Here is a 57,671-nt window from a genome sequence, read left to right as displayed (position 1 = left end):
CCGATTCTTCTAAAGCGATAACACCATGTACAGCATCACTTGGGATGTATAAAGTTTCCCCTTCGGAGATGACCGTTTCCTCACCATCGATCGTGAAGGCTATCTTACCCTTTAAACAGTAGCTCATCTGTTCGTGAACATGCTGGTGCTTATAACCTTGGGCCCCTTTTTCAAAATGAACTTCCATCATCATTAAGCCTTTATTTGCATTAAGGATCTTACGCTTCACCCCAGGTTCTGCATTTTCCCATTGACCGATACGGCCCATATGATCTCCTCCTAACATATTTGAATACACTGTCATGTATTTTATGATTATCTCCTAAGTAAAGCGTCCTTCACAACGTTCTGTGCCAAGGGAAACGACAATGTTACGAGATCCATGACAGCGAGTCTTGCCATTTCTTTTGCGCCATGTTCAGAAAAATGCGTGTTATCTTGAACCCCTTCTGTATAGTGGGGATGGACCCCCGGCTCGAGCCATAGAAAGATGTCCTTTGTTCCATCCGGTCCAAGGGATTCAAATAAAGCTTGACTACTCGCAGCCATATCAATGAGTGGGACTTGGCATTGGCTAGCCAGTTCTCTCATAGCGATAAGGTAATGACCATGGGTATCTACAATCTTGCCTTCTGAATCAAATTTTCTGCGATGGATGGAGGTCAAAAGAACGGGATAAGCACCCTTGTCCCTCGCCAAATCTATATACTGCTTGAGGTATGACTGATAAGAACCATAAGGCTCTGTATGCCTTTCATCATCTTTTTGGTCATTGTGTCCGAATTGGATAAACAAGTAATCTTCACTTCGTATACGCTTGGCTATCCGTTCTAATCTACCCTCATGTATAAAACTCTTAGAGCTTCTACCTGATGCTGCTTCATTGACCACGTCGACTTCATCTGACAGGAATGCGTGTAACATTTGCCCCCACCCGGCTCTAGGTGCTACAGATTGGTCGTAATGTGACATCGTTGAATCACCAGCCAAAAACACCCTCATCTGAGACATTCAATCCCTCCTTTCATCAACGACTTGATCCAACTATTTTAATGACCCTTTCCCTACAGTAAATGATAAATAGCTTATCACATAACATCTATAATCCTTATGTGAGTAATGCGATTAGGTGCTCTAATATTATCTTCAATTACGATAGAGATAAGTGTTTGAATATGCATGTGATAGAAAGATAAGATGGACTAGTTTTGAATATTCTGTTAAATTTATGTTTAAGACAAGTAGAACATCATCTGACAATTTTCCCTGTAGCGTTGTGACATTTCTGGACATGTGAGGAGAAGGGTATGATAAAAAAATTTAATCATTACTACACTAAGATTATCACTTTTGCGATTATATTAGGCACGGTCCCCGTTATTATTGTCGGTTTATTCTCTTATATGAAGTCAGCTGAGGTCATCCAGTTCAATGTTGCTAAAGAAAAAGAACAGAGCGTTTACCAGATTCAAACGAATGTGGAGCAATTACTGAAAACAGTCAACCATTCTTTTAATTACTTTGTGACTTCTTCATTCTTAACAGAAACGTTACACCAACCGTTAACACTTTATCAGTTTCAACAGTACAATCAGATTAAAAAAGAACTCAACCATCTCCAAACTTTCGATACGGGCATCACCGATATTTTACTGGTGAGTTTAGAGAGCGGTTGGCTTATTAATAATAATGGGCTGACACGATTAACTGACGACCAATACGACACGATCACCTCCAATTATTTGTCTTTACCCACAAGATCGGCATGGGTGCTGGAAGAAAAAGATAACGTTTTGTTCAATCCCTACGTCACAGACGCTTGCGCCTACTATATTAATCTGGTGAAACAATTACCCTTACGAAGTACCACAAAAACGGGTGTTATTGTGGCTAAAATCCCTGTTTGCAAACTTACGAGTCTTATGTCCCATCCCTTAGATTCAGAAAAAATCATGATACTAGATGAGACATTTCAAGTGATTGCGCACAGTGACCCTGAATTTATTGGCCGCGATATGTCCAATCACGAATTGACGAGATTAAAAGAGAGCGGTTTAAGTGAAGGACAATTTAATATCACATTAAATGAAACCGATTACAAAGTCACTTTTCGGCAATCTGATTTCAATCAATGGACATACCTTTCGGTGATTAAGATTAGTGACCTTAATAAAGAATCGAGTTCAATCGGTTGGTTCACCTTTTTGATCTGTGTCCTCCTGCTCACACTCTCTCTGACGATCTCCCTTGTGGGGTCACGTCGGATATACAAGCCCGTTCGTCAACTACAAAACATGATCACTCAAACATTTAATCAAAGGACGGATTTTAAACAGCATGCTAACCACAAGCATCATAATGAGTTCGAATTGATAGAAAGTCAAATCCAACACATGTTAGACCGTCACGATAAATTAGAAGAAAGCCTAAAAGGACAAGTGACGCAGTTAAAGCAGTTTTTTATGGTGAAACTATTACACGGCCATGTGAGTCCAGATGAAATTGAGTCTAAACTGAATTCTTTTCGTTTTCAAAAGGAATGGAAAAGACTATGTGTTTTCACCCTCCAAATAGACACCCTAGATCATACGGCATACGAGGACAAGGATCGTGACCTGTTACTGTTTGCCGTCAATACCATGGTCGAAGACCTTATCCCACGTGAGCAGAGAATGACACCCATTGTCATGAACCATACACAAGTAACGGTCATCCAAAGTCAACATGAGACAGAAGAGTTGTATACACGTTTTATTAACGGTTTAGCACAAGATATTCAAAAGAAAGTTAAACAATCTCTTGATATTCCCGTAAGTGTGGGAATTAGCTTACCTTATGAACAATTGCATGCAACGAAGCACGCCTATAAGGAAGGGTTGGAGGCATTAAAGTATAGACTTAAATCTGGCACGGAATCTATTATTTTCTTTGAAAATCTAGACCGAGGGACTACGTTCCATACTTTCTTTCCCAAACACATAGAGAACGATATTTTTGATGCGATAAAGGTTGGGGATAAACCCAAGGTGGATGAGTCACTCCATCATCTATTAAATACCATCTTTGCCAAAGACGGAAACCATACGTATTATCTCATCTCTATCTTTAGGTTTCTGACTGATCTCATTGAGCTTATGCAAACCTTAGGTGTCGATTTCCTAGAAGTTGATTATAAGAAATCAATGTTTGATCAACTTTACGAATTAAAAACACAAGCGGACATCGAGAGGTGGTTCAAACATGTGATTATCTACCCCCTCATTCAAAAGATCGAAGAGCGTACAGCGTCTCAATACAAAAACTTATCCGATAATATCATTCACATTGTACAGCAAGAGTTTGATACGGATATCACTCTAGAATCTATCGCAACGAGACTACATTATAATCCTAACTATCTAAGCAGTATTTTTCGTAAAGAAACGAACCTATCATTTAGTGAATATCTCAGCCTATATCGTATCAATATGGCGAAAAAATGGTTACTAGAAACGACTATGTCCGTTAAAGAGATTTCGGAAAAATTAAGGTATAACAACTCTCAAAACTTTATTCGTTCTTTCCGTAAACACGAGGGCACCACGCCGGGTAAATACCGTTCATTTAAAAAGGCAGAGTAGATGTAGTAAAGCCTACAGTAGGAAAGCCCACAGTTTTGATCACTGTGGGCTTTTGGATTATTGTTTAGGCTGCCAGCCGTCGAGTACAGTCTCAACGGTTAATGCTGCCGCTTCTTCATCTGACAATTGTGCTCTTGAATCGTTTAAAACTGCCCCGGGCCCCTCGTTTTGATATTCATAAAATCTGGCATCCTCCCATGAGAAACCAGACATATCGGTCCATGGCACTTCTTTGATGTGCTCCCCGAGATAACTGTTCATGATAACCACACTACCAATAGCATCAGGGTTACCACTCGGGTGCCACGGTCTTCCTAGGTAAACGGTCCCAGCAGGCGCATCACTTTCAAAACGGCTGTTCAAAAATAATAATCCATAAGGTTGTGTGATTAAGGTACTTGCGGCCGTGACATAACCGTTATTTGAGTCTGATCCGCGATCTAGAGAGAAGATCGTACACTCTTCAAAGACCGCTCTCGCACCACCAAAGATGAAGTCAACGTCCCCTTCAATATAGCTTTGATAAAAATACTGACTCCCACTGTGCACGAACAGCGTATCTTGATGGCCAAGGAATCTCGTGTTATAAAATGCCATTCTTTCTCCACTAGCATACACAGCGACGGCTTGTTTACCGGAGACATCGAGCGTGCGATCAAAAGCATTCTCAAAGGTGATATCCTTAGCAGTAAAATCACTCGCTCTTAAAAACACACTGGCACTACCACTCGTCCCATACGTCCCACCGTTAGGTCTTTCTTTGCCTGCGTAATTATCATAAGTGATGACTGTGTCTTCGGCACTTTCCCCGATAATTGATATATAGGGTTTGTCCGCAGGCACCGTGACCACTTCTTCATATATACCGTTACTGATGTGAATCTCAACGGGTTGGGTGTTATTGGATGGCACTGCATCAATAGCCTCTTGTACCGTTGTATAATCACCTGTCCCGTCTTTGCTCACCGTTAAAGTATTTGGTAACGCTTCCATTTTTGGCCTCTGCTCCTTTACCTGTTGTCGATCGCCCACAACTAATGCTTGCCCTTCAGTATTCGTTGAGGCGTTATGAACAACGGAGGCGTATACTTTGTTTTCAAAGTACCCTGTTGTTTGAGCCACTTCTAATAACTGCTCAGCATAATTCCCGCCCCACGAATACCCATCTCTGCGTTCCTGCTCAATTTCTCTGATGTCTCGCTTAATCACACCATCACGACCTGAGAAGATGGGCAGGTTGGTCCCAATGTCGTAAAATCTGTACCAAGTAACAGCATTGGGGTCCTCGACAAAATATTCTCCGTTAGGATCTGCACTCACATAGCGGATACCTTCTAATTTGACTTCATCAAACCAAGTTAAGGCTCCTTGTATGGCTTCTGTGATTTCTTCAGTTTGGTTCGGTCTAGACATAAGATAGCTGACTATCCCCACGGATTCAGAACCTGAAATAGACGGATGCTCATAGGAACGAGCGCCTTGGGGTTCATATGTGTCAGGGTCATGCTGCGCACACCACGCTGTTAAGACCCCATCCACTTCAATTTGCGAATTGAGAATATAGTCAATCCCCTTTTCCTCAGCAGCCTGTAGTCTGTCATAGTACTGTGGATCGATAATATCTTCATCAAACGGATAGCGTTTTTGTAAGATATCGTCAATCAGGTTCAACACATTGATCATAGCATCGTCATTAAATGTGACGTAGTTAGAGTAATACACCGAGCTTCCTTCTTCTCCTCGTTGCGGATAAACTTGAGGCCATCCCCCTGTTGGATACTGCATGGTCAGTAAGAAGTCTAAGCCCTTTTGTACACTTTCTTTGAACACTTCATCTCCCGTTTCACGATAAACCTCAGCAATCAATCTCATTTCCCTTATTGTGGCATCGTTATCAATGGTGCCTAGTTCGGTTTCACCATCAGGTCCGAGTTGATTAGATTTTCTCTCCGATCCATCCCACATACGACTATAATCCATTCCCTTCGTCCAGCCGCCATGATCCATCTGCCATGACACATATCTCTCTGCTCGACGAATGGCATCCTCTAGATCGCCTGTAAATGTGGTATCATCCGATTCCGAATAAGTGGCGTTCTCTCCTAAAGGGTGCACCGTTTCATAGACTAACACTGTATGGCCAAACATGTTCTGGGCTTGCGCTACCTTACTTGCAGCAAATGTCTTCAGTGTTGGTGTTAATGTGTCCCAGCTTCCGGCCGGAATCTGTAGTGCAACATCATTAAAATCAACGTCTTCAAATGTCGTATTGAGCGTCACGAGCACGATATTGTCCGCGACAACATCGGCACTGACCACACGCGCTTCTTGTGTCTCTGTCGGTGAGATTCGCTCGATTAACGCTTCTGCTTCTGTGTACGTCAGAGGCTCACTTACGCCAAACTTACCACTAGCAAGTGCTCTCATATACCCTTTAGAGGCAGCGGCCCCTATCGCCCCTTTACTCTTATCGGGCATGTCATCCACATCTTGGAATCTCTTAGCCGCGTTTGGGTTTGGTTCTAAATCTAGTAGATAAGATATGGCTATAGCCGTATCGAGCCTGCTCATATGGTCAAACGGCTGGATTTGACCGTCGTCACTCCGCATATATCCTGCTTCCTGGGCCGCTTTTAGAACATAGGCATACCACTCCTGTTCGGCCACTTCCCAAATGCTGTCTTGTGTTTCAATCCCGACAAAGGTCTCATTATCAACATAACCGAACGCTTCATTGACCATGGCCATGAACGCTAAGCGGGTCAGTGGACGGTTCTCATCTCGTACTTCTGGTGCAATCAAACCTAGAGACTCTAGCTTCTTTAGCTCTAGACCACTGACAATCTCGGATAACTCGACCATTTCCATCTGCACGGGTTCTTCGTTTTCATCCAATAAATTGTGTATCCTAAGGTGATCAATATTGGCACCACCATTACTCTCAACACCCGTGGCTCTAATCAGCACTTCTCCTGCGGGTAAAGCCACCTGTGTTGCAGATGTGTGCCACTGTGTCCAGTCACCGGTAGGGGTAAAATCAAGGTCATTGATCACCATTTCATCATTCACCCTAATGTCTTTCTTCCTATTATCTGTCCCTCCATGCGCATAGCGGAATTCAAGTGTATATTCACCTTCTGATGGGATATCCACCGTCCACTCGATGTATCCCCCCGGTGCATTAGGCACATAATCAACAAAACCTGTTCCTGTATAACCAGGGTGCTTATTATCTACTATGATGCCCTCCCCGGTGGCCTCTTCCGCTTCATAGGTTTCATCAAACGGTTGATAGACGTACAGGTGGTCGAGGTTTGCGCCACCTTCTGGGGCCAGTGCTGTCAAACGGACAGTGTTATCCCCTGCTTGTAATTGCGCCGTGGTGTGTACATATTCATAATTAATAAAATCACCTGTAGAATGAAAATCGAGTTCAGGCGTGACCACTTCGCCGTTAACACTTACTTCAGCGTAGCGGTTATCCGGTTTACCGTGGGCGTAGCGAAACGCTAGAGTAAACGCTCCGTCCTCAGGGACTTCAACCTGCCATTCGATATATCCACCAGGTGCGTTGGGAACAAAATCGATGAAGCCGGTCCCCGTATATCCAGGGTGCTTATCATCGACTATGATGCCCTCCCCCGTTGCGTCCTCTGCCTCATATACATTGGTTTGATCAGCAACGCTTTTAATGAAAGTACTTGGATCTTTGGCCTGCATATTAGACGGTTGGACAGTGGTCAAAAACAGGATCAAGACTAATAAAAAGGGATAAAATGTTAATCTCAACCTCAAATCGATCACCTCTCTCAATATATTATTCTGCCAATCTATGAAGTCATCTCACTACCCCGTTTCATCCCCCCTTTGTAAAGTAATAAAAGAATTTAAACTGTTTGGTTAGGCGGTGCCTCTACATAACAACGTTGTTAAAAATGGTTTTAATTTTCATATATTTATTGTTGAGGCACCCCTATATATTCAAACCAGTCGAAATCAGCGACATTCAAACTGTCGTGACCCTGGCTACTGGCAAACAACCCGATATAAGCCCCAACAAAACCGCCAGCGACATCAGTGCTCAACAGTCTTCCATCCATATACTCAGCTAATACTTGCCACTCTTCAGCATGTCGTGCATAGTAAAAATGATAATCTTGTCCGGCGGCCTCTACTTTCAAATACAACCGTTGACCTGCTATCTCTTGGGTTGCAATGACTTCTTCCTCTCCATGCTCTCTTTTAATCAGACGGATGATATTCTTTGACTCGTGTAAGGCGCTCTCCATACGGTATTGAAAATCATGGTCTTGTAATAGAACGAGCCCTGCTGTCTCCCATTCATTCTGGGGGTCAAACACCATCATTGTTCTAGCAGCAAATGTCATATGCTGTTGACGGCGTCCAACAAAGCTAGGGTTACAGATTTCTGTCATGCGCTCGGGCTTCAGACGTAAACGTAAGTGTCCTGGACGTTCAGTTAAGGACCAAAAATGATCTCTTGGCGTACGGATAAAATTCCATGCCATATCCAATTGGGGGGTGTCAAAATGATCACAAGCTGGACGTGTCGGCCACGGGAATGACTTTAAATGAGGACGCTTTGTCGTCATTTCCACGATTCCTTTCCCAGGATTCACGACGGGCCAACCGTTTTCCCATCTAAAAGGCACTAGAAAACTCTCTCTGCCTAAATTTCTATACTCCCCTCCGTACGGACGTGTCGCTAGACAAACTATCCACCATTCTCCATTTTGCGTTTGGACAATATCAGCATGACCGACAGAGGTAATAGGATAGTCTCTCCCCAAATGTCGGTGAGTCAGAATAGGGTTCATTTTACAATTTTCATAAGGACCCGTTATGGATTCACTACGGGCGATCGTAACAGAATGCGTAAAGCCGGTCCCACCTTCGGCAATCATAAGATAATACTGACCCTCGATTTTATACAGGTGTGGGGCTTCTTGGGCGTGAATTTGCTTTAACGCGCCATCCCACAAGCTATACTTTGGTCCTATTAACTGTTTCTTCTCGATATCTAGTTCCTGTAGCCATATTTCCATATGCTTTGGGTATTCTCGCCCTGATGGTGGCACGCGGTTGGCTGTCATATATACGCGGCCATCATCATCGAAGAAGAGAGAAGGATCTATACCCGGCGCATCTTCTAGCCAATTTGGGTCGGACCACGGACCAGCAGGATTTTCAGCCGTGACATAAAAATTGCGGCGAGCCCCTTTCTTACTCTCAACAAAAGTGGTGATCATATAGAAAACGCCTTGATGATACCGAATCGTGGGCGCATATATCCCTCTTGAACTAGGGGTTCCATCAAGATTAAGTTGTGACGGGCGATCTAGGACATGTCCTATTTGGCGCCAGTTTACTAAATCTTTGCTGTGAAAGATGGGCACACCGGGAAAATAGTGGAATGTAGATGTTACTAAGTAATAGTCTTCTCCCACTCGACATATTGAGGGATCAGGATAAAAGCCTGGTATAATGGGATTTTCGAATGTCTCCTCGTGATTCATTGATTGTGTCATCACTCTACTGCACCTCTTCTCATTGACTATCAATTTTTCTTAGCCATACTGACTGTCTATGTCATACACACATCGAATTTCGAATTAAGATTTGCTCACTTTAAACCAATGGACATCAGCATATCCAGAACGGGGAACGTTCAATTTGCTCAAAGCAAACATCCCCAGTTGCGCACCGACCCATTTTCCGGGCGTTGCCCTAAAAGGTTGATCGACAAGCTTGTATGCTTGATCGTCTAAACTATAACTAAAATGACATCGAGCCTGATCATCGACCTTTACACGTAAGTAAAACGTGAATGAGTTGACATGGGCGATGACTCGTTGTGATTCAACTACTTTTTCACCGGGGTGTCCCCCAGCGCCTTCACATATGAGCAATTGCACCCCGTTACCGAGCTGACGTACCATGATACTGGCGTAGGATTGACCACAGATCATCAACCCAGCATAATCTTGATCATCCTGAGGATAAAATGAGATTGAAGCTGTTGCTGTAAACGCAGGGGCTGGAAACTTCTGAGTTAGGATCTGAGGCGTATCATAGAGTGTACTGATCCCTTGCGGTTGTGGGTAGGCATATAAGCGTAGACGTTGCTCTGTTAGTGTGTACCACTCCTTTTTGACATTGGCTCGCCATTGCCATTGTCGTCCTAGCGTGGTTGCCTTAAAATCATCACTCGTGTCAATAGACATAAATGAAGGATTGTCGATGGCTTCTTCTCCTACACTCGGCTTTTTCCAACGTTCAACGGGTTCTCCTATCTCTTGCTTATTCGTGCGTTGCCCTATGACTGGCCAATCGTTCTCCCATCGCATCGGTTGGAGGTGTGTAATACGCCCATAGGCCCCTTTATCCTGAAAATGGACAAACCAAGATTCTCCTGACTCAAGCATGACCCATGCCCCTTGGTGCGGACCATTCGTGTTGGAATGGCCCTGGTGTAGCACAACCCCGTCCTCGTACGGTCCATCAATGCTTTTCGACCTCAGCACCGTTTGCCAGCCTGTTGTGACGCCTCCGGCAGGTGCAAAAATGTAATAGAGCCCGTTATGTTTGTATAGCTTGGGTCCCTCAATGGTAGGGTGGTGATCATGCCCATCAAAGACATATATCCCTTCGTCAAGTAATGCGGTTCCATCCGGTTTCATGCTGCAGATTTGTAGCTTGCTTTTAATTCCTGCGCGACTTTTGGCAAAAGCGTGGACAAGGTAAGCCTGCCCATCATCATCCCAAAAAGGACAGGGATCGATCCAACCTTTACATGCTTTGACGAGTTGTAAAGGGGACCACAAGCCAAACGGATCATCTGTGGTACTCATGAAGACACCTTCATCTGGCGTGGCAAAAAACACCCAGAATAACCCCTCATGAAAGCGAATGCTTGGAGCCCACACCCCTTCTCCATGGCGCGGTAAATCATACTTAGCAAAGGGCATCGTTTCAGACACGTTATTAATCAAACGCCAGTTCACCAAATCTTTTGAGTGAAGAACGGGCAAACATGGCGACATATTAAAGCTAGAAGCCACCATATAAAAGTCTTCCCCGACTCTAATCACATCAGGGTCTGAGTAATCAGCGTGTATAATGGGGTTGCGATAATGACCATCCCCTAGATCGGCCTGCCACACTGACGCGTTAGATCGAGGTTTAGATCGATGTCTTTGTTGATTTAATCTGGTATTCATCTTCACCCTCCTCACTAGCATTTTTCACTAAAATAGGAATGATCATCTGTAGCCCCATAACGGCCACGATCACCACTGGCAACATAGTGGTTGAGTCCCTGACGATAAACATAAAGAGTACAATCCCCATCGCCCTTCCTAAGTTGATAATCGATTCTCTCAGTACGACCGATTCGACCTTGAAATGTTGTCTAAGGGGAAGCCATTCAATCCATTTAAAATAATAGGCCGCATACGTATTTGCTTGAAGCGGTTTAAAGAGGGCATGGGTAGCCATAAACAGCACAACCGTCCACAACGCTATATCCCACAGTAGCCATAACGATGAGGATATAAAACCAAAAGTTGATAGACATAAATAAAACAGCGTTGACTCCAAATTGGCTATGCGTGAAATGAGATAACTGGAGACGATCGATAAGCTTAAAAAGCACACATTGAGATAGCCAACGATATGCTCCTGTTGGACAATGTTAAAGAGCAAGATGGGCGGAATAAACATTAAAATGCCTTGTGGGAACCCTACGATCAGCCAGCCGAGCAATGTTTTAGAGAATTGGGGCTTTCTATGAAGCATCTGCGGCAAATAAGACATATAGTATGTCTTGTGATGGGTACGTATCTGCTTCATTCTTAAGCTGCCTAGTGTGGCAAGTAGAAACATGAAAAATGCGATTGTAAAGACCAAGATGTACCCACTTAATCCTTGATAAGTACTGATCACGATCCCCGCTAACGCAGGTGCGATTAAGTTCGCTGTCCCCATGATGATCTGATTCCAACCTAAGTAACGATGCCGGTTACGATTCGTTGAAAAATCGTACACTAAGGTAAAATACCCCAACCAGTAGCAGGCCTGTGCTACTCCCTTCAACAAGGCAAAGAAAGCATAATAAGACACGATATTTTCCTGCGCCATAACTATACAAAGGTAAAAGACAGCCGTTAAACAAATGCCGTAGCGGTATACAATAAGTCGATCCTTTTGCTTCGCCATTTTACCCATACAGATTGTGGCCACGGCTTGAGTTAACAGTGCAATTAAGTTATATAATGCATTAATGTACACATCGTTAGTGAGTCGCCACAAGTACAAATTAATAAAGATGAGTGACAATGCATGACCAAACTGATACATCGCATGATTAGCTAATGTCACCCATGCTTGTTCCGATAAGCTTTTATCCTTGGTCAGTCGTAGACATTTCAAGACTCACACTTCTCTCATGATAGATATTTAAAGAAATTGTCCGCACCTATTAAAGGGGTTACGGGCAAACCAGATAAGCGATAACACTGTTGTCGGATTAGAGTGGCTTGTGTACTGGCATTCATATCACCCTCATATACACCCAGACTGAGATGAACGGGTTCAGGCATGTCAGGATAGCGCTCCCCTTCTTTGACTTGAGCGACATTAGGCGCGGAGGGTGAATTTTTTATTTCCCTGGAAAAGCCACCGTCTTGTCGCTTTAGTTTCTGCATATTTTGATAAGTTCTCTCTAATATCTCCAGCCATTCATCAGGCGGTATGTCTACCTGTAAATAGGCAAGCAAATCAATCGGATTACGTACATAGCACATGTCCTTCGCTTCTTCCGTTCTCAAACAATGTAAGATACTTTGATAGATGCGATCTTTGTTCGGCATCGGAATTTGAAAACGGTGATAGAAGGTATGGAGCTTAAACGTCCCAGAGATCCGAACGTATAACTCACCTTCCCCCCACAATCCTGTTTCAGGGTCCTGAATGCTTTCTAGAAAGCGGATCGCTTCGGCCAGAAATGGGGCACGCTCTGTCTCGCTCATTTGGCTCATATAGGTACAAGATGTGGCTAGTAAATCACACCCTCTCCAACTGTTGCTCATGTCTATACTTTGCCACTTCTGCACATAAGAGGCAGGGGAACGAACGTAATCTGGTGCTGCATTTGCTTGCATCGGCAAGGGAAACAAAGGTTTACTCTTCAACTTTCGTAATGCCCCCAGTGCATAATTTAGGGCGCGATGTACCATCACTTCGTCTTTTTTCATGTTTGGATTCTCGTCAAAAAAATAGCCCGTTTGAGGGTCTTGCTTCTGTTGAAAGAAGTGCATCATTTTAAGACGTATATGTTCAGGCAACATTTGGTGAAGATTATTACGAACGAGTATATTAAGCGCTTGAGCGGTGGATTCAATATCGGGGGTAAACCGAGCATCATGAATCGCACTGCTAGCGTAATAAAAACCTCCCGTGGTGGCATCATACTGACCCGCAAGCCACGGTATAAAACCATCAAACACCTCATCCATTTGTCTTAATACTTGACACTGGTCTCTCGTAAATGCCTCCATGCGCTTCCCTCCATTGCTCCTTGGCCCTTTTTTAATTTCGTCACTGATCTACTCTATCAATCTATTACTCTTTCACAGATCCTAATAAAGCACCCTTGGCAAAATATTTTTGTAAGAATGGATAGACGAGTAGTACTGGTAAAGTGGCGACGACGATAACGGCCATTTTGACCGTAATCTCTGGAGGAGGCACATCTGTGAACTCATTTCCGTCATAATTCAAGCCACTCGCTAAGACGACGATCTGCCGCAGCAGTACCTGTACTGGCCACTTTGCAGGATCATTAATATAGAGTATGGCGTGCATGTACGTGTTCCAATAGGTCACAGCATAAAACAAGGATATGGTCGCTATAGCCGGTAAGGAACAGGGGATGACCACTCGAAATAAAATACCAAAGTCATTACACCCATCAATCTTAGCCGCATCTTCTAGACTATCGGGGAGGTTCTGGAAGAAGCTTTTTAAGATGATCATGTTAAAAGCATTAATTGAGACTGGAATAATCAAGGATAGTAGCGAGTCAAGGAGCCCCGTATACTTCACGACCAAGAAGGTCGGTATCATCCCACCATTAAATAACAGCGTAAACACCACGAAGAACATGAAAAATCTTCGACCGACTAAATCTTTACGAGACAAACCATAAGCGGTTAACGTTGATAAAAACATACTCCACAAGGTGCCCCCTAGGGTCACGACCACCGACACCATCAATGCCCGAAAAATGGTATCCGTAGAAAAAATATAGCGATAAGCGTCTAGACTCCATTCAGTAGGAATGAGAACGAACTTTTTATCAGCCAGTTCCGCACTTGTTGTAAATGAACTGGCAATCACGTGAATAAACGGAATGATCGTCACCAGCGCAATGAGCGTAAGCAAAAACAGGTTCGTGAAGTTAAAGATCTTACTGCCTATAGATTTATCTTCTACCATGTGATCCCTCCTCAAGGTGTAGCTTAATAGATGCCTTCTTCTCCGTTCTTTTTGGCCAGCCAATTGGCAAACATGATGAGGATTAATCCGACGATGCCTTTAAAGAAGCCCACTGCTGTACTATAGCTGAACTGTCCCTGTTTTAAGCCGGCTGTATACACATAGGTGTCAAATATTTCTGCTACTTCACGGTTAGCAGAGTTTAAGAGAAGGAAAACATGCTCAAAACCGAGTTCTAAAACATCCCCAATTTTCAAAATTAATAGAATAATAATAACGGACTTAATGGCCGGTAATGTGATATGCCATATCTGTTGAAGACGGTTAGCCCCATCAATTCTCGCCGCTTCATATAACTGTGGATTGATGGCAGCTATGGCAGCGAGATAAATAATTGTTCCCCAGCCTGCCTCACGCCATATCACTTGAGCAATGTACATTGGACGGAACCAGTCAGGATTGAGTAAAAAATTAATCTTTTCAAAGCCCAGACTCACCAGTATCTCGTTGATAATCCCCCCGTCTAGTGTGAGTATCACATAACTGATCGACACGATGATAACCCAAGACATAAAATGCGGAATGTAAATAAAAGTTTGTATCGTTCGTTTATACAATTGGTGTCTAACCTCATTAAGCATGAGGGCGATTATGATCGGGACAGGAAAGAAAAAAATCAGATTTAAAGCGAATAACATAAGCGTATTTTTAAAAATGAGCCAAAAATCATGCTCAGTAAACAAGCGCCGAAAATGTTCGAGACCGACCCATTCACTCCCCATAATCCCTGCATATGGTTTATAATCTTGGAAAGCGATAATCAGCCCATACATGGGTATATATTTGTAAATGAAAAAGTAGAGTAAGCCGGGTAAGATCATGAGGTAAATCCACTTATTTTTCTTAATTTGTCTCATTAATTCTTGACGTCTTTGGGTTTTGAAAGTCGTCTGTTTCTCAATGACTACATCATTTCTCATATCCGTCTTCCTTTCCGGGACGAAGTTGAATAGGGGGTGAAAAGACTTTTTCTGCATAAATTGTCTTTTCACCACCGGTTAGCTCGTATGTGAAGGCGGTTATAGCTCAAGTCAGATGTTTAGGAAGCTTTTGGCATTGATGTCCTTTTTGTTTGTTGTATCATTTTTGTTATTCATCTCGTTGCCTTGATTAGTGCTTTATCAGGACTATGATCTGATCTGAGCCAAACTTAATTCATCTCATTATAGGAAGCATTAAACTCTTCGATGATCTGATCGCCACCTTGTTGTCTCCAGTTTTCCACGGCTTTTTCAAAGCCTTCTTTATCAATCTGGCCGATGATAAAATTGTAAGTGGCATCACTTATGATTTGCTTCAATCTTTCTCCTCGTTCAACTAATGTTGGAGAGTCTAACGTCAACGTTGGATTATGAATTAAATAATTTTCATTGTCTTTAACCAATTCCTCAGACTTTGCCTTTGCTGAATAAGTGTGTAATCCTTCGTATCTCCCATTGGTTTCCGGCTCCCCAATTTCTAATGCTTGGAAAGGCTTAACCTCACGATCATTTTTATCTTGATCTTGTGTTGGGACCGCACCACCTTCTTGTACTTCGTAATGCTCACCTTCAATCCCCCAGTAAATAAGATTAGATACCTGCGGGTCCATGAGATGATTATAGAACGCAAGGATGTTTCTCAACTCTTCTTCTGTTTGCACAGACGATTTAGGAAATAAGACAACCGTTCCATACCCCGGAATAGCCCAAATGCCATATTCACCATGGGGGCCTTCTACGTAATTGTGCACATCATATTCAACGTCCGGATTCAGCTTGGCCGCATCGTTATACAAGCTGCCAACATCACCCATGGAACCGACGTAAACGCCTGCTGTCCCATTTTTGATCATGGCTTGTTGATCCGGTTTACTGGTGACAGGGAAATCACTATTAATGTACCCCTTCTCGTGTAAGTCTCTAAAGAATGCCAAGGTATCCATGTATTCTGAAAACATAAATTCAGGGCGTAACTCTCCGTCTTGGAATCCCCATTCATTGGGCGTCCCAAACCAGGAAGCGACTGTTTTAAAGGCCCCATAGACTAAGTCACTACGGTCCGTCAGTCCTATTGTATCGTCCCGACCATTGCCGTCAGGATCATCTTCCGTAAAGGCCTTGAGCATGTTATAGAATTCATCTATATTCGTTGGTGCAGAGAGCCCAAGATTATCCGCCCAGTCCTTACGATATATGATCCCTTGCCGTGATAATGGCCTTCCTTGATAAAGGGCATATATTTTACCATCCACAGCCGTATTTTCTAATACTTGAGGTTTTAATTTTTTCAGATTGTCATAATCATCGAGATAAGGACCTAATTCCCAAAACTGATCGTCACGGATCGCTTCTTTGAACTGTAGGAAAGTAGTGATATTTTTCATATAAACGGCTTGTGGGAATGTTCCCGTCGCAAACGCTGAATTCAACCTCTCAGCATAAGTACTGTCAGGTACCCACTGTATGTCTAGGTTTGTGTTTGTTTCTTCTTCTAATAGATTTAAGATTTTGTCCGTCGGCACTTCAGGTGTGTGCAGGTTAGCCATGATAGACAGTTCAAATGTACCCTCATTATCCCCTTCATTTTCCGCTTGATTTGAAGCGCTTTCATTTGTGCACGCAATTAAAACGAGACACAACATGGTTATGGTAACGAAAGGGAGTAACCTTGACTTTAACATTGCATCATCTCCTTTATTCATTAAAAGTTATATTTAATAGTAAGGTCATCCCTCTTATTTGTACATAATCAGTTTCTCACAATAACCCCTTCTCTCTATTGGACAAGATCGCTACAGCCACGTAATCGGCTGATAATCTAATATAATGATTATTTGTTATTTTCAGATTATTATAATTAAAATAACAACGTTTTCAACGTTGCTTTGAAAGCTTAAATGTTTCATATGAACGCTTAAGGTTGATGTTTGAGTTTGTGTTGTGCATTGGATTGAGACACATAACCTAGTGCTTCAGTCGTCTCCTTTATAGACCATGGTTTACCAGCGTTATCAGATACACCGTAATACGTACCATATGTTCTCTGAGACCTGATAGCCAGATTAAATAATTGTACCGTATCTTCCCTCGTCAGTAGCGTTCGATGTAACCTCTCATCTTGTTGGAGGGCCTTCTGTTCATCAGGAGGCACGCTTCCAATTCTGATATTGATGACAGACAAATTCTTCTGATGAGCAAAAATGTATCCAAGATTTTCTGAAGCTAATTTCAGCACACCATATAATCCTTTTGAGTAGGGATAGTCAGACACGGTAATTTCTCTATCGAGCAGAGAATGCCCCTTTTCTTCATAAACGTCAGTGACATGATTACTACTAGCAAAAATCACTTTAGGAATGTGTTTTTGTGTCGCTGCAAGCAGGATGTTATAGGAAGCTTTAAAAAAGATATCTGTCATCTGGTGAAACTTATCTTGATCTTGTATATCTGAGCTTGTCTTAATCGCTAGTAAATTAACCAACACACTCGCATCGTCCGGTATTTTCGTTATAAGGTCCGAGGGATTCATTGCGTCTACCATCACAGCATCCCCAGAAATACCCTTGATATTTTTATCCATAGTGATCATGTGAAACTGATCTTGCAATCCCTCTCTTAAAACTTGTCCCACAGTGCCAGAACCGCCTATCAGTACAACCTTTTGTTTCATTTTGCCTCGCCTCCATTTAAAAAAACCTGTTACTTTACATTGATTATTATTTAATGTGAGGCATTTAAGGGCATATCATACCCTTTCATTGACATAATTTTTATTCACACTGACAAACTGGCATTATCATAAAAAACCCCTGCAAAAACACAAGTGCAGGGGGAGACGACCTTATCTCGACCTTCTTCTTCTACTTCTAATGATCATCATAGATCTATGAATTTTCCCATATAGTGTCTGGTCAGGATGATACTTAAAAAGTTTATACCTTGGCACCGTATTGACCTCTAAAATCCAAATCTTACCTTGACGGTCAATGCCGACATCTAATCCTAACTTTCGAAAGGCTGGTGAAGCTTCGGAGAACCTTTGAGCCACTTGCAGCCCTAGTGTCTCAAGTCTTTCACTCACATCAGCCACTTCAGCTTTCGTTCTTCCATTTCTAAGTAGCGCTTGACTAAGAGTGATAGGCGAGCCCCCTTGACACTTGTTTGTTACGAACTTGTTCTTGGATGCCACCTTACCTATCACACCCATGTACTTCCATTCTTCATCTGGCCTGACCAGTATGATTCTGAAGTCTACCGGTCGATTCATCACCTTTAACAAACCGATCCCCTGCTGCACAAGATAAGTTCGTTTTTTCGCTTCTCTTTGTACAACCCGCAAAACATCTTCCTTGTTGTTATAAACCTTTTTACTCCGATTACAGTAGACACAAACGTTACCGTCCCTATGGATCAGTTTATAGATACCTCTACCACCTGTTCCCCTCTCGGGTTTCAAAAAAACAGTAGAATAATCACGTAAATAGTGTTGTAACGATGCTTTACTCAAACGATTTGTAGAAGGTAAATGTGATTTGGTCTCCATATGTGTAGAGAGGATAAGATGCTTCTTCCATTTACTTGCTAGATCTCCTCTCAGCCTTCTAACCATATATTTCTCCCCTGTCAAAACGAAATGACATTCCCTGATTTACTTTATGACTCATAACTGTTATACGGAACAAAGGAACATCAAATCGGGCGAATGTTCTAGGTCGCCCTCCCTTTTGCTAGGGGAAGTTGGTCCATGTACCCGAATTTTATGAGTAGGTTTAAACTATCTTCTTCATATTGTAACGATTCTCCCATTAAGCGCATAAAATGTACGCCTAAATTCTTCCTCTGGACAAAGGATAACGCCATGCCATAACGTCCGGAAGCGGCAGACGCGAGTAAAGACATCTTATACAACATGACGCGCTCCGAAAACGGGGAGGTCTTCAGGTCTGTGACTTCACTCTCCCATGTTGGCAATTTTGGTAGGTCGTTCTCGTCTAATAATTTTTGAAATACGTCTAAATGCTTATAATATAGATCATAGCCGCGTTGGTAATGCTTTTTAAGTTCGTTAGACTTGGTGACTTGGGCGAAGCTCATGGTCGTTGTCTTGAGCACTTCTGTCGCTCTGAAATTGTACGTGAGTTGACTCACCTCCTGTGAATTTAGAGGACGTCGATCACGCCACAGCGTACCTAAATAGCTTTGATGATGCACCTTTTCTATATGTGTAGGTATGGGAATATGCATTTCAGGATGATGGATTCCCATCTCAATCATGACTTCGGTTAATTTATCATACAGGGTGGCCGAATTCTCTACGCATCGCTTATAAAATTGACGGATATCTTGTCGAGTGGAAGTACTAAATGACAATGTGTAAACAATCTGGGCCGCCTGAGACAAGGAATGCTTCAGTAGCAATGTAAATTTATCCGTGTATATGGCAGGTGCATCAAGTTGTACGTCACCTTCATCGAACGGCTCGGGGAGAGGATGATTGACTTCTTCTAAAAATGCCTTAGACTTATGTACTTCAGAGTAGGCAATCTCTTCTGCATATTCAAGAATGGCGTGTAATTTCTCATTCTGTGCCCGTTTAGAGAGATAGCGGGTAACCCATACAGCCATGGTATTGGTCAAATAGGAGTTCCATAAATTCGACACCTCCGCTGGTGTGAGTTTTCGGATTTCCACTCTTAATTCCTCCATCCATTCATTTATCTTGTCCCTATTCTTTACTAAGGCTGCTAATAATATGCTAAACAGATTGGGTTGATAGGTTATGTTCAGGAGAGATTAGCATTTTAATTAATTATTGTATACTTAATCTTATAAAGGGGTGTGAGCTATGAGTAAACAGGATAGGAAAACCAACGTGCAGTCTCAATTCGGTCAAAGCGCAGAGCGTTATGTGATAAGCACCATACACGCTAAAGGGAAAGACTTAAAGCGACTCGTTGGGTCGGGTGTCTTCATTCATGGGAGAGTCGGTATTGATTAAAGCGGTGAAGCGGTGAGTCACTTGGGGTGGCGTCACACTAGCCAAAATGGATACTCACTGTTTTTGTCATAAAAAATTGAATATACCACTAAATCCAAACGAATCACCTCGCAATGAGGTGATTCGTTGTTTTGTATATGCACCTCTATGGTTTCTGTAATACGAGTTGACTCGCTTCAAACGCACTGGAAAAAGAGAGCTCCGATAATTGCCCCTTTCCTTCGCACCAATCCCCAGCGAAAAATAAATTACGATAGTCTGGGAACGACACTGGCATGGCTTGCTGATTCATCGTCCATTTGATCTCCTGTGCTGAAGCTCTCTTAGATATGCGAGGCACCACGAGCTGGTCCCGCCAACCAGGAAAATGTTTGTCATACAGTTGCTCAATTTTCTCCTGATACTCATTCAAAGTCTCTTTGTGACCCAAATCTTCTTCATTAAGATACGCGATGGCTTGCAGCAGTTGCCCGCCTTCTGGCACACACGTTTCATCATAGTAGGAGATATCCGTTATGAAAATCTTATTCTTTTTATCGTAAATGTAAGTGTAAGGGGTGTCTATTCTTTCCCTCAGACCAATATCATAGACGAAAACGTAGCTGGCTTTGTAGTGAGCGTAATGCTTAAGCAAATGTTCAATTCTGGTTTCGACGAATAGTTTGCTTAACTCCGCAGGTGGAATACAAAAGATAAAGCTCTCAGCTTTAAATGTGCCTTTCGGTGTTTCTACGGCGACAACTTGGTCATCCTCTGTTTGGACGTTGGTCACTTTTTCCTTGGTCTTGATATCGCCGCCATTCTCTTCTATCACTCTCATAAACTCATTGATTAGTGCCTGCCAACCACCCTCGATATAAGCGACGGGCTTATTAGTGGAGAAAAGACGATTATAATAGTTGAAAAAGACGTCGGAAGGAATCTTACCCGGTTCTTTGGTGAAGAAATTAGAAGAGGCGAGCGTGAGCATCATATCTTGCACTTCTGCATCAAGCGCCATATCATCCATCCACTTTTTAATTGAGATATGCGGATGTCCTTTTTCTCTGCCTATAAGGGTCTTAAAAATTTCATAGGTGAATTTAACTTTGCTCGCACTTTTCATCGCTTTGGTGCGGAACAAGCCAAGAACATTAGCGGGAACGTCGGTCAACGATGAACCAAGATCATATTTGGCTTTATTCGGATTAAAATCTCGCCAACCTATGTTGATGCCTAATTCTTCTTCAAACAAGTGTAAGGTAGAGGAATCACGGCCGTATATGGCATGGGCTCCAAAGTTAAAGTTAAAATCTTTGATGTTTAAGGTGATTGCCCTGCCTCCTATATTCCCTCTTTCTAAGACGAGGACTTTCTTCCCTTTCTTTGCTAAAAGCGCAGCCGCAGATAAACCAGCGAGACCCCCGCCCACAATGATCGTGTCGTAATCCTTCTGAATGTCATAGCGTTCCATTGTAAAAGCCTCTCCTTCTCCTGTTAAGCCATTAAAGGTGACATGCAATCTTTGGAGTAGTGTCAGTTCTAAGGGAGCATCTAGCTGATCATCAAGCCACTGTACCACGGTATAAAAATACACGCTTGCCAGTACATTCGCCGCTTGATGGGCATCTGTCTCCTCTATAAATGCTCCCGTTTCTACACCCTTTTCTATCAAATTCTGAATCCATTCTTGAATAAATGTCTGATAGAGATGTGCCTGTGAAGATGGTTGAGGATGAGTGAATCGTTTATGGAATATGAGTCGTACCGTCTCCTTCTCCCTTTCATTCATCCTGGCCAGCCATTTAAATAAAAGAATTAATGCGTGTTCGGCAGGTGTCTCTTGACTGATCTCCACCCTCAACCGCTCTCCCATACTGGACACCTTCTGTTCACACAAATACGAGATGATAGAGTCCTTGGTCGGAAAATGATTGAAAAAGGTGCCTTTGGCCACCCCTGCTTTTTTTGTAATTTGGTCTAACGTGGTCGCTTCAAAGCCTTGAGAGAGAAACAACGCCATGGAAGCGTGATAGATTTTGTCCTTGGTTGTCGTCATTTTGGATTATAATCCCCCTTACAAACACATAATGACCGAAGTTCAAATATGTACTATGGTCATTATATGACACTTTTGAAGCGTTTGCAAAACTTATAGTGTGCATAAACTTGATCTTTTTCATGGAAATTTTTTAAACATGTTTATAACGCTTCAAATAGAAGTGAAGACTATAGTCCGTAGACTATATAGTCATTCCCTTTACAATGATTGTAAAGGAGGCTGATAGATATGGGTGAAGGCATGTCAAATGAGACTCAACTTTTTGCTAGGAAATGCCACCACAAGTTAGAGATTGCAGAAATAAAAGTGATGCTTCTTTACGTTGTATATGGTTTGTTAGAGGATCAAGCCTATACTCGAGAAGAAGCTACGAAAGAGCTTTTTGAGGTTATTAAGCGTTTAGAAGAAGAGGAACAATGCGTTGAACATGCTATACCCTAGCGTACTGGTCGTACTGTTTAGCAGTCAAGAAAACCCGACTACAATCATCGTAGTCGGGTAAGTTTGTTACAGTTATACCATTATCGCTTTCCTCGTGTTCCTCGTTACTATTAATCTAAGACTGCACATGTAACGCCAAATGATAACCGTCTAATAATAGATTCCCACCGTCATCTTGTTTAAAATGATAGGCTTGGTGATCGGAGGCCCCTAATCGGTTAATGAAACCAGCATTATCTTCATAGCTTATTTGATTCTTAATGGTTACGTATACCTTGATGTTATTTTCGTCTTTGTCATGTACGAGCCCGTTAATGTAATAGTGATCAATGTCAGATTCGATATAAGACACTTCCTCTAACGGTACGTGTCCATGTAAATCTTTATATTCATTTTGTTTTAGCTGTTCGGTGGCTGTTTCATAAATGTAATCAAATTCTCTTTTCCCATCCGTTACCTCGTTAAAGGATGCTAACACTCTCGGTAACACCGTATCGATATGAGGGATGTCCGTTAAGAGTTCGGATTCATCTTCAAGAAACGTTTTTTCTCCATCCTCAATGGTATAGTATTCAGTATCTGAAGTCGCTTGTGTGGTTGTGGTAGAGCATCCTGCAAGTAACGTTATACTCAAAATCACAAGTAGAGGATATCTCATGTCATACACTCCAATCTAGCTGTATTGATGTCAATTTTGTAGAAGCAGTTGAAGCAGATACCGATAGTGTAGCATAACACGTGGTCCATTGAACCCTCATTCTTTTACAAGTAAATGAATTTATACGTACTTTTCACCCGTTTGTCACAAGATGAGATGACAAAAAGAACCACATGGCTAGCAAATATAGGATATCTTTTTTGAATCCGTCCTTCTGTCCTTACCATTATAACTTGCAATGGCCTTACTCTTACTGTTTGGTATGATTATGACCACTTTTTAATAGTCATATATTATACCTAATCATAAAGGGAGGTTGTTGTTTTCATGACTAGTGGCATTTTTATAGGTCTAATCGGCATACCCCTTGCCATTATAGCCTTGGCGCTCATCCTATATGTCTTGCAGGCTGGACAAGATGAAAACAAAGACAAACAAGGGACTCATGATGAGGATATTTCAGAAGGGGGTATGTCGTAATGGACGCTCATCCCTTAACAGCAATGGTGCTTGGTCTCTATTTACTTATCCTTCTTGCGATTGGTTATACGAACCGGAAAAAGAGTGCTGGGGGCCTCACTGACTTCTTCCTTGCCGGCCGAAAGCTGGGTAAATGGACGGTGGCGCTGAGTGCCGTTAGTTCGGGACGCAGTGGTTGGCTGGTTTTAGGCGTCACAGGAATCGCTTATGCTGAAGGTTTCCAAGCCGTTTGGGCTTTGGCGGGGTTTATTACCGTGGAAGTATTTATGTTTTTTTACGCTGCTCGGCGGTTCCGCAAATATAGTGCGTTAACAGGTAGTATTACGATTCCAGATATGCTTGAGGCACGGTTTCAAGATCAGACAAACATCCTACGGGTGGTCAGCTCTCTTATTATTATATTCTTCATGATCGCTTATGTCGGGAGCCAAGTTGTGGCTGGGGGTACAGCCTTCTCTTCTAGCTTAGGCTTAACGACGTCGGGCGGAATGTTACTAACTGCTGCTATCATCCTCATTTATACGATGCTCGGTGGTTTTCACGCTGTCAGTAAGACAGATATTTTACAAATCTTTTTCATGCTACTCTCTGTGGTCATTCTCCCTCTTATCGCGATTATCAAGCTAGGTGGTTTTGGACCGATCCTAGAGGCGATGCACCAGCAAGGCGGAGGGTTTGTTGATCCGTTCGCCTTCAGCTTCGGAGTGGCTCTCAGTCTAGTGGGGGTCGGTTTTGGTAGTCCAGGGAACCCCCATATTATTGTGCGTTATATGTCTCTTAAAAGTTTGAAAGACATGCGCCAAGCGGCCTTAATCGGGTCAATCTGGAATGTGGTGATCGGTTGGGGTGCCATTATGGTCGGCTTAGCTGGTCGCGCTTACTTTCCGGACATCTCTATGCTCCCCGATGGTAACAGAGAAGCCATATTCACAACCCTAGGAGCTGAACTGATGCCACCGATTTTTATGGGCGTGTTACTGGTGGCCATCCTAGCTGCGATTATGTCCTCCGCAGACAGCCAGCTTCTGGTCGGCTCTAGTTCTGTGGTACGGGATATTTACGACAAATTAATTGGTAAAGGCAAAGTTATACCACAAAAGACATTGGTCTTATATAGTCGGCTTTCTATCCTGCTCATCATGGGGCTAGCGATCTTACTCGCTTTTTCCGCTCAGGAGTTCGTCTTCTGGATGGTCCTTTTCGCTTGGGGTGGCTTGGGCGCGTGTTTCGGTCCAGCGTTACTCTTATCTCTATACTGGAAACGCGTGACGAAAGCCGGTGTGTTAAGTGGAATGATGATCGGGCTAATCACAGTCATATTAGTGAAGGAACAGCCAGTGTGGACGTACATGTTCCTACCAGATGTTCAGCAGATGTTCAGTCAGATTCTATTCGGCATTACGTATGAGGCTGTGCCTGGGTTCCTGATGTCACTACTCGTGACGGTTGTGGTTAGCTTATTCACTAAGAAACCCGACCACGCTGATCAAACGCTAGAACAGCTGGGCCAGTAGGTTATAAGGGATAAGTTAAAAAGCCACTTCTGAACCTCGATTAAAGGATTTCAGAAGTGGCTTTTGCAATGATATGTTAGAACAAATATTTGTTCTAACAAGCTTTCCTTCTTATAATTCTACAGCATCGCCCACATACGTTGGAGCCTAAACCATACCGTTACGCTTCATCAGACCACTCGTGAACTAGGGCGTCTATGCGATCGCTCAGTGTTTCTGCGACCGCTTCTGTGATAGATGCCTCTTTGGCTCTTGCTATATGCTCTAAGCTTTTCTGTAAATGATGTACCGCCTGATCTGTATGTTCTCTGTGCCAATGATGCCCCGCTTGTCTGAGGCTGTTAGACAGTTGTGAAGCGAGTGGGCCTTGTATATCGCCATTGTTCACGTATTGCTGCACCTGTTCCTGAAGCTCCTCGATGCTCACTTGACGATCAGTCGTCACGGTCACAACAGCCACATCCATGTAGCCGCCATCGACTGTGGTAGCTGAAACAATCGCACTCCCCTCTTGGTGTCCCGTCAACATCCCAGCCTCATCAACACTCACAATCGAATCATCGCTGCTTGACCATAACACTTGCTGTTGATCAGCATCCTCTGGTGTGATGGTCGCTTCAAGCCCGGCTTGTTCCCCTTGCGTCAAATGCACGTTATGCTGATTCAGCCGAATACTTGTCACACGGTCTTCATCATCTGCTGGGGCGACCTCTCTCGGCACAGTGTTTAGTAACGCTTCGTGTTCAGCTTTTGTAATCGGAAGCACGGTACCATGACGAGGGGAGGAAGGCAGGTCGTAATGCTCCGAAAGTGTCCACTGGCCTGAATCTAAGTCTGTTGTTTCAAACGGTAAGTAACCACGACCGCCAAATTCATCGATAAAAAGGTACCATTTTTCTTCTGTGTTGGATTTGAACATCGTTGGTCCTTCTCCCTGACTGATCGTTCCACGGCCTATACCTTCCTTAATCATCTCAAAGTGTGGATCAAATATGGACTCCCCCACCTCTTGGAAGACGAATTTGCCATTCGGTGTCGTAGGCGTATTCGCTCTCTCATCCTTGGTTATGCGATATATCTTACCATCATGTTCGATCATTGTCGTGTCAATTACAGAGTAACCATAGTCCATGTACACCTCTGGCTCTGAAAAAGTATGGAAATCTCTCGTTGTGGTGTGCATGATGCGCTGATATGAATGGCCACTTTGACGCTGCTCTTCATTTTCGTAGAGCTTGGAGGCCCAGAAAATCACATACTGTCCACCTTCTTCATCGTAGAAGATCTCAGGTGCCCAGGTGTTCCCAGCTTCAGGAGGAGAGACGACAACCCGTCTTTGTTCGGACCAGTGAACAAGGTCCGTTGATTCCCAGACCATGATGGCACGACTGCCTGCGGTCTGGGCTCGATGCCAGTCCCAGTTGCCATATATTTTAAGATCTGTCGCGATCATGTAGAACCGATCGCCTTCGGGGGAACGAATGATAAAGGGATCTCTCAACCCCTCCTCACCGAGATGTGATGTGATCACTGGCTCGTCCTGATTTAAGGTTTGCCAATGTAGGGGATCGTTTCCCTCACTGAGAGCAAAATAAATCTGCTCTCCATGCGCATGACCCTCCCCGATAAAATAGGAAAAGACATACCCTTCGTATCCCTCTTCTTCGGGACTTTCTCTGACGGTGGCGAGGAAAGATTTCGTCATCGTTTCTTCATTCAACGTGAGCGTCGCCGTTAAGCGTACTTGTGTATCCCCTTCACCATGGGCTGGACGCGTCACCTCACCTGTTGATGTTATCACGTCGGGGTCTTCGGATCTCCAGGTGATATGAGCGCCATACTTACCCTCCGTCGGTAAGGTCAGATGACCGCGCACGTCATGGATGTTGTATACTGTTAGTGCTTCAGCTGCTTCTAGTAGCAAGCTTAAATCCTCTGGCATGCTCATCACCTCTTCTGGGACAGCAATCGTGACACAAAGACCTAAAGTCAGGACGAACACGATACACAGCATGAGTGATCTGTTCATTTTTTCCTCAACCTCCTTTTTTGATCGACTTACTGATCTGATTTATACACTCATAGCCACTTTATAGCCACTCTTATAGCCTTGTGTTCCCTTAATCTTCAGTCTAGTCCTGTCTCGTTTTAAGCTTTAGGATCGTGACTGCATTTGCTGGAAAGTCGTATTCAAATGCTCTACTTAACCCTGTGATAGGGTGCGTCTGTGGCGTGATAAGCTCAGGTTGTTCAAAGCTGTTTTCATCCTGCTTAGATTCAGCTTGAAGCACAGTGGCCGTTCCGACAGGATGAATGTCGTCTACCTGTTCTAACTTCACTTGGGTACGTTGATTCTCTTCGGAAGCGTTTACAACCTTGAGGATGATGTCCCCCGTTTCTTGATCATAGCTAGTCACAGTGTACATATCTGCAATCGGCTCCTCTACGACGTCATGGATCAATTCGCCATCGAGATAGCAGCGAATCCGTTGCCCCGATACTTCAATCTCTATATCATACCACTGATCAGGGTTAATCTGATGAGTGGTCGCTTGTCCGACGATCGATTTTGTACCGTTTACGGACTTCTCAATTGCGGTTTGGGTATTGTTCCATCCCCCTAGATTCCACCAGTAATAGTCGTCCGTGCCTTGGACACCAAAGCCGATCAACATGCCTTCAGTCCCACTCGTTTTTCTCGCTCTCACAGATATCGTATAATCGTGCCACTCTTGCTCCCCTACCTGTACTCTGGCATCCTCAGTGATATCTAATTGCTGTAGCACACCGTCTTCAACCTGCCAATTTCCGTTATAGACCTCCCACTCGGAGGAAAAATCAGTGAAATCGTCAGAGAAAAGTGTTTCCCCATCACTCTTCACCTGAATATGGTCATACTCAACGGCTGTATTCCATGACCCGAGTAAAACAGCACCGGAGATAGGATCTGGCTCGACTTCATTCTCTGTCAATGTAGTGGGTAGTACGATATCACCTGTGTTGGTACTGAACATCTGTTGGACATAGTAGTTAGGGGTTCCGTACACGTCAGTGTTATTAAACCAGATCATGTTCGGTGCCCACTGGTTATAGTGCTCTTTGGCCAGTAGTGGGGCATAAGCGGCCATCTGCACAACATCAGCATTACGCTCAAAGCCTGTCATAAAGGCCGCTTCAGCCAACGCACTTTCCATATTGTTTGCGATGTTGCTGGTATGGGCAGCATACTCCCCGATAAACACGTTGGGCCCATTGCGGTCGTAGTCATCATACCTCGTCGCTTGACGGTAAAACCATTCGGGCGACTGGTACATATGCTCATCGACCATATCCGCCTCAGCCGGCGTACCATCTAACCACTCCCATGTGTCATGGAAACAGTGATCATCGGGAGACCATCCGGCAGAAACCACCAGCTCAATATCTGGGTACGCCTGCTTAATGGCGTCATAAAAACGAACGTAGCGCTCATGGTAGTCAGGTCCACATACTTCATTTCCAATTGCTAGATATTTCAAGTCAAACGGCTCAGGATGACCCGCTTCAGCACGCTTCGCTCCCCACTCACTCGTTGCCGGACCATTGGCGTACTCTATGAGATCTAGCGCGTCTTGGATATACGGATCGAGGTCTTCAACTGGGACCATCTCTGGATCTGATGTACAGGATGTAATTCCAGCGTAAACAACGGGTAAGGGCTCTGCTCCAATATCCTTTGCGAACTGAAAGTACTCAAAATACCCCAGCCCGTACGACTGATTATAATGGGGCACCTGATTATTTCGCCAGAAGTTCACATTCATCGGTCGTTCGGCGACATCCCCGATCGTATCTTTCCAGTTATAATAGTGTTCAAGACCACCCCCTTCAACGATACATCCCCCTGGGAACCTGAAAAATTGAGGTTGAAGGTCAGCGAGCATTTGGGCCAAGTCCTGGCGCATGCCGTTCGGACGATTCTGCCACGTTTCTTCAGGAAAAAGGGAGACCATGTCTACATCGAGTGTACCTGCTGCGGACGTCGTCACCGTTAGCTGGGCATTGGCGTCCGTTACTTGCGCTCTGATGGTTGCTTCAAGCTTTTTCCAGTCAGACGTGATGCCCTCTAGTTCAGCTTGGCCATAGACCTCACCATCCGTACTTTCCAAGCTCACAGTTATCTTGTCTTGCGTGTGATCAGGGGTACGAACATAGACGGAGAAAAGGTAGTTTTCATTTTTCTCGATGGGAATGCCGTCAAAACCGCTATTCACAATCCCTACCCCCTTACCGGGATTGTCCACACTGAGTTGGAGGTAATGCGGGTTATGCTCATTGAGAGGCATTTCCGTTTCAATCCTTGTGCTCCCGCTACCCTCACCTCTTGTGAGCGTAGACCAAGCCCACATCGCATCGTCAAACTCAAAAGACCGATTCTGGACAAGCTCGGCGTAAAGACCGCCGTCAGCTGCGTAGTTAATGTCCTCATAGAACAAACCGTACAGGGTAGGACTGATCTGACGCGATTGATCGGAGCCATCGATATTGATCGTGTAATGGACATCTTGCCCTTCCTCCGGTGTCTCTGCTGAGAGGCGCTCAATCAGTGCGTCAATCCCGTCCCGTAAGCTCTCATACGCTTCATCGGATACGTTCTTAGGATAACCCCGTTCTAGCATCCGCTTCGCATCCTCTAACTGCTTCAACGCTTGTGACTCATGTCCCATACTCTCTTGACGCTCGGCATTGTTTAATTTTGCTGCTAAGGACTGTGCCACCCCCCGACTGATCTCTCCTCCATCTGTATAGTGCTGGAGTGTATGGTGAAGATCGGCAAAAGCAAAATCGTCTCCTTCAGCCACGGTGACTTCCGCTTGCACCTTCAGCGACGTATCTAGCGTATGACCTGGCACACCTAGGTTTGGTGAGCCGTCTGGATTCCAATAGATCGGCTGTACACGTGTATGCCGGTTCGGATCATAGAGGGGTTCACCCTCAATCTCTTCATAGGACCGCGCATGATAGACAAGCAGATCCGTTTCACCGTCCTCCGCTATTGTAAAACTATTATGTCCTGGCCCATATTCGCTCGTGTCTTGATCGCTAGTGAAGATCGGGTAGGGAAGCTTGTCCCACGAATCTGGGTCGAGTAGGTCACTATCTGCAGAGGCTGCTAACAAACCGATACTGTAATTGGCGTCTGTGGCACTCGCAGAAAAGGTCATGAACAGCTTCCCGTCACGTTTAATAACGTATGGCCCTTCATTCACCCTATGCCCTTGAATCTCCCAATCATACTCCGGTCTTGTGATCAGCACTTGTTCTCCTGAGATGGTCCATGGATTTTCCATTTCAGCAATGTAGACGTTGGAGTCGTCACCGTCCTTCTGCGCCCAAGCCATATACAACTGCCCCTGATGCTCAAATGTCGTCGCATCTAGTGAAAAGCTTTCAAAGTTGTACGCCACCTTGCCTTTTTCAACCCACTCTCCTTCTAACGGATTTTCCGCCGTATTCTCCAGGGCATACTGACGTATCGCCCATCTGTCCTCTGCCGTTCCCGCTGCGAAGTAGATATACCATTTATCATTGATGTAGTGGAGCTCTGGGGCCCATATGTGATTACCCATCTCCCCCTCGTCGTGCTTGGTCCAAATGACTTTTTCCTCCGCATCCTTCAGCCCTTCTATGGTTTGCGCCCGACGTAGGACGATACGATCATACTCAGGGACTGAAGCGGTAAAGTAATAGTAGCCGTCCGTATGCTTATAGATGAGCGGGTCCGCTCTTTGCTCAATTAAAGGATTCGTATACGCCAGTGGTTGAAGCGTGCCTTCTACCGTGAATGATCCCGATTCAGCTAATTGTTGCTCATCTATGTCCTCCCAGGCGACGTCAATCTGTTGTGTCTCACCATTCGTTAGTAGCACGTCCACCTGTTCAGGTAACTCAGGTTGAACCCCTTGTTCAGTGGTCACCTGAACGTCAGGCACATCTCTTATCTCTACTGGTTTATACTTGAATCGCAACTTGGCAGTGAGATCCGTTCCCTCAACGTTACCCTCGTAAACTTTGAAACTATCAATGTTGTCGAGGTCGATGTCCTCCCAAGTGACCTCTAGAGCCACCCTCATCCCATTGTTATAGACCGCTTCAACTTCAGAAGGTAAAGTCGGCACCTCATCACCGTGAATGGCTAATAGGATTGGCTCAATCTCCGTGATTTCAGGCTCCACGCCTGTGAGTGCTGAAATCTCATCTGGACTTAACGCTCTATCATACACACGGAAGTCCGCCATTTGCCCATCAAAATAAGGGTCAGCTTCAAACTGAGACTTGCCCAGATAGGTGTGCGGATGCTCCCCGATATCATCCACCGTTACGGTGAGATTATCGTTTCGTTGAACCTCCACTCCGTTAATCAATAATCTTCCCACATCACCTTGCTTGACCACGATCACCTGTTGCCATTCATCCTCTGTTAACGGTGTGTGGTGTTGGATGTTCTGTTCTTCTTGCCACCCTCCCGTGGACATCCCGAAACGAACCCCTTCACCCGAATCCGGTGTCAAAAACATATAAGCGCTTTCATTTTTGCCAAAATCAAATATTCTAGAAAACACAGAAGAGGTACGCACATTGACCCAGGTTGACACTGTAAAATCGTTAACGTCCTGTAATATATCCTCTGGCAACTGCACGTATGCGTCCTGACCGTCTAAATCTACGGCGCCCTGACCATCATAGCCCTCTGCTGTGATGCTGGCGCTCCCTTGTAAAGTTGCGTCGTGACCGTTACCGGACACATCTTCAACCGTCGCCCCATTAGACTCATCGAACGTATATCTTAATATCAGATCTTCGGCTGCTACTATATCCTCAGAAGAACTCGTCTCTGCTACCCCCATCGTCGGCACCATCCCTAGAACCAGGGATAACATCATGATCATCGCCATGCTTCTCCTACGTGATTCCTTCATCTCAGCTCTCCCTCCACAAATAGAATCTCATTTTAGCCATCAGTCACTCATTATTTCACAAAAGTTGTACTTATAACTTAGCCACTTCTACCTCCCTCACCCCCTCTTGTCATTACAAATTCATCCTTTTTTCTGAAAATCCTGCCTTTATTTGTTAAAATTTTTGCAATATTTAGCATTTATAGCTCATGAATTGGAAACGCCAACTTCATTTGTACGGACATATGACCGGAATGAGAATTGGAAATCTTCTCATTTTTACTTTAGGGCCTTCATTCCAATCCTCTCAGTCCGCATTTTTTTAATGTACTATAGTTAATTTTTAACTTTATAGAAATTCATTAACTATTGAGATTCTTTCTCCCCTAAGTGTTTGATATAATGAACTAAGCCATTGCTAACCTTTCATCCCCATATCAAAGGGTATGGTAATGTGGGGGATTTAGCGAGGCTTTTTCTGTAAAGCAAAGCATTACAAAGTAACGGGTAGTTAAGAAGCAGTAGACATTTGAACAAGGGGGTATTAGATGAGGAATAAAAAGAGGATTATATTAATTGTTATTGTCACTTTTGTCACTATTATGATAATCGCGCCCTTTTTGTTTATTGAGTATCAACATTACAATATAGAGAAGAAAGTAACAGCTCACTTGTTGGATGATAAAGATTATAACCAAGAAGAATTTGAAATCACAAAAACCACCATAGGAAAACTTCCACTCTACTCAGCTAATGTCGTCTTTAAAGACGAACCAGAGATCATTTACATATATAAAGTGGGGTCTGAGCTAGTATTCCAGATTGATGTAGCTACAGTTGATAATAATACACATCCAGATGAAATTGACAGTGAATTTAAACATGAAGACGAATCTATATACTAAATAAACTTAAACGCCCTATAGAAATTCTATAAGGCGTTCTTAACCTAACGATCAACCTAAATAAATGACATGTCACAAGCTACACTCTTAGTTTGGGTCATGCATCTATCTAGACTAGATCTATAATATATTCTTATTTGCTTTAGGAACAAGCGATGGTGGCATTGGATGTTTTAGTTTCCATTTAAAGCTCATCGGCTTATTTCCTGAATGATTGACATATTCAACGGTTCCTAAAAAAATGAACGGTGCAGTGTACCCGTTTTCTTTTCTATATTCTCTAACAAAAAGAGCAACTTGATGGTTTAGTTCCCGATGGTTAATATACCTTTGAGCTGTGGGTGTCTTCTCTGACACACCACTCTGGGTTTGCCAATGAAATAAACGTTCGTTAATAGCGTAGTCCTCGTAAAGTGTCGACGGTGAGAAGTCTTTTTCTGACTTATTTAAAGTAACGAAAAAAACATCCAGTTTTTTATCTGCAAAGTATTTAACACCTTCACGAAAAGATGGGGCCCTTTCGTCATTAAAATAACCTAACGCTGCCATAATCTGTGCTTTTGAATAAGAAGAGTGTACACCGAGTGGACAGGTAAAATTAAGGTCATGCTGTATCTCCATTTGGTCTAATGTCTGATAGTTATAGCTTAGTATGCTTTTTATTTCATACGTCATTTGTTGTGAACGCAGCACATGTTTAACACCTTCTTCTATTGAAGTAAACCCTTCTTTATATGGCACGTCTTTATAGAACGAATAGTAAAACATCGCTAGCATTTGTGTTTCTTCTTTCGTATGCATAGCCCCGTGCTGTATGTAGTTCAAAAGAAACGATAATAGTTTTCTTGAGTTAAGATGAAGCAAATGTGGTAGCCTTTTCGTTATTTTCTTCTCATCCGGGTGTATAAATTCCTCAAAGATACCCGCTTCAACTCCAAGTCTCACAAAAGATCGGTCTCCATTTTTGCCATAAAAGTCATACAAAGACATACGATAGTGTTCCAGGACGTTTTCTAAAGTCACGTCTAACCCTGTATCTTCTTTGAAGTATTTTAGTTTCTTTACTAGACCTGAGCGAGTATTCATACTAGTTTTGATGTTACTTAAGATGTTTTCCTTTGCTTGTTTCTCTAACTGAATAAAACTACCTTTAGGTACGTTAAAAAAGCCCTGCTCTACATAGTGGCGTACTGAATGCTTTGTTTTCCCTATTAAGGCTCTAAATTTCTCTTCGAAGTTATAGTTTTGGTGAGCTCGTCCCACAAAGTCTAAAACCGTGAGGCACTCCTTCCCTTCAGCAAGCCTTAGCCCTCGTCCGAGCTGTTGTAAAAACACCGTTAAGCTTTCTGTTGGACGCAGGAAAAGAACTGTATTAACCTCAGGTATATCAACCCCCTCGTTGTAGAGGTCGACGACAAATATCAACTTAATATCACCATTAATCAGTCTTTGCTTGGCACTAAGCCTCGTCTCTTTATCTGAGCCGCCATGTAAGTAAACTGCACGAATCCCTTTTTGATTAAAGAAATGGGCCATATATTCAGCATGTTTAATACTCACACAGAAACCAAGTCCTTTAACTTCATCAACGTCTGTAACGTACTTATACAAACTTTTAACGATTTGGTTACTTCTGACTTTATTATCTGTATAAACATGCTCTAGTTCATTTATGTCGTAGCCTTTATGACGCCATTTAAGTTTAGATAAATCTTCGGTATCCGTAACACAAAAATACTGAAAAGGGCTTAAAAGCTTTTTGTTAATCGCTTCTGGCAGCCTCATCTCAGAAGCTACGACATGATCAAAATATGAAAAGATGTCCCCCCCATCTCTCCTTTCTGGTGTGGCCGTTAACCCTAGTAATACCTTTGGATTATAATATTCTAGTAGTTTTTGGTAGGACTTAGCAGCGGCATGATGGAATTCGTCAACAATAATGTAGTCATAGTAGGTCGTTTCTGTATTTTCATAAAGGTTGGTACTATTCAGACTTTGTACACTGACAAAAAGATGGTCTAAACGTTCTGGAACATGTCCCCCTACTAATAAATCACCAAAGTTGTAATCATTTAATATTGCTCGAAAGGTATCTCGGCTTTGTTTTAAGATCTCTTCTCTATGCGCTACAAATAACAGGCGTGCCTGTTGTCCGTTCTTCTTTCTGAAGCGGCGGTAATCAAAGGCGGAAACGACCGTTTTCCCCACCCCTGTAGCTGCCACTAGTAAATTTTTATTTCTACCAAACACTTCCCTTTCAACCTGCAGTTTCTCAAGCATCTCTTGCTGATAATGATAGGGCTCGATATGAAAAGAGAAAGAGAAATCTGCTTCGTGCACCCCCTTTTTCTTTAAGGCGCGTTTCAACCTTTCATGATCCTGTTCCTGATCTGCTTGAAAGGTTTTAAATTCACTATCGTTCCAATAACTTTCAAAGGTGGCTTCAAACTTTTTGATAATGTCAAAGGAATCTTTTTCTGTGACCTTCATATTCCATTCCAGTCCCGATGTAAGAGCAGGGTTCGATAGATTAGAGGAACCGATATAGGCAGTGCTAAACCCTGTGTCACGCTTAAATAAATACGCTTTAGCATGTAAGCGTGTCCTTTCAACATCATATGATATCTTAATGTCTGTGTTTTTAAGCTGGCTCAATTCCATAATCGCTTTATAATCGGTTGCTTCCATGTACGAGGTGGTAATGACCCTTAACTGCCCACCGCTTTGCGTAAACTTCTCAAGCTCCTCCATAATCACCCTTAAACCACTCCATTTAATAAAGGAAACAAGAAAGTCAATGCGATCTGACGATAGAATTTCTTTTTTTAATTCACTCAGCATGTTAGGTTCAAAGTTAGATCCTGTGAACAATGAGCTTTGAGAAAGTGGCGTCACTGGTCTTATCGGTTTACTGTTCTTCATCTTGTCTATTGTATTTAATTTACTATAAACGGAGTGTAGCACTTCGCCTTTTTCCTCTATATGTAATGAATTAAACTCATCTTCATCGAGCTTTTCACTTAGTGTCTGAATGATATCATTGCATGTCTTGATTTGAGCCAGTAAGGCATCTGAAGGGTCTTTTTCTTGATCTCTGACATAATGCAACGCTCTTCTGGTCACATGTGATATATAGGCAGAAAGCACCTTTCTAGCGTCTTCTACATCTATCGATTCTTTTTCAATATCGTAGGTATCATCTAGGTGCTTGAGTTCTTCTCTGAGCTGCTTGTTAATAATTTCTTCATAAAGTCCTTTTTTGAGCATAATATCAGCTCCTATTACCTTTCCTCTCAAAATGGGCATGTAAACGATATTCACATATCTGCTGAGTCCAGTTATGTACCACTTCTAAATCTTCGTATTTTACGTCTATGTTAATTTTAAATAATCCATCTTCAAAGGTCACTAAACCTTTTGAGCTCCCACTCCATTTGGTCATGGGCATGTCTGTGATTAATTTACTTATTTTCTCTTTGTTGTACTCCCATAGTTTTCTGGAGGCTTTGTCAGAGAAATCTATTCTTTTTCTATATTCCTTTTCTGTAAGGTATTGATGAAAAAATGAAGAGACTTCATCAGGTGTCACAGGTTGTAACCAATCCTTTACACCTTTGTTGAGCATATATTGTAATACAATCATTTTGTAGCTTTTGGCCATTGATGTTCTTTCTACTTCCCTGAACCAATTTTGGTGTTGATGATATATTTCTTCCTCTTCCACGGTGAGATCTTTTAACCATGACAAAAAACCAATGTAACTTTTAAACTCTTGTCTAATCATGTGACTTTCGGCACTCGCTTGCAAATGAAATTCAAGATAAGACGGTCTTTGACCAAGTTCCTGCTTTAAGTCAAAGTAAGCTTCTCTTAAACTTTCTTTTCTAGGTTGTCTCTTTTTCTTTAACTCTTCTAGAAGGTTGATCACCTTCGTATCAAGGTTGAGTTTGCAGTTGTCTGGTATGACTGGCACTATGTTGGCTTTCCCCCGTTGTAATGTTCCCTCCATCCCCTCAGTGCTCAGTACTGACAGTTTAATGTCCGCATTTTTGTAGTTACCAATAAGATCTATAACGGTGCAATATTCCTTATCCTCTGCCAATCTTAAACCACGCCCGATTTGTTGAGTGAAAACGGTGAGAGACTCTGTTGGTCTAACGAATAAAAGCGTATCTACCGATGGAATATCAACGCCTTCATTAAATAAATCGACGGTAAAAATTGCTTCAATTTCTCCTGTTTCAAGCCATTGAATGGCTTTATTTCTACTTATATTAATCTCTTTTGAATGGAGGGCTAAACTATGAACACCTTGATCCTGAAAATATCTTGCTAAATAGTCCGCTTGTTTGACGGATGAACAAAAAGCGATCGTTCTTGATTGTTTATGTTTCTTCCAAGCATTATAAATATTATCGGCAACGTGATTTTGTACCTGTGCTTCCAGTAATTCTTTTTCATCATATTTTTTACCTAACCAGCTAATCTGAGAGTAATCTATCTCATCATAAACACCATGATATTCGAAAGGGCAAAGCCACCCATTTTGTATAGCATCTAAAAAATGTAACCTATATGCCACATTGCCATCACAAATGGCGTAAACGTCCTTGTTATCCATTCTGTCTGGCGTTGCTGTGATCCCCAGTAAGAAACGAGGATCGAAATAATCTATGACCTTTTGATATGTATGAGCGGCAGCATGGTGAAACTCATCAATGATAATCAGATCAAAATCAGTTGGGTCAAATTTCTCTAAGTGAGCTTTATTTGCCAAAGTGAATATGGAAGCAAATATACAATTAGCCTCTGTATTCTTTTCTTTGGCGTTATAGATTCCAAAATTATGACGAGGCATAATACGCTCAAATGAGGACTGCGCTTGATACAGTATCTCCTCACGATGAGCAATAAATAGAATTCTTTCATAATTTAAAGCAAAGAAACCTACTAAGTATGTTTTGCCTAACCCAGTCGCCATTACGACAAGTGCTTTGTCATATCCTTCTTCCAAGGTATTTTTTAATTCTTCTAATGCTTCTTTTTGGGCGGGTCTTGGCTTAATCTCTTGTGTCTCTTCACCATAAGCAACCTTCTTTTCCCTTACCTTTATCGTTTGTTCGGTCTCTTGATTATGAGACAACATTAAGCTTAATTCTTCCTGTTCTGTCCATTTCTGTGCTAAATCTCTATATGTTTGATGAAATAACGCATGCTCTTGTTTATATTGCTTTAATGTCTCCTTATTTAAAGGGAGTGTCTGCTCATGGTAAAACAACTTCATAAATTGATCGATCGCTTCTTCATAAGTTTGTTGTTGTGTGCTTGCTTCAACTGAAAGATTCCATTCATGTCCGTCTTTAAGTGCAGAGTGAGATAAGTTAGAGGAACCCACAACTAATAGACCGTTATTGGCATCTCTTTGAAAGATATACGATTTAGGATGGAAGGAAACCCCTCTACTCTGCCACATTCTCACTTCTAAATTATGATGGTTTAAATTTGTTAATACTTGTAATGCTTCCGGTTGTGTGACATATAGGTAGTCTCCACAAAGTATTTTAATCTCAGTCCCTTTTTGCATAGCTCGTATTAAATGAGGGCTCAATAACTCAACACCTGATTTCATGACGAAAGATACGAGCACATAAACCGAGGTAGATTGTTCGATATTTTCTTTTATCTCTTCAATAAGGTTGTTTGTGATTAGCTTTGTCGAATGATTCATAGTTCCACCCCCCTTATTGATATATTCGAACAAACTTAAGGATATTGGACTAGATTAGGGATCGCTTTGCGAATACCTCCTCTAGGATCTCCTATATCACCTTTATACCTTGGAATAAGGTGAACATGAAGATGCATGACTGTTTGACCTCCATACTCACCTATGTTAACACCGATGTTGTATCCATCAGGATCATACTCTTGATCAATTAATTCTTTGCCTTTGTGTAACAATTGATGGATCGCCTTGACTTCTTCTTCTGTAGCTTCAAAATATGTGGCAACATGTCGCTTGGGGATGATCAGCAAATGACCTTTCTGGACTGGATATAAATCATAAAAACCTATGGCAAGGTCATTTTCAATCACCTTTTGTTCAGCTTTTAAATTACAAAATGGACACTTTGACATATAATCACCTTACTCTTCCAAAAAGATTGTAGACCAACTATAAAAATAACTGGATGTTTAAATAGTCCTATTATGTATGTACGACTAGAACTTATTACGCCTCTTTAATAATAGCATTTAAAATATGTCCCAGCCTATGCCGATAACTTTACACACCGTCAAATAAATGAATCCGACTAAGATCTTCTTAGATTCAGTTTAACAGACACATAGGTCAGAGTGCTGTCAGCGAAAGAACGTTCGATCAAAAAAATATATACAGCTTGATGCATCCTATGAAACCACTCTTTTTCTTCTCGGTTTGTTTTATTTAAGAAGGGTTTTCCAACATCTTTACCGTAGTATTTCATTACTGCATTAAACAAACGAGTGTCATAAGTGAGGAGGTATGCTGGATGCTACAACAAGTGGATATTTCTCAAAGGAGCCGTTCCTTCTATATTCATTACAATACCCACGATGCTTCTAAAGTAGGTATGCAACGGTTTCACCTTCATGATGATTATGAAATGTATTATCTATTAGAAGGCAAGCGACTGTACCTCATCGATGGCAAGCAATATACGGTACATGCCAACCATATGGTGTTAATTAACAAGAACGTGGTACACAAAACCGTCACGAAGGATACGCCCAGACATAAGAGGATTGTGATCAATTTCCGTGAGTCACTATTGCAAGACGAGGATCAATCTCTCCTGTATCCATTGTTTGAGTCGGGACCGAACATTTTTTACATCCCCGCCAAGCGACGAGCGCTCATTACTCAAATCATGGAAAGGTTAAAAGAAGAGTATGTGGTGCATGACGCTTATGTCCAAGTTTACATTCGCTCGTTACTTGTACAACTCCTTGTTGAATGTCAGCGTATATTAGAGCAGCAAAACGGTCATCCAAGCACGGGTTCCTCCCCATTTAATGTATCCTTTCCCCATCGCTCGGCCATGATTGCTGAGATCATACAGTATATTAATGAATACTATAGTCAAAATCTCTCGCTCTCACATCTGTCCCAACACTTTCATCTCAATGAACAGTATATCAGTCGTTTGTTCAGACAGGTCACCGGTTGTAATATTGTGGCTTATATCAATACGGTGCGCATTCATCAGGCCCAGCGTTTGTTAATGGAAACGAACGCAAAAATGACGGACATCGCTAGACTAGTGGGGTTTAAAAACAATGTCCACTTCAGCCGTGTGTTTAGGAAATGTGAAGGGATGTCCCCTTCTACCTACCGCAAACAGAATACATTATCTCAAAAATTGTAAACGCTTTCCTCCAATGTGGCAACAAATGTAAAACGCCTCTTGATACAGTTAAATTGAAAACGATACAGGGAGGGGATTTGCATGGGATCAACAATAAAACGTCACACCTTAACCACGACCATCTTTGTCATGTTTGCTATTCTGTTCGCTGTCACTGTCAGTGCGGAGGATGGAATTTATCACGCAGATGAGGCATGGGGCGAGGGTTACATTTTAAACAATGACCATCAGGGCTTTATCGGTGACCACTACATTCAATTTACGCCGAATGTGCCCGGAGGCTTTGCAGAATGGGACGTGACCATTGAAAATGAGGGCATGTATACACTGGTCATTCGCTATGCACACGGAGGAGGTGCTAATCGCCCGGGAGACATTAGCGTGAATGGTGAGGTAGTCGAAGAGGACTTAGCATTCCTCCCCACAGGCGCATGGAACCAGTGGGACTCTGCCTCTACTGTCGCTCATCTAGATGAAGGGACCAACACTGTGAGATTTACTGGCGTGGGTCCTGAGGGAGGACCGAATCTGGATCATCTTCAAGTGATTGAAGGCATCGTGGAAGAAGATGATGGTGTAGCCGAGTATGATGTCACTGATATCTCCGACCGGTTACAGGAACCCCTGTTTCAGAAATGGCAAGAGGAAGGATTTATCTTAGAATCGGTTTCTTTTAACCCTCACGAACCGATTAAAAGAATTGAGTTTTTTGCCTTGATTAACCGTCTTTTCGACTTTACAAATGATGGGGCGTATCAGGGTGTCAGTGAAAAACCTTTTCTATCAGAGTGGAACATTCCTGAAGACGCATGGTACTCGTTTGTGATCCAAGCAGCCCACCAAGCGGGTTATCTCTCACAGCTTGACCGTGAACAGATCCAACCCGAGAAATCTGTGACGATGGAAGAAGCAGCGCTGATTTTAAAGGACGTTCTAGATTTGAACGCCATAGATGAAGCAAAAGATTATTTTAAAACAACCGATAGACCAAACAAGCCGTTAACGCACGAAGAAGCTTCTGACCTATCCGCTTTCTTACAGCAGGAAACGGACTCGGTGAGTATTGCCAGCGTAGATGCCCTTGGTCCACAGACGATTGCGGTGACGTTAAACAGTTATTTTGAAGATGTCTCTCCTCAAGATATCAGGGTGACGTTTGCCTCAGGACCATGGAACAGATTAAACCCCGGATTAAGAGATTTTACCATAAAGGAAGCCAGCATCGGTGTGAATAGACTAGGGCTGACGGTAATCGTATATGACATTGCTGAGATGTTGGATGACAATGCTCAGTACGGGGTAGAAGAGGAAAAAACAGAGATTGAATATGACCAAAGTACCGTCGATGCAGCAGAGAACCTTTTAACCTGGCAACTAGAGCATGGGGGTTGGACGAAGAACTTCCCTCATATCTATACACGACCATGGGATGGGGAAGAGCCTCGTTCAGAGTGGGTTCATAATGGCCAAGAATTAGGAACAATTGACAACGATGCTACGATTAATGAAATACGCACAGTGGCCGAAGCATACGTGATGACAGGCGACCCTCGTTTCAAAGAAAGTGTTGAAAAAGGATTTGAATTTATCGACAAGCTACAATACCCTACTGGTGGGTTTGCCCAAGTCTATCCGAGTCGTGGAGGTTACTCCGATTATGTCACGTTTAATGATGCGGCTATGACGAACGTTTTAGAGTTCTACGATGAAGTCATTCAACGAGAAGGAGCCTTTCAAAGTACTGACCTCATCAGTGATGCTTTCATTACCGAATTAGAAGAAGCGGTGGATTTAGCTTTAGATTACATTTTAACAGCCCAAATTGAAGTTGATGGTGTTTTGACGGGGTGGGGTCAACAGCATGATCCGGTCACTTATGAACCTAGACACGGGAGAAGTTATGAGCACCCGTCTATCAGTGCAGATGAGTCTATTCCGGTCATCCGCTGGCTTATGGCCAGACCAGACCAAACAGAAGACATTCAACGTGCTGTGGAGAGTGCCATTCAGTACTTCGATAGCGTCCGTATTGATGATACACGTTTCGATAACCGTGTTGAACCCTACTTCATACACCATCCAGGGTCAACCGTATGGTATCGCTTTTATGAAATTGGGACAAACAACCCTATCTTCTCTGGAAGAGACGGGGTGATCAAGTATGACATTAGTGAGATTGAAGAAGAAAGAAGAACCGGGTATGCTTGGGCGGGAACGTGGCCACATAGCATCATTGAAATTGCTAAAACGACAGGGTACTATGTGAACAATGTTTACGGTACCGTCCACAATGACCGTTCTACAGATGTACACGGACGACAACTCAATTTAGATAGTATGAAGAAGGTGACCAATCGGATTGATTAAAGACTAACGATAGGGAAGTATTTCTCCAAAAGCAAAATGATCTAAATAAATGATCCCTAGTAAGGACTATGCCCTACTAGGGATATTTTATTTGATCGCCACATACACGTCAATCTCATTAGTGGGTTTCTCCGGCTGGTATCTCTCGTCCCATATTTCAAAGTCATAGCCAGCAGGGACATGCCCTGTCTCTCGAAACCATTGTGTATATAGATAGTCATACGTTTTCTCGAGTTCCGACTCCATCCCTTTATGAGTGACCGTGACATACTTTCTTTCAGGAATATGGCGATGAACCATACCCGTTGGCACCCCTTGGACGTCCTCTACTTGATAACCTATGATTTGAGTAAAAGCATCAACCAACGGATTAAAGTCAGGCTTCATTGGGTATTCCTGCAATAGGATGACATGCTCACTTTTATTAGACCCGAATTCATCTGACCGAGACAACAGGTGACTATATGTTTCTTTTCCTAGGCCCTCTTCATCTATTTCTTTTAAATTGGCTTCAATTTTTAATCCAACAATATTAAAACTTGGCACTGTCAAGACATTGGCTTCCATCACTTACACTCCTTTTTCAATGAATTATTGTAAAATGTCTTCAAAACACTTTTTACCCAACGATACATCAATCCACTTCTTTTACTTGATCATGCATCTACACCTCCTTTCTTAAGCTCGTTCAATGACGTTTTAAATTGTGCTTACAAAAAAAGAGCGCCAACAACATTTATGTGAGCGCTCAAAACGTAGATGATATTTAATGGGTGTTCTTTAGAGATAGATGTCCAACGATATCCCCTTAAGATTCCCTTAGGAGACACATCTGTTAAAAGTATTTACCTATATTATACTCATCGCGATAGACTTTTGTATATATAAATAACGAGGTGCTCTAATCACTCTGTTGGCGTTGACACCCCATAGAGGCTTGAGGCTGATTCGGCATGTCAGCATGAACAAAATGTACACAGGGCCGTGAAAGCGCAAAAAGCAGACTCACATTAGCGACGAGTCTGCTTTTACATCCTGTTCTGTCCACTTCCCTACTGTTTATCCCTACTGCTTTTCTCCTTGCTCAACCACTTGAGCATGAGGTTCACTGGCTCCTGCGGTGTCAGTCTTAATATTAAACGAAAGGATGCCAGCGATAAGGAGGAATATGAAAGCAAGCGTGAAAAAGAGCCCGTTAGCATAGAATCCGTAAAGGGAAATGAGTATAAGGCCTGTTCCTGCTGTTTTCTTAAATTTCCACGCCAAAAATCCTAAGAAAATAGAGAGAACAGATAACCAAAAAACACTGGTCCCGCTGCTACTCATTGCCTCCTCTCCAAAGACTTCGCCACTCACCGAGACAAAGAAACCACTTATCAGACCTGCGATACCACCTAAAACGGCTAAAACAGCCACCCATATTTTCATGACGATCACCTCCTTCCTTAGATATCTATGAGTCACACCTCACACTTAGCCCATGAAAAACTTCCAATTTTTTAAAGTTAGTATGGATTAAAAAAAACAACACGAGAGAACAACATAAGGTGCTCTCTGTGCTGTCTTTTCTTCGAAAGGACGTTTGTTTCCATACTTTTACTTGACATACGACCTGCCGGACCAAAACGTATTGACCATATCTATATCTTAACGATCAAATGCAATCTGTGCTTGACGTTGTCTAAAATCAACATCTTTATAATAGGCCTCTTTGACCAATAGGTTAGGCCCTAGGCAGTTCACCTGTGAACAATGACAGTCAATAGAACGATTCAACTCACTCTCACGCCACGTGGTATACGCCTTTTGGAGTGGTGTGTCTTGGATGTTCCCTAGTGGAGGCGCGTCTGCAAAGTCCGTCACATTAATCGTACCGTCAAAGATATTCATATTCACTCTCGAACGTCCGTCAGGATCATTACGCACCGTTACATTTTCGGTTTGATTCAGTCGTTGGAGTAAGGCTAAATCTTCCTCGTTCTGATTACACGCATAGAAAGGTAACGTGCCAAATAACATCCATATATCCTCCCGCTTATGGTCTAGGAGGCGATGAATGCCTGAACGGATATCTGGGAGACTCGCCACCTCCAATGCACTAGCAAAATCACTTGGATACATAGGATGCACCTCATGCCGCTGACACCCCATCTCCACTATCTGATCATGGATGCGTTCTAAGTGGGGCAACGTTCGCTTATTGATCATCGTTTCCGCTGAGACGATAACCCCTTCAGCTGTAAGCGCTTGGCTGTTCTCAACCATTTGATAAAAGTATGCCTCTCTTTGTGCCCGCGTGGGTTGCGTATCCATCATGGCAAACCCTATCTCTACGAAATCCTCCACACTGCCATAATTATGAGATATATGTAGGACATCGAGGTAAGGTGTTATCATCTCATAGCGTTTTAACGGTAGGGTCAGGTTTGAGTTAATCTGTGTTCGTACCCCTCGTTCGTGAGCATAACGAAGCAGTGGAACCACATACGCTTTTACTGACTTCATGGACAGCATGGGTTCTCCGCCCGTGATACTTAACGTCTTCAGGTCCTCTACTTCATCCAGCCTTTTAAGGATCAGAGATAAAGGCAAAGGATCAGGGTCCTTCGATTGCAGGGTATAACCGACAGCACAATGCTCACAGCGCATATTACATAGGGTGGTCGTCGTTAATTCTACGTTCGTCAGGCGGTTTTCTCCATACATTTTTATGTCTTGATAGGCCTCCCAAGGGTCATGGGAAGGGGTAATCGGTTGAAATGTTGTCGTTTTCGTCATGATTCATACGCTCCTTCATTATATAGGATACATGGAGAAGCGCTGCTTGTCAGTAGGAATCACTTTATTAGTGAGTACGAATCACTTCATTTTGATCACATGTAAAAGAAAACTCCCTGCATGATATACAGGGAGTGATCATATGCGGGAGTGTGAAACATTGCGGTTGTTGTTATTCTGGGATATAAGGCAAGTCAGGATCATTAGGAATATTAATGACATGTGTATCCGTATAGGCCAGTAAGCCTTCATTGCCATACTCACGTCCCACACCAGACTGTTTCACCCCTCCGAATGGATAACGGACGTCTAAGCCTTGAACAGCAGCCGTGTTGATCATTGTCGTTCCAGCTTGTATATGTTTTGCCACTTCTATCGCGTGTGCTTCATCTCCCCAAACAGAGCTCGTTAATCCGTAAATACTGTCGTTAGCCAACTCGATGGCATGTTCATCATCCTTGAATGGCAGAATAGGAACGGTTGGACCGAATTGTTCTTCTACCACAATCGGGTCCCTATAGTCGGCCCCTAGGACGACGGTAGGCTGCATAAAGTAACCTTGTTCGAAGAGATCTTGGTCTAAAATCTCTCCTAATTTAATCACCTTGGCCCCTTTACTTTCCGCATCATCCACTAAGTTTTGGACGAATTCAATTTGTTTTTTGTTATTAACCGTTCCGACGGTCACACGTTCGTCAAAAGGATCGCCCACTTTAATCCATTTATTGGCCGCTTCAATATATTTCTCCACGAAGGATTCATAAATAGACTCATGCACGTAGACTCTTTTGGCAATCATGCAGATTTGCCCTGCCGTTAGAAAATTGGAGATGACGATCCGACGCATCGCTTTATCGTCATTCACATCAAAATCTTTTAAGATGATCGCTGCATCGTTCCCCCCTAATTCTAATGTCATTTGTTTAATCGTGTCTGCCGCAGCCTTCATAATATGCTTCGCTGTTTCTGTACCACCAGTGAACGCGATTTTTGCCACTTTCGGGTTGGAGGTCAGCTCTACGCCGACATCCTTTTCACCGTGCACGAGGTTTAGTACGCCTGGCGGATACTCGTCAGCGATGATTTCCACCACTTTACTTACCGCAAGCGGGGCCAACGGACTGGGCTTTATCACCATCGTATTACCTGCTAAAAGAGCTGGGGCAATCTTAATCGTCGATAGTGACAGTGGATAATTCCAAGGTGTGATAGCCGATACAACCCCAATAGCATCCCTGGAGATAATCGTTTTACCGTCTTCACGTTCCTCAACCTCGTTCTTAAGAACTTCTTTGGCGTGGTTACATGCATACTCCATCCACATGAGAGAAACCGCGACTTCTCCTTCTGAATCATAAAGGGGTTTTCCATGCTCACGTGACAGAAGTTTAGCGATGTTCGGTGTTTCATCCTTCAGCTTCTCGATGGCCCGTCTCATGCGTGCGATGCGGTCATCCATGTCCGACTCTCTCCAGGTCGTAAACACGTCGTGAGCAACATCAATGGCTTGAATCGTCTCCTCACGTGTATTGACTGGGGCATATCCTACAATTTCATCTGGGTGAGTAGGATTTTCCCGTGGAGATTGTTCTTGTGCTTTATGTTTCTCACCATTAATAATGGCATCAATGACAATCGGTTGTTCAGACATAAGGATACTCCCTTTCAATGTAGGTAGTTATGACTATTTTAGCCATTATATATCGTGAGCATTCAATGTCGAAAGTTTCATGCTGAGCTATGCTTGTGTACAACCTGACTTTAACGGCATGTAAATACTGCCAATCATATTCGTTGACACTCATTATCTGCTCCAATATGCTGACATTGTAAGGGTTTACAGAATCTTTACACAAGATGACTTGATGGGGAGGCGTGTACATGGAAAAGACATTAATTAAAAACGGACGCGTATTAGATTTAAAAAACGGCAACCACACCCTACAGAAAAGAGACATCCTGATTGAAGGGAAACACATACGGGACATGAAACCCCATATTCAAGACCAGGATGTCACCAACGTGATTGATGCAGAAGACAAAATCGTCATGCCCGGTTTTGTAGACACTCATCGACACGTATGGGAATCTATCCTGCGACATATCGGGACGGACTGGACGCTCGTCACTTATCTGGAGAGCCTCTACTATAACAACCTCGGTGCGCAGCTTACTCCTGAAGACAGTTATATCGCCAATCTGTGGGGCGCTTTAGAAGCCCTTGATGCCGGTGTGACCACTTTACTAGACTACTCGATGCTAGAGACACCTGAACATGCCGACGCCTGTATTAAAGGGCTCCAAGATGCTCATGTTCGTGGTGTTTTCGCCCACGGTCCTTCCGGTGACGGCAAGTACTGGTCTCGGGACAGTGAGCTCAGGCATCCTGAAGACAGTAGACGAGTCAAAGCGGCATACTTCCAATCCGATGATCAGCTCCTGACTATGGCGCTAGGGATTAGAGGACCTGAATTCAGTGCTTGGGAAACGGCCGTCGATGACATCCAGCTCGCTCGAGAGTTAGATTGTATCGCCGCTATGCATATCGGTTTTGGGACGTGGGGACCTCATGATCATTCTATCCAAAGATTATATGACGCCAACCTATTAGGACCCGACCTCAACCTTGTGCATGTCAATACGGTACAGGACCATGAATACAAGCTTATTGCTGAAACAGGTGCCTCCGTGTCTGTCACACCTGAAGTGGAAATGATGATGGGACACGGCTATCCTATAACAGGAAAAGTTCACAAGCATGACGGCTTAGTGACCCTAGGCGTGGACGTTGTCGTCTCCACGGCCGGAGACATGTTCTCGCAGATGAAGTTCGCCCTGCAAGCGGAACGCGCGATACAGAACCAACAGATCTTAGAGAGTGGCGAGATGCCTCAGGAGCTTCAAATCACGACTGATGACATGTTACAATTCGCCATCCCTAATGGGGCCAAAGCGCTGGGGTTAGATCATAAAATTGGCACACTTGAGGTTGGTAAGGAAGCGGATATCATTTTCGTTGATCCTGGTGCTTCTAATCTCTATCCTCTAAACGATCAACCTGTAGGGGCTATTGTGCAAAGCGCTCGCCCAGAAAATGTTGACTCCGTATTTGTAGCCGGGAAAGCCGTCAAGAGAAACGGCAAATTACTCGTAGATAACCTAGAAGAGATCAAAGAGAAAGTACGGGCTTCCAGTGAGGCTGTATTTGAAAGACAGGAGAGAAAAGTGGCTCAAGGTTAATTGCTGAGCATATAAAAGAGGGACGCTACATGCGTCCCCCCTTTCAATTATACCGTAGGGTTCATATTAAAAATAACTAAGTAAGTCTCCTTTGGTTTACGTTTTACAGCCATGTTAAGCTTCAAGGCGATGTCATCTTTATCCACTCCCCACCAAAAAAATGAGAGATACTCACCTACTTATTCCATATTCTCGTATTTAAATCAAACTCTTCAATCATGCCGAAGAAAAAAGTTAAATCGTCATAGATTGATCTTGTTTGCTGCTTATCCATAGGATTAAACAAGCTTGGCTCAAAATAATTTTTACCGGATGAAAGTGCGATACACATCCGTGAGTTTACAAAAGAAATCTCGATCTTCTGGTGGTGTTGCGCTTTGAACTGCAGAATACGTTCCATCATGCTAGAAGAAAGCAGATATCTTGCTTTCGTTTCATCCGTTGAACGGACATGGAAGGCTCTGTTGAACTCGGCAGACTCAAGATCCATTTTTTTAAGATCGCTAAATAGACTAAAGTGACCTAAAAAACTATTGTTAACAAAGTTGGCCGAGGTCAGCGTGGTGATCCCGTCAAAGTCTTTATGAAAATCGGCAACAAACAAGATGCCATCAAAGAGCTTAACACGTTTTCGGGTCGTATGGCCTTTGGCATTGGTAGACTTTCGTATTTCGACGAGGGTGATTTCTGAGAACTGGAAATCCGTAAGCCCTAAGACACCTTGAAACAAATCCTCGCCTTTGATCTCATCAATCCTTGCAGGGAATAGCTTGCTATTATAGATATGTGTATCGCTAACCCTTCTATTGTGGTCATAATGGCACTTATACTCATACTCTTCTGTTTCATTCTCTAACTGAGATAAATCTAGTATCTGCTTAGACAACGTAGCGACGACCTTTTCTTTGAATTCAAGACGGAACGCTTGATAGCGGTTATATAGCTTGAACGCAATAAAAACGAGATATATAACAAAGGCGCCCCCCACAACGACGATAGCGTCTGGTAAAAATGCGATCAGTAACAAGGAGAACAGGATCACACCAAGAGTGACCAATCCATGCTTTTTTATTTGCCCGATCAAATCCTGTCTATGACTCTCTAATTCATCTAAATGCGGCGTAACGGCGCTGTGAACTTCTTCAAAGTCTGGAAACATATTATCTATTCCCAAGTAATGCTTTCATATTAATATCTGCCTTTTTATGCTCATCGATCTCTAATAAAGGCTTTTTGGAAAAACCCATCATCTGTGCAAATAGGTTTGTCGGGATGGTCTCAATCATAGTGTTGAATGTCGTCGTGTTCGCATTGTACGTCCGCCTACTAGCTGAGATTTTCTCCTCTAGGTCGTTCATGGTTTTCTGTAGTTGGATATAGTTGTCACTCGCTTTGAGGTCCGGATAGTTTTCGACCTGCACCGTTAACCCTCCTACGAGCTTTTCAATTTCGTTATACGTTCTAACCTTCTCGTCGTCTGATTGATGTATACTGTTACGAAGCTCCGTGATTTTGGTCAGCGTTTCCTTTTCATGCGTGGCGTAACTCACTACAGTCTCAGCCATATTGGTCAAAACATCAAAACGTTGATTCAAATAGATATCGATGGCACGCAGAGACTCTCTTACTTTGTTTCTTACCTTGATCAGATTGTTATAAGAGAAAATGAGATAAAGAACGATGAGACCTACAATAATTGATGCAATCAGCATGTTACATTCTTCCTTTCACTATGATTTTTATCATTATATCATGGCGATTTTTGTAGAGATATGTAGAATCAATTTGCGTATAGGACCTCCACTCTACAGCCACCACCCCGCGCCCTTTTTTACTATTTTTAAAAGGTTCTCCCTAGGTTTACGTTTTACAGCCTTGTTAAGTTTCAAAAGAAAAAGTAAGCTTCCCTCACCTATAATGACATTCACTTACACCAAAAAGAACCTTGAGGCTCGAGAATCAAGGTTCAAATCCAAAACTATTTATATTGTCATGGTCTTGTTTATATTTTTTACTTAAGACGTTGTGTTTGCTCCCAATCACCAGTCATATTTATTGAATTATTTTTGTTAACCCAATTGACATTTCAGGTTAACAATTTTACTATTTATATTGTTAACCTATTAACATATTGGGTTTACAAATCTCGTAATTATCGACTCTCTTATCTTGTGCATTCCATTATCTGAACGAAGTTTGACTATCATAACTAAGCTTAGGAGACGACAGGCATGGATCAAAGTAGATTGTATAATGTCAGAATGCGAGCCTCAGAAAGTGCATCGCATGAAAATGGAGGAAAGCATATTTCTGGTGGTGAATTACTCTCATCTTATCGTGATTTAAGGATGTCAGTGAATACTTTACTGGATAAAGCGCTCAATCACTCAAGAGGAAAGCCAGATTTTCTTCAGATTCAATGTGAAATTATCAATCAACCTATTAAACGACTGAGTCCACTCACTGTCCAAACAAATGATGTAACGACAGTTGAAGAAGGACAAGATCTGGCTAGATATCTACTTGAGAAAGCGGGTGTCCCTAAAGACATGATTGCAAAAGCCTATAAACAAATACCTGAATATTCTGTAAGAGGAGCTATCCTCATTGATATTCATACGGGGGAGCGCGTAGACGGGAGAATAGATAAAGGGGTTCGTGTCTCTAAAATGGATTGGCAGAGGGATAATTTTGAAAAATGGGCTAAATCAAAAGCAGTCTCTACTAACCCGAGGTTAAAGGAAGCGCTCGTCCTTGCTACTAAGGTGTGTAATCATAAATCAACCATTGCAGAATTATGTTGGTCAGATGACCCAGATTACACGACCGGCTATGTCGCTAGTAAAAACATAGGCTATCAACGTATAACGCAACTTAAACATCATGGGGATGAGAAAGGCTGCCGTATCTTTTTCGTTGATTCGCTATCTGATTTTAATATTTATATATCCTATTTAGAAGAACAACCAATTCTAATCCAATGGGAGGAAGAGCATGACACAAGAGTTGATGGAAAAAAGTAAGAAGTATTTATGGTTACCCTTTACACAAATGAAGGATTATGATGAAAATCCTTTAATCATTGAAAGCGGCGAAGGTATCAAAGTAAAAGACATTGATGGTCAAACGTATTATGATGGATTTTCGTCTGTATGGCTTAATGTCCACGGGCACAGGAAGAAGGAATTAGATGATGCGATCAAATCACAACTTGATAAAATCGCCCACTCCACATTATTGGGGATGACAAATATCCCAGCTACTGAGCTTGCCGAAAAACTGGTAGAAATCACGCCAGAAAACTTAACTAGGGTCTTCTATTCTGATAGTGGTGCGGAAGCGATGGAAATTGCATTAAAAATGGCATTTCAATATTGGAAGAATATCGGAAAGCCAGAAAAACAAAAGTTTATCTCGATGCAAAATGGCTATCACGGAGATACGATCGGAGCAGTCAGTGTCGGTTCAATCGAGCTTTTCCATCATGTCTATGGTCCCCTTATGTTTGAAAGCTATCAATCTCCTATACCCTATGTTTATCGATCAGAAAGTGAAGATCCAGAAACTTGTAAAAATGATTGTCTTAAAAAGCTGGAACAGTTATTAATTGAACAACACGAAACGATTGCGGCACTTTCAATTGAATCCATGGTCCAAGGTGCTGCAGGCATGATCGTTATGCCAGAAGGCTTTTTGTTAGGCGTTCGAGAGCTATGTACAAAATATGATGTACTCATGATTGTCGATGAAGTCGCAACTGGATTTGGACGTACAGGTAAGATGTTTGCTTGTGAGTATGAAGGCGTACAACCCGATTTAATGGCTGCTGGAAAAGGCATTACAGGCGGGTATTTACCCATAGCGGCAACTTTTACGACAGAGGACATTTATCAAGCTTTTTATGATGATTACAGAACACTAAAGACATTCTTCCACGGCCACTCCTATACTGGCAATCAACTAGGTTGTGCAGTTGCTATAGAAAATTTACGTTTGTTTGAGCAAGATCAAATAGTTGAACAGGTAAGTGAAAAAGCGGAACATCTACATACATTATTAGAAGAATTAAAGGATATGCCACACGTAGGAGATGTTAGACAGTTAGGCTTTATGTGCGGGATTGAGCTCGTCAAATCGAAGGAAACAAAGGAAAGCTTCTCATTACAAGCAAGGATGGGCTATAAGGTTTCGTTAAAAATGAGAGAGCTTGGAATGCTGACGAGACCCATGGGAGATGTCATTGTCTTTATGCCTCCACTTGTAAGTACAATGGAAGATCTTAAAGCGATGGTTGACATAATGAAACAAGCAATTCATGAGGTTACGCGCAGTGCGTTTTAATCAATGGTTAACCCAAAGGATTGAAAAGACGAAAGAAGCTGGCTTGTATCGTGAATTAAGGACATTGAGCACGGCACCCCAGCCGCAAAGGATAGTGAACGGCAAAGAGCAGGTTGTTTTCTCATCAAATAACTATTTAGGATTAGCCCATAATCCCATTCTAATAGAAAAGGCATTAAAGACGTTACAGGAATTTGGACTTGGAAGCAGTGGATCTAGGTTAACGACTGGAAATACAGAATGGCATGAGAAGCTAGAGCAAAGGATTGCTAGATTTAAAAAGACGGAGGCTGCACTTTTGTTCTCAAGCGGGTATTTAGCTAATATCGGTGTTCTTTCAACATTGCCAGAAAAAGGGGATGTACTGTTAAGCGACCAGCTTAATCATGCGAGCATCATTGATGGTTGTAAGCTATCAAAAGCTGAAACTGTCATTTACCAGCATGCTGATATGAATCGTTTAGAGCAAAAATTAAAAGAAACACAAACTTACACTCGTAGATTTATAGTCACAGATGGTGTTTTTAGTATGGACGGAACGATCGTACCATTAGACCAAATAATGAAACTGGCTAAACGATATGATGCTTATGTCATTGTCGATGATGCCCATGCTACAGGTGTTTTAGGGAAAGACGGAAGAGGAACGAGCGAGTTTTTTGGCGTTTCTCCAGATGTAGTCATTGGAACTTTAAGTAAAGCGGTAGGCGTTGAAGGTGGTTTTGTAACGGGTTCAAAAATGTTGATTGATTTTTTGTTAAATCATGCCCGAACTTTTATTTTCCAAACCGCTATCCCACCGCTAAGCTGTGCAGCCGCCTACGCTGCACTAGATACGATAGAGAATGACCAAGATAAAAGAGAGCGTTTACTTAGAAACATAAAAATAATAAAAAACAGGCTAGAAGCAATGGGATTCATCGTATATGGACAGCATACACCTATTATCCCTGTGATTATGGGTGAAGCAGAAACATCGGTTCGTTTTTCAGAAAAACTTCAGGAAAAGGGTATTTATGCACCTGCGATCCGCCCTCCAACTGTTCCTAATGGAGAAAGTCGTATTCGTCTCACTGTGACTGCTGCTCATCATGATTCACAGGTTGAGCATTTACTTACGTCTTTTAAAGATATTGGAAGGGAGTTGGAGATTATATCATGAAGGGATTATTTGTTACTGGAACAGACACAGATGTAGGGAAAACAATGATAACAAGTGGCATTGCCGCTGTCCTTAAGGAAAAACAAGTTGATATCGGGGTATATAAACCACTCTTAAGCGGGATTTCGCGTGAACATCCCGAAAGTGATACGCGTTTACTTAAAGAAGGTTCTCACACCCCTCTATCCTATGAAGACATTACACCATTTGAATTTAAAGAGCCTCTTGCCCCTTATGTTGCTGGGAAGCTGGAAGGAAAAACTATTAGTCTTAAGGATGTATTACATCACTGGAATCAGATCAAAGAGAAGCATCAATATTTTCTTGTGGAAGGTGCAGGTGGCATTTCGGTTCCACTAGGCCCAGATTTTTTAGTCAGTGACTTAATAACTGCTTTAGAACTACCAACCATTATTGTGACAAGGGCAAACTTAGGTACAATCAATCATACATTTCTCACTGTAAAATATGCCCAAAGCGTAGGCATCAAGATCGTGGGCATTATTATTAATGGCAAATACAGTGATCTTGATTTAGCAGAACAAACCAATCCCGACGTGATTGAAGCGCAATGTGGCGTTCCGATTTTAGGAATCACCCCGAGGCTTGAGGAACGAAATAAAGTAACAATCAAACAAATGATAAAAGACCATATTGATGTACCCAACATAATTAAAAAATTGGAGGAAACGACATGAATCACGAAAAGAATCAGTGGATGGACCTAGCAAATAAGGTGTTAGATGGTGGTAGTATTACAAATGATGAAGCGCTTTCGATTTTGGAATGTCCGGATGACGATATTCTATTACTGATGCATGCGTCATTTCAAATTAGAAAGAGGTACTTCGGCAAAAAAGTAAAGCTAAATATGATCATGAACGCAAAATCAGGTCTTTGCCCTGAGAACTGCGGTTACTGTTCTCAATCCTCTATTTCAAGTGCCCCCATTGATACATATCAAATGGTAGAAAAAGAGGCTCTATTAAAGGGCGCGAAACGGGCCTATGATTTAAATATTGGTACATATTGTATTGTGGCAAGTGGACGTGGCCCTTCAAATAAAGAGATTGACCATGTAGTGGACGCTGTGAAAGAAATAAAAGAAACATATGGTATGAAGATCTGTGCCTGTCTAGGATTATTAAAGCCGGAGCAAGCATCACGACTAAAAGAAGCTGGCGTTGACCGATATAACCATAACATTAATACATCTGAAAAAAATCATGCAAATATAACGACTACACATACCTATGACGATCGAGTAAACACAGTAGAGATGGCCAAAAACTCTGGCATGTCTCCTTGCTCAGGTGTCATCGTTGGGATGAAAGAATCCAAGCAAGATGTCGTTGATATGGCAAATAGCTTAAAGGCGTTAGACGCAGATTCGATTCCTGTTAATTTTCTACACGCAATCGATGGGACGCCATTAGAGGGTGTAAAGGAATTAAACCCACTGTATTGTTTAAAGGTATTAGCACTTTTCCGTTTTATTAACCCGACAAAGGAAATTCGTATTTCCGGTGGTAGAGAAGTAAACCTACGTTCATTACAGCCTTTTGGCCTTTATGCAGCAAACTCTATCTTTGTTGGGGACTACTTAACTACTGCGGGCCAAGAAGACTCGGAAGACCATAGGATGCTTTTAGACTTAGGATTTGAGGTTGAGAGTGTAGAAGAAATGAAAGCGAATATCGCTGCCGGAAAATAACTAAGCAAACAGATGCGGAAGAACAGCACAGCTTTTCTTTTACTATACACCAAGCAAGTGCAGGAGGTAGAATATGATTAGTCAACATATGAACCGATCAACGCTTGATATCGTGCAAAACCCGTACCCCTTTTATGAAGAAATTCGTTCCATTCATCCGGTGTATAAAGGCAACTTATTAAAATATCCTGGCTGGTACGTCACTGGTTATGAAGAAGCGGTAGCCATTCTTAAAGATGATCGTTTTCAAACGCGAATCCCGCTTCCCGAGACAACGAAAAAATATGAAGCTTTAAAGGACATACAACAGCATATGATGCTTTTTAAAAATCCACCAGATCATGCCCGATTACGAATGCTTGTCAGCCATCATTTTACGCCTCATAGAATCGAAAAATACCGTCCTTTTATAGAAAAAATAGCAAAAGATCTATTGAATGAGACTAAGAACAACAAGAAAATAGAGGTCATTTCTGATTTTGCGTATCCCTTGGCAAGTCTTGTGATTGCGAAAATCATGGGGATACCAGATGATCATACAAATATTTTTCGGGAATGGGCACTAAATTTAATCCAATCGATCGATCTAACACGGTCAAGACGATCAATTGTTGATGGAAACAAAACAACACTAAAGATGCTATCCTTTTTTAAGGATCTGATTCATACAAGGCGGCAATCACCAGAGAATGACCTCGTTAGCGAATTAATCCAACAGGAAAAAGATTGGAAACTAACGGAAGAAGAACTATTAGCGACTTCTGTATTACTTGTGATTGCTGGACATGAAACCACCGTTAATTTAATGAGCAATTCTCTTTATTGTTTTCTAACAAACCCTAAGGCATACCATAAGTTGATTGAAAATCCTTATCTTATTGAGTCATCAATAGAGGAATGCTTACGATATGAAAGTCCTACGCAAATGGTTGCCAGGGTAGCATCGTCGGACGTTGAGCTTAACAAGATTCAGATTAAAAAAGGAGATCATGTATACGTCCTTATTGGAGCAGCTAATCGAGATCCAAAACAATTCTCGAACGCAGATGTTTTTGATATTACACGACATCCTAACCCTCACCTTGCATTTGGATCGGGCATTCATTTCTGTTTGGGTTCTACTTTAGCTAGGTTAGAAGCTCAAATCGCGATACAGACAATTTTACAAAACGTAGAAAATATTTATCTGGTAACAAAAGAGGTAAAATGGAGAAAACTTGTAGGCTTTAGAGCTATGAAAGAGATGCAGGTACATCTCGATTGATACCTCATTTCCTTAGCTGTTTGAATCGTGTTCAGGTATTTAAAGCAGAAACGATTTTGGAGAGCTTCAGGAAGAAGAATGGTTTAAAATGCACTTCCTCAAGAGTCCCCATTTCCAACCGTATTATTATTTATTGAAATGGATTATACCAAACAAAATAAAGTTACGTATAACAAAAAAGAGGCATGACTACATTGTAGGTACCGTCAAGAATTTTGTGTAAGCCCGTAGGGCTATCCTTC

General features: G+C 42.5%; 41 protein-coding genes and 1 pseudogene (1 of these 42 running past the window's edge). 15 read left to right on the top strand and 27 right to left on the bottom strand.

Annotated features, from left to right (window positions below):
- A protein-coding gene (locus JKM87_RS00205; protein ID WP_202076577.1) for a cupin domain-containing protein crosses the window boundary here: on the bottom strand, nt 1–268 show its 5' portion. It extends 53 nt beyond the left edge of the window; the window shows 268 of its 321 coding nt (coding positions 1–268); it begins with the start codon at nt 266–268; its stop codon lies off the left edge, out of view.
- Between the two features lie 47 nt (nt 269–315).
- On the bottom strand, nt 316–1,011 hold the full coding sequence (locus tag JKM87_RS00200) for a rhamnogalacturonan acetylesterase (protein ID WP_202076576.1): 696 nt from the start codon (nt 1,009–1,011) through the stop codon (nt 316–318).
- Nucleotides 1,012–1,307: 296 nt separating this feature from the next.
- On the opposite strand from JKM87_RS00200, the gene JKM87_RS00195 reads away from it, so the two are divergent.
- Nucleotides 1,308–3,620, top strand: coding sequence for a helix-turn-helix domain-containing protein (locus JKM87_RS00195; RefSeq protein ID WP_202076575.1), 2,313 nt, complete (start codon nt 1,308–1,310; stop codon nt 3,618–3,620).
- Nucleotides 3,621–3,677: 57 nt separating this feature from the next.
- Here the strand turns inward: JKM87_RS00195 and pelA (JKM87_RS00190) are convergent, their stop codons facing one another.
- The 11 genes from pelA (JKM87_RS00190) to JKM87_RS00140 form a co-directional block, all read right to left on the bottom strand.
- Nucleotides 3,678–7,415, bottom strand: coding sequence for a pectate lyase (pelA, locus tag JKM87_RS00190; protein WP_202076567.1), 3,738 nt, complete (start codon nt 7,413–7,415; stop codon nt 3,678–3,680).
- 161 nt (nt 7,416–7,576) lie between these two features.
- Nucleotides 7,577–9,169, bottom strand: coding sequence for a glycoside hydrolase family 43 protein (locus JKM87_RS00185; protein WP_236838532.1), 1,593 nt, complete (start codon nt 9,167–9,169; stop codon nt 7,577–7,579).
- Between the two features lie 84 nt (nt 9,170–9,253).
- Complete coding sequence (locus JKM87_RS00180) at nt 9,254–10,861, bottom strand: glycoside hydrolase family 43 protein (RefSeq protein WP_202076562.1); 1,608 nt, start codon at nt 10,859–10,861, stop codon at nt 9,254–9,256.
- Entirely contained in the window at nt 10,824–12,071 is a 1,248-nt protein-coding gene (locus JKM87_RS00175; protein ID WP_236838482.1) for an MFS transporter, read from the bottom strand. Before JKM87_RS00175 ends, JKM87_RS00180 begins: the two co-directional genes overlap by 38 nt.
- Nucleotides 12,072–12,085: 14 nt before the next feature.
- Nucleotides 12,086–13,198, bottom strand: a complete 1,113-nt coding sequence (locus JKM87_RS00170; RefSeq protein WP_202076561.1) for a prenyltransferase/squalene oxidase repeat-containing protein — start codon at nt 13,196–13,198, stop codon at nt 12,086–12,088.
- Nucleotides 13,199–13,262: 64 nt separating this feature from the next.
- Complete coding sequence (locus tag JKM87_RS00165; protein ID WP_202076560.1) at nt 13,263–14,138, bottom strand: carbohydrate ABC transporter permease; 876 nt, start codon at nt 14,136–14,138, stop codon at nt 13,263–13,265.
- A gap of 23 nt (nt 14,139–14,161) precedes the next feature.
- On the bottom strand, nt 14,162–15,118 hold the full coding sequence (locus JKM87_RS00160) for an ABC transporter permease (protein ID WP_202076559.1): 957 nt from the start codon (nt 15,116–15,118) through the stop codon (nt 14,162–14,164).
- Between the two features lie 230 nt (nt 15,119–15,348).
- A complete protein-coding gene (locus tag JKM87_RS00155) occupies nt 15,349–16,860 on the bottom strand; it encodes an extracellular solute-binding protein (RefSeq protein ID WP_202076558.1) in 1,512 nt (503 codons plus the stop codon).
- A 233-nt stretch (nt 16,861–17,093) separates the two neighbouring features.
- On the bottom strand, nt 17,094–17,849 hold the full coding sequence (locus JKM87_RS00150; RefSeq protein ID WP_202076557.1) for an NAD-dependent epimerase/dehydratase family protein: 756 nt from the start codon (nt 17,847–17,849) through the stop codon (nt 17,094–17,096).
- 171 nt (nt 17,850–18,020) lie between these two features.
- Nucleotides 18,021–18,788, bottom strand: a complete 768-nt coding sequence (locus JKM87_RS00145) for a YheC/YheD family protein (protein ID WP_202076556.1) — start codon at nt 18,786–18,788, stop codon at nt 18,021–18,023.
- Between the two features lie 98 nt (nt 18,789–18,886).
- The gene (locus JKM87_RS00140) at nt 18,887–19,870 is read right to left on the bottom strand and encodes a DUF3231 family protein (RefSeq protein ID WP_202076555.1); all 984 of its coding nucleotides are present in this window, start codon (nt 19,868–19,870) and stop codon (nt 18,887–18,889) included.
- A 154-nt stretch (nt 19,871–20,024) separates the two neighbouring features.
- On the opposite strand from JKM87_RS00140, the gene JKM87_RS00135 reads away from it, so the two are divergent.
- Nucleotides 20,025–20,177, top strand: a complete 153-nt coding sequence (locus tag JKM87_RS00135; RefSeq protein ID WP_202076554.1) for a hypothetical protein — start codon at nt 20,025–20,027, stop codon at nt 20,175–20,177.
- Between the two features lie 145 nt (nt 20,178–20,322).
- On the opposite strand, the gene JKM87_RS00130 is transcribed toward JKM87_RS00135, so the two are convergent.
- Entirely contained in the window at nt 20,323–21,630 is a 1,308-nt protein-coding gene (locus JKM87_RS00130) for a phytoene desaturase family protein (protein WP_236838530.1), read from the bottom strand.
- A 444-nt stretch (nt 21,631–22,074) separates the two neighbouring features.
- Nucleotides 22,075–22,215 (bottom strand): annotated as a pseudogene (locus tag JKM87_RS17990) (TetR/AcrR family transcriptional regulator); the annotation flags it as partial.
- 231 nt (nt 22,216–22,446) lie between these two features.
- Between JKM87_RS17990 and JKM87_RS00125 the strand changes: the two are divergent.
- The gene (locus JKM87_RS00125; RefSeq protein WP_202076549.1) at nt 22,447–22,659 is read left to right on the top strand and encodes a hypothetical protein; all 213 of its coding nucleotides are present in this window, start codon (nt 22,447–22,449) and stop codon (nt 22,657–22,659) included.
- A gap of 115 nt (nt 22,660–22,774) precedes the next feature.
- On the opposite strand, the gene JKM87_RS00120 is transcribed toward JKM87_RS00125, so the two are convergent.
- Nucleotides 22,775–23,317, bottom strand: coding sequence for a hypothetical protein (locus tag JKM87_RS00120; RefSeq protein WP_202076547.1), 543 nt, complete (start codon nt 23,315–23,317; stop codon nt 22,775–22,777).
- A 327-nt stretch (nt 23,318–23,644) separates the two neighbouring features.
- On the opposite strand from JKM87_RS00120, the gene JKM87_RS00115 reads away from it, so the two are divergent.
- Both JKM87_RS00115 and JKM87_RS00110 read left to right on the top strand, forming a co-directional pair.
- Entirely contained in the window at nt 23,645–23,797 is a 153-nt protein-coding gene (locus JKM87_RS00115; RefSeq protein WP_202076545.1) for a hypothetical protein, read from the top strand.
- A complete protein-coding gene (locus JKM87_RS00110; RefSeq protein WP_202076543.1) occupies nt 23,797–25,311 on the top strand; it encodes a sodium/proline symporter in 1,515 nt (504 codons plus the stop codon). Before JKM87_RS00115 ends, JKM87_RS00110 begins: the two co-directional genes overlap by 1 nt.
- A gap of 160 nt (nt 25,312–25,471) precedes the next feature.
- On the opposite strand, the gene JKM87_RS00105 is transcribed toward JKM87_RS00110, so the two are convergent.
- Both JKM87_RS00105 and JKM87_RS18140 read right to left on the bottom strand, forming a co-directional pair.
- A complete protein-coding gene (locus JKM87_RS00105) occupies nt 25,472–27,340 on the bottom strand; it encodes an immunoglobulin-like domain-containing protein (protein WP_202076541.1) in 1,869 nt (622 codons plus the stop codon).
- 103 nt (nt 27,341–27,443) lie between these two features.
- Nucleotides 27,444–32,270, bottom strand: a complete 4,827-nt coding sequence (locus JKM87_RS18140) for a family 43 glycosylhydrolase (protein WP_202076537.1) — start codon at nt 32,268–32,270, stop codon at nt 27,444–27,446.
- A 527-nt stretch (nt 32,271–32,797) separates the two neighbouring features.
- Here JKM87_RS18140 and JKM87_RS00095 point away from each other — a divergent pair.
- Nucleotides 32,798–33,154, top strand: a complete 357-nt coding sequence (locus JKM87_RS00095) for a DUF3139 domain-containing protein (RefSeq protein WP_202076533.1) — start codon at nt 32,798–32,800, stop codon at nt 33,152–33,154.
- A gap of 120 nt (nt 33,155–33,274) precedes the next feature.
- Here JKM87_RS00095 and JKM87_RS00090 read toward each other — a convergent pair whose 3' ends face one another.
- The 3 genes from JKM87_RS00090 to JKM87_RS00080 are packed head-to-tail and all read right to left on the bottom strand — an operon-like array spanning nt 33,275 to nt 39,292.
- Nucleotides 33,275–36,421 (bottom strand): DEAD/DEAH box helicase, encoded by a 3,147-nt coding sequence (locus JKM87_RS00090; protein ID WP_202076532.1) that lies wholly within the window; start codon nt 36,419–36,421, stop codon nt 33,275–33,277.
- Nucleotides 36,422–36,425: 4 nt separating this feature from the next.
- Nucleotides 36,426–38,882: a DEAD/DEAH box helicase family protein gene (locus JKM87_RS00085; protein ID WP_202076530.1), complete on the bottom strand. Its 2,457-nt coding sequence runs from the start codon at nt 38,880–38,882 to the stop codon at nt 36,426–36,428.
- A 35-nt stretch (nt 38,883–38,917) separates the two neighbouring features.
- On the bottom strand, nt 38,918–39,292 hold the full coding sequence (locus JKM87_RS00080) for an HIT family protein (RefSeq protein ID WP_202076528.1): 375 nt from the start codon (nt 39,290–39,292) through the stop codon (nt 38,918–38,920).
- A 395-nt stretch (nt 39,293–39,687) separates the two neighbouring features.
- On the opposite strand from JKM87_RS00080, the gene JKM87_RS00075 reads away from it, so the two are divergent.
- Nucleotides 39,688–40,563 carry a helix-turn-helix domain-containing protein gene (locus JKM87_RS00075; RefSeq protein ID WP_202076526.1) on the top strand — a complete coding sequence of 292 codons (876 nt, stop codon included), beginning with the start codon at nt 39,688–39,690 and terminating at the stop codon, nt 40,561–40,563.
- 81 nt (nt 40,564–40,644) lie between these two features.
- Nucleotides 40,645–42,930: a pectate lyase gene (pelA, locus tag JKM87_RS00070; RefSeq protein ID WP_202076524.1), complete on the top strand. Its 2,286-nt coding sequence runs from the start codon at nt 40,645–40,647 to the stop codon at nt 42,928–42,930.
- Nucleotides 42,931–43,017: 87 nt separating this feature from the next.
- Here the strand turns inward: pelA (JKM87_RS00070) and JKM87_RS00065 are convergent, their stop codons facing one another.
- The 4 genes from JKM87_RS00065 to JKM87_RS00050 form a co-directional block, all read right to left on the bottom strand.
- Nucleotides 43,018–43,497, bottom strand: a complete 480-nt coding sequence (locus tag JKM87_RS00065; RefSeq protein ID WP_202076514.1) for a GyrI-like domain-containing protein — start codon at nt 43,495–43,497, stop codon at nt 43,018–43,020.
- A 498-nt stretch (nt 43,498–43,995) separates the two neighbouring features.
- A complete protein-coding gene (locus tag JKM87_RS00060; protein ID WP_202076511.1) occupies nt 43,996–44,358 on the bottom strand; it encodes a hypothetical protein in 363 nt (120 codons plus the stop codon).
- 219 nt (nt 44,359–44,577) lie between these two features.
- Nucleotides 44,578–45,708 (bottom strand): radical SAM/CxCxxxxC motif protein YfkAB, encoded by a 1,131-nt coding sequence (gene yfkAB, locus JKM87_RS00055; protein ID WP_202076510.1) that lies wholly within the window; start codon nt 45,706–45,708, stop codon nt 44,578–44,580.
- A 172-nt stretch (nt 45,709–45,880) separates the two neighbouring features.
- Nucleotides 45,881–47,359, bottom strand: a complete 1,479-nt coding sequence (locus tag JKM87_RS00050) for an aldehyde dehydrogenase family protein (RefSeq protein WP_202076509.1) — start codon at nt 47,357–47,359, stop codon at nt 45,881–45,883.
- 230 nt (nt 47,360–47,589) lie between these two features.
- Between JKM87_RS00050 and JKM87_RS00045 the strand changes: the two genes are divergently transcribed.
- Nucleotides 47,590–48,948, top strand: a complete 1,359-nt coding sequence (locus JKM87_RS00045) for an amidohydrolase family protein (protein ID WP_202076508.1) — start codon at nt 47,590–47,592, stop codon at nt 48,946–48,948.
- A 175-nt stretch (nt 48,949–49,123) separates the two neighbouring features.
- Here JKM87_RS00045 and JKM87_RS00040 read toward each other — a convergent pair whose 3' ends face one another.
- Together JKM87_RS00040 and JKM87_RS00035 are read right to left on the bottom strand one after the other, a co-directional pair.
- Nucleotides 49,124–50,122: a DUF3137 domain-containing protein gene (locus JKM87_RS00040; protein ID WP_202076507.1), complete on the bottom strand. Its 999-nt coding sequence runs from the start codon at nt 50,120–50,122 to the stop codon at nt 49,124–49,126.
- Nucleotides 50,109–50,660, bottom strand: coding sequence for a LemA family protein (locus JKM87_RS00035; RefSeq protein WP_202076505.1), 552 nt, complete (start codon nt 50,658–50,660; stop codon nt 50,109–50,111). Before JKM87_RS00035 ends, JKM87_RS00040 begins: the two co-directional genes overlap by 14 nt.
- Nucleotides 50,661–51,179: 519 nt before the next feature.
- Between JKM87_RS00035 and bioW the strand changes: the two genes are divergently transcribed.
- The 6 genes from bioW to JKM87_RS00005 all read left to right on the top strand — a co-directional run bounded on the left by bioW (nt 51,180) and on the right by JKM87_RS00005 (nt 57,429).
- The gene (bioW, locus tag JKM87_RS00030; RefSeq protein WP_202076504.1) at nt 51,180–51,971 is read left to right on the top strand and encodes a 6-carboxyhexanoate--CoA ligase; all 792 of its coding nucleotides are present in this window, start codon (nt 51,180–51,182) and stop codon (nt 51,969–51,971) included.
- Nucleotides 51,943–53,289, top strand: a complete 1,347-nt coding sequence (bioA, locus tag JKM87_RS00025; RefSeq protein ID WP_202076499.1) for an adenosylmethionine--8-amino-7-oxononanoate transaminase — start codon at nt 51,943–51,945, stop codon at nt 53,287–53,289. The genes bioW and bioA overlap by 29 nt, the downstream gene beginning before the upstream one ends.
- Nucleotides 53,279–54,451 (top strand): 8-amino-7-oxononanoate synthase, encoded by a 1,173-nt coding sequence (bioF, locus tag JKM87_RS00020; protein WP_202076496.1) that lies wholly within the window; start codon nt 53,279–53,281, stop codon nt 54,449–54,451. The genes bioA and bioF overlap by 11 nt, the downstream gene beginning before the upstream one ends.
- Nucleotides 54,448–55,149, top strand: coding sequence for a dethiobiotin synthase (gene bioD, locus JKM87_RS00015; protein WP_202076495.1), 702 nt, complete (start codon nt 54,448–54,450; stop codon nt 55,147–55,149). The genes bioF and bioD overlap by 4 nt, the downstream gene beginning before the upstream one ends.
- On the top strand, nt 55,146–56,165 hold the full coding sequence (bioB, locus tag JKM87_RS00010; protein WP_202076493.1) for a biotin synthase BioB: 1,020 nt from the start codon (nt 55,146–55,148) through the stop codon (nt 56,163–56,165). Before bioD ends, bioB begins: the two co-directional genes overlap by 4 nt.
- Nucleotides 56,166–56,238: 73 nt before the next feature.
- Nucleotides 56,239–57,429 (top strand): cytochrome P450, encoded by a 1,191-nt coding sequence (locus tag JKM87_RS00005; protein WP_202076491.1) that lies wholly within the window; start codon nt 56,239–56,241, stop codon nt 57,427–57,429.
- Nucleotides 57,430–57,671: the final 242 nt, after the last annotated feature.

It is taken from the genome of Caldalkalibacillus salinus (assembly GCF_016745835.1).
In the GTDB taxonomy this organism is placed as follows: domain Bacteria; phylum Bacillota; class Bacilli; order Caldalkalibacillales; family JCM-10596; genus Caldalkalibacillus_A; species Caldalkalibacillus_A salinus.
This window is presented reverse-complemented; position numbering and strand designations above follow the sequence as displayed.

Coding starts and splice junctions, on each gene's coding strand:
- JKM87_RS00200 (WP_202076576.1), bottom strand. CDS start 1,011: ATGTCTCAGATGAGGGTGTTTTTGGCTGGTGATTCAACGATGTCACAT.
- JKM87_RS00195 (WP_202076575.1), top strand. CDS start 1,308: ATGATAAAAAAATTTAATCATTACTACACTAAGATTATCACTTTTGCG.
- JKM87_RS00185 (WP_236838532.1), bottom strand. CDS start 9,169: ATGACACAATCAATGAATCACGAGGAGACATTCGAAAATCCCATTATA.
- JKM87_RS00180 (WP_202076562.1), bottom strand. CDS start 10,861: ATGAATACCAGATTAAATCAACAAAGACATCGATCTAAACCTCGATCT.
- JKM87_RS00170 (WP_202076561.1), bottom strand. CDS start 13,198: ATGGAGGCATTTACGAGAGACCAGTGTCAAGTATTAAGACAAATGGAT.
- JKM87_RS00165 (WP_202076560.1), bottom strand. CDS start 14,138: ATGGTAGAAGATAAATCTATAGGCAGTAAGATCTTTAACTTCACGAAC.
- JKM87_RS00160 (WP_202076559.1), bottom strand. CDS start 15,118: ATGAGAAATGATGTAGTCATTGAGAAACAGACGACTTTCAAAACCCAA.
- JKM87_RS00155 (WP_202076558.1), bottom strand. CDS start 16,860: ATGTTAAAGTCAAGGTTACTCCCTTTCGTTACCATAACCATGTTGTGT.
- JKM87_RS00150 (WP_202076557.1), bottom strand. CDS start 17,849: ATGAAACAAAAGGTTGTACTGATAGGCGGTTCTGGCACTGTGGGACAA.
- JKM87_RS00145 (WP_202076556.1), bottom strand. CDS start 18,788: ATGGTTAGAAGGCTGAGAGGAGATCTAGCAAGTAAATGGAAGAAGCAT.
- JKM87_RS00135 (WP_202076554.1), top strand. CDS start 20,025: ATGAGTAAACAGGATAGGAAAACCAACGTGCAGTCTCAATTCGGTCAA.
- JKM87_RS00130 (WP_236838530.1), bottom strand. CDS start 21,630: ATGGAACGCTATGACATTCAGAAGGATTACGACACGATCATTGTGGGC.
- JKM87_RS00125 (WP_202076549.1), top strand. CDS start 22,447: ATGGGTGAAGGCATGTCAAATGAGACTCAACTTTTTGCTAGGAAATGC.
- JKM87_RS00120 (WP_202076547.1), bottom strand. CDS start 23,317: ATGAGATATCCTCTACTTGTGATTTTGAGTATAACGTTACTTGCAGGA.
- JKM87_RS00115 (WP_202076545.1), top strand. CDS start 23,645: ATGACTAGTGGCATTTTTATAGGTCTAATCGGCATACCCCTTGCCATT.
- JKM87_RS00110 (WP_202076543.1), top strand. CDS start 23,797: ATGGACGCTCATCCCTTAACAGCAATGGTGCTTGGTCTCTATTTACTT.
- JKM87_RS00105 (WP_202076541.1), bottom strand. CDS start 27,340: ATGAACAGATCACTCATGCTGTGTATCGTGTTCGTCCTGACTTTAGGT.
- JKM87_RS18140 (WP_202076537.1), bottom strand. CDS start 32,270: ATGAAGGAATCACGTAGGAGAAGCATGGCGATGATCATGATGTTATCC.
- JKM87_RS00095 (WP_202076533.1), top strand. CDS start 32,798: ATGAGGAATAAAAAGAGGATTATATTAATTGTTATTGTCACTTTTGTC.
- JKM87_RS00090 (WP_202076532.1), bottom strand. CDS start 36,421: ATGCTCAAAAAAGGACTTTATGAAGAAATTATTAACAAGCAGCTCAGA.
- JKM87_RS00085 (WP_202076530.1), bottom strand. CDS start 38,882: ATGAATCATTCGACAAAGCTAATCACAAACAACCTTATTGAAGAGATA.
- JKM87_RS00080 (WP_202076528.1), bottom strand. CDS start 39,292: ATGTCAAAGTGTCCATTTTGTAATTTAAAAGCTGAACAAAAGGTGATT.
- JKM87_RS00075 (WP_202076526.1), top strand. CDS start 39,688: ATGCTACAACAAGTGGATATTTCTCAAAGGAGCCGTTCCTTCTATATT.
- pelA (WP_202076524.1), top strand. CDS start 40,645: ATGGGATCAACAATAAAACGTCACACCTTAACCACGACCATCTTTGTC.
- JKM87_RS00065 (WP_202076514.1), bottom strand. CDS start 43,497: ATGGAAGCCAATGTCTTGACAGTGCCAAGTTTTAATATTGTTGGATTA.
- JKM87_RS00060 (WP_202076511.1), bottom strand. CDS start 44,358: ATGAAAATATGGGTGGCTGTTTTAGCCGTTTTAGGTGGTATCGCAGGT.
- yfkAB (WP_202076510.1), bottom strand. CDS start 45,708: ATGACGAAAACGACAACATTTCAACCGATTACCCCTTCCCATGACCCT.
- JKM87_RS00050 (WP_202076509.1), bottom strand. CDS start 47,359: ATGTCTGAACAACCGATTGTCATTGATGCCATTATTAATGGTGAGAAA.
- JKM87_RS00045 (WP_202076508.1), top strand. CDS start 47,590: ATGGAAAAGACATTAATTAAAAACGGACGCGTATTAGATTTAAAAAAC.
- JKM87_RS00035 (WP_202076505.1), bottom strand. CDS start 50,660: ATGCTGATTGCATCAATTATTGTAGGTCTCATCGTTCTTTATCTCATT.
- bioW (WP_202076504.1), top strand. CDS start 51,180: ATGGATCAAAGTAGATTGTATAATGTCAGAATGCGAGCCTCAGAAAGT.
- bioA (WP_202076499.1), top strand. CDS start 51,943: ATGACACAAGAGTTGATGGAAAAAAGTAAGAAGTATTTATGGTTACCC.
- bioD (WP_202076495.1), top strand. CDS start 54,448: ATGAAGGGATTATTTGTTACTGGAACAGACACAGATGTAGGGAAAACA.
- bioB (WP_202076493.1), top strand. CDS start 55,146: ATGAATCACGAAAAGAATCAGTGGATGGACCTAGCAAATAAGGTGTTA.
- JKM87_RS00005 (WP_202076491.1), top strand. CDS start 56,239: ATGATTAGTCAACATATGAACCGATCAACGCTTGATATCGTGCAAAAC.